This is a genomic window from Kineococcus sp. NPDC059986, from assembly GCF_040702905.1.
GTDB lineage: Bacteria > Actinomycetota > Actinomycetes > Actinomycetales > Kineococcaceae > Kineococcus.
In genome coordinates this window covers 1-57,138 of the sequence record NZ_JBFBND010000026.1, presented here as the reverse complement: position 1 = coordinate 57,138, position 57,138 = coordinate 1, and the positions used below count along the sequence as shown (strand labels likewise).

53 protein-coding genes and 2 pseudogenes (1 of these 55 only partly in view) are annotated in these 57,138 nt (G+C 73.8%); 37 read left to right on the top strand and 18 right to left on the bottom strand.

Translation table 11 applies throughout. The features are described 5' to 3' along the window. On the top strand, window positions 1-1,399 hold the 3' portion of the coding sequence (locus tag AB0637_RS17990; RefSeq protein ID WP_366173964.1) for an NAD(P)/FAD-dependent oxidoreductase. 53 nt of this gene lie to the left of the window's left edge; 1,399 of the gene's 1,452 nt are visible here — the last part of the coding sequence; its start codon lies beyond the left edge, outside the window; its stop codon occupies window positions 1,397-1,399. Between the two features lie 104 nt (window positions 1,400-1,503). Here the strand turns inward: AB0637_RS17990 and AB0637_RS17985 are convergent, their stop codons facing one another. The 3 genes from AB0637_RS17985 to AB0637_RS17975 all read right to left on the bottom strand — a co-directional run bounded on the left by AB0637_RS17985 (window position 1,504) and on the right by AB0637_RS17975 (window position 5,081). Further along, window positions 1,504-3,195 (bottom strand): MFS transporter, encoded by a 1,692-nt coding sequence (locus tag AB0637_RS17985; RefSeq protein ID WP_366173963.1) that lies wholly within the window; start codon window positions 3,193-3,195, stop codon window positions 1,504-1,506. A gap of 111 nt (window positions 3,196-3,306) precedes the next feature. After that, the gene (locus AB0637_RS17980) at window positions 3,307-4,179 is read right to left on the bottom strand and encodes an aminotransferase class IV (protein WP_366173962.1); all 873 of its coding nucleotides are present in this window, start codon (window positions 4,177-4,179) and stop codon (window positions 3,307-3,309) included. Window positions 4,180-4,208: 29 nt separating this feature from the next. After that, window positions 4,209-5,081: a LysR family transcriptional regulator gene (locus tag AB0637_RS17975; RefSeq protein WP_366173961.1), complete on the bottom strand. Its 873-nt coding sequence runs from the start codon at window positions 5,079-5,081 to the stop codon at window positions 4,209-4,211. Window positions 5,082-5,151: 70 nt separating this feature from the next. Here AB0637_RS17975 and AB0637_RS17970 point away from each other — a divergent pair, with 70 nt between their 5' ends. Next, a complete protein-coding gene (locus tag AB0637_RS17970; RefSeq protein ID WP_366173959.1) occupies window positions 5,152-5,532 on the top strand; it encodes a nuclear transport factor 2 family protein in 381 nt (126 codons plus the stop codon). 34 nt (window positions 5,533-5,566) lie between these two features. Here AB0637_RS17970 and AB0637_RS17965 read toward each other — a convergent pair whose 3' ends face one another. Then, entirely contained in the window at window positions 5,567-6,211 is a 645-nt protein-coding gene (locus tag AB0637_RS17965; RefSeq protein WP_366173958.1) for an MBL fold metallo-hydrolase, read from the bottom strand. Window positions 6,212-6,372: 161 nt separating this feature from the next. Here AB0637_RS17965 and AB0637_RS17960 point away from each other — a divergent pair, with 161 nt between their 5' ends. The 3 genes from AB0637_RS17960 to AB0637_RS17950 are packed head-to-tail and all read left to right on the top strand — an operon-like array spanning window position 6,373 to window position 9,310. Further along, a complete protein-coding gene (locus AB0637_RS17960; protein ID WP_366173956.1) occupies window positions 6,373-7,890 on the top strand; it encodes an NCS1 family nucleobase:cation symporter-1 in 1,518 nt (505 codons plus the stop codon). After that, entirely contained in the window at window positions 7,890-8,630 is a 741-nt protein-coding gene (locus AB0637_RS17955; protein WP_366173955.1) for an aspartate/glutamate racemase family protein, read from the top strand. Before AB0637_RS17960 ends, AB0637_RS17955 begins: the two co-directional genes overlap by 1 nt. After that, the gene (locus AB0637_RS17950) at window positions 8,627-9,310 is read left to right on the top strand and encodes a GntR family transcriptional regulator (protein WP_366173954.1); all 684 of its coding nucleotides are present in this window, start codon (window positions 8,627-8,629) and stop codon (window positions 9,308-9,310) included. Before AB0637_RS17955 ends, AB0637_RS17950 begins: the two co-directional genes overlap by 4 nt. Here AB0637_RS17950 and add read toward each other — a convergent pair. Then, window positions 9,270-10,244: an adenosine deaminase gene (add, locus tag AB0637_RS17945; protein WP_366173953.1), complete on the bottom strand. Its 975-nt coding sequence runs from the start codon at window positions 10,242-10,244 to the stop codon at window positions 9,270-9,272. The two genes, AB0637_RS17950 and add, sit on opposite strands and share 41 nt — an antisense overlap. A 30-nt stretch (window positions 10,245-10,274) precedes the next feature. On the opposite strand from add, the gene AB0637_RS17940 reads away from it, so the two are divergent. Beyond that, the gene (locus AB0637_RS17940) at window positions 10,275-10,874 is read left to right on the top strand and encodes a TetR/AcrR family transcriptional regulator (RefSeq protein ID WP_366173951.1); all 600 of its coding nucleotides are present in this window, start codon (window positions 10,275-10,277) and stop codon (window positions 10,872-10,874) included. Here AB0637_RS17940 and AB0637_RS17935 read toward each other — a convergent pair. Further along, entirely contained in the window at window positions 10,835-12,247 is a 1,413-nt protein-coding gene (locus AB0637_RS17935) for an NtaA/DmoA family FMN-dependent monooxygenase (RefSeq protein ID WP_366173985.1), read from the bottom strand. The two genes, AB0637_RS17940 and AB0637_RS17935, sit on opposite strands and share 40 nt — an antisense overlap. Window positions 12,248-12,496: 249 nt before the next feature. On the opposite strand from AB0637_RS17935, the gene AB0637_RS17930 reads away from it, so the two are divergent. From AB0637_RS17930 to AB0637_RS17910, 5 genes are all read left to right on the top strand, one after another. Further along, window positions 12,497-13,624, top strand: coding sequence for an ABC transporter substrate-binding protein (locus tag AB0637_RS17930; RefSeq protein WP_366173949.1), 1,128 nt, complete (start codon window positions 12,497-12,499; stop codon window positions 13,622-13,624). A 131-nt stretch (window positions 13,625-13,755) separates the two neighbouring features. Further along, window positions 13,756-14,586: an ABC transporter ATP-binding protein gene (locus AB0637_RS17925; RefSeq protein ID WP_366173984.1), complete on the top strand. Its 831-nt coding sequence runs from the start codon at window positions 13,756-13,758 to the stop codon at window positions 14,584-14,586. Then, window positions 14,586-15,422 carry an ABC transporter permease subunit gene (locus AB0637_RS17920; RefSeq protein ID WP_366173947.1) on the top strand — a complete coding sequence of 279 codons (837 nt, stop codon included), beginning with the start codon at window positions 14,586-14,588 and terminating at the stop codon, window positions 15,420-15,422. The genes AB0637_RS17925 and AB0637_RS17920 overlap by 1 nt, the downstream gene beginning before the upstream one ends. After that, the gene (locus AB0637_RS17915) at window positions 15,422-16,300 is read left to right on the top strand and encodes an ABC transporter permease subunit (RefSeq protein WP_366173945.1); all 879 of its coding nucleotides are present in this window, start codon (window positions 15,422-15,424) and stop codon (window positions 16,298-16,300) included. Before AB0637_RS17920 ends, AB0637_RS17915 begins: the two co-directional genes overlap by 1 nt. 13 nt (window positions 16,301-16,313) lie before the next feature. After that, window positions 16,314-17,438: an XdhC/CoxI family protein gene (locus AB0637_RS17910; RefSeq protein WP_366173983.1), complete on the top strand. Its 1,125-nt coding sequence runs from the start codon at window positions 16,314-16,316 to the stop codon at window positions 17,436-17,438. A gap of 8 nt (window positions 17,439-17,446) precedes the next feature. Here AB0637_RS17910 and AB0637_RS17905 read toward each other — a convergent pair whose 3' ends face one another. Next, window positions 17,447-18,004: an NTP transferase domain-containing protein gene (locus AB0637_RS17905; protein WP_366173943.1), complete on the bottom strand. Its 558-nt coding sequence runs from the start codon at window positions 18,002-18,004 to the stop codon at window positions 17,447-17,449. Window positions 18,005-18,058: 54 nt separating this feature from the next. Between AB0637_RS17905 and uraD the strand changes: the two genes are divergently transcribed. Genes uraD through allB form a run of 7 tightly spaced genes read left to right on the top strand, consistent with a single transcriptional unit; the run spans window position 18,059 to window position 25,205 of the window. Continuing rightward, on the top strand, window positions 18,059-18,547 hold the full coding sequence (gene uraD, locus AB0637_RS17900) for a 2-oxo-4-hydroxy-4-carboxy-5-ureidoimidazoline decarboxylase (RefSeq protein ID WP_366173941.1): 489 nt from the start codon (window positions 18,059-18,061) through the stop codon (window positions 18,545-18,547). Further along, window positions 18,544-18,861 (top strand): hydroxyisourate hydrolase, encoded by a 318-nt coding sequence (uraH, locus tag AB0637_RS17895; RefSeq protein ID WP_366173939.1) that lies wholly within the window; start codon window positions 18,544-18,546, stop codon window positions 18,859-18,861. The genes uraD and uraH overlap by 4 nt, the downstream gene beginning before the upstream one ends. A 4-nt stretch (window positions 18,862-18,865) precedes the next feature. Continuing rightward, entirely contained in the window at window positions 18,866-19,792 is a 927-nt protein-coding gene (gene pucL, locus AB0637_RS17890) for a factor-independent urate hydroxylase (RefSeq protein WP_366173937.1), read from the top strand. 11 nt (window positions 19,793-19,803) lie between these two features. Then, window positions 19,804-20,283: a nucleoside deaminase gene (locus AB0637_RS17885; RefSeq protein WP_366173981.1), complete on the top strand. Its 480-nt coding sequence runs from the start codon at window positions 19,804-19,806 to the stop codon at window positions 20,281-20,283. Window positions 20,284-20,294: 11 nt separating this feature from the next. Then, entirely contained in the window at window positions 20,295-21,125 is an 831-nt protein-coding gene (locus AB0637_RS17880) for an FAD binding domain-containing protein (RefSeq protein ID WP_366173935.1), read from the top strand. Further along, window positions 21,122-23,869 (top strand): molybdopterin cofactor-binding domain-containing protein, encoded by a 2,748-nt coding sequence (locus AB0637_RS17875; RefSeq protein ID WP_366173933.1) that lies wholly within the window; start codon window positions 21,122-21,124, stop codon window positions 23,867-23,869. Before AB0637_RS17880 ends, AB0637_RS17875 begins: the two co-directional genes overlap by 4 nt. Further along, a complete protein-coding gene (gene allB, locus AB0637_RS17870; RefSeq protein ID WP_366173931.1) occupies window positions 23,862-25,205 on the top strand; it encodes an allantoinase AllB in 1,344 nt (447 codons plus the stop codon). Before AB0637_RS17875 ends, allB begins: the two co-directional genes overlap by 8 nt. Here allB and AB0637_RS17865 read toward each other — a convergent pair. Then, complete coding sequence (locus AB0637_RS17865) at window positions 25,171-26,703, bottom strand: PucR family transcriptional regulator ligand-binding domain-containing protein (RefSeq protein WP_366173929.1); 1,533 nt, start codon at window positions 26,701-26,703, stop codon at window positions 25,171-25,173. The two genes, allB and AB0637_RS17865, sit on opposite strands and share 35 nt — an antisense overlap. A gap of 159 nt (window positions 26,704-26,862) precedes the next feature. Between AB0637_RS17865 and AB0637_RS17860 the strand changes: the two genes are divergently transcribed. Genes AB0637_RS17860 through katG form a run of 3 tightly spaced genes read left to right on the top strand, consistent with a single transcriptional unit; the run spans window position 26,863 to window position 31,032 of the window. Then, window positions 26,863-28,263 (top strand): aspartate aminotransferase family protein, encoded by a 1,401-nt coding sequence (locus tag AB0637_RS17860; protein ID WP_366173928.1) that lies wholly within the window; start codon window positions 26,863-26,865, stop codon window positions 28,261-28,263. Window positions 28,264-28,307: 44 nt separating this feature from the next. Continuing rightward, window positions 28,308-28,790, top strand: a complete 483-nt coding sequence (locus AB0637_RS17855) for a Fur family transcriptional regulator (protein ID WP_366173927.1) — start codon at window positions 28,308-28,310, stop codon at window positions 28,788-28,790. Between the two features lies 1 nt (window position 28,791). Beyond that, window positions 28,792-31,032, top strand: coding sequence for a catalase/peroxidase HPI (gene katG / locus AB0637_RS17850; RefSeq protein ID WP_366173926.1), 2,241 nt, complete (start codon window positions 28,792-28,794; stop codon window positions 31,030-31,032). Window positions 31,033-31,278: 246 nt separating this feature from the next. Here katG and AB0637_RS17845 read toward each other — a convergent pair whose 3' ends face one another. Further along, window positions 31,279-32,352 carry an acetamidase/formamidase family protein gene (locus tag AB0637_RS17845; RefSeq protein ID WP_366173924.1) on the bottom strand — a complete coding sequence of 358 codons (1,074 nt, stop codon included), beginning with the start codon at window positions 32,350-32,352 and terminating at the stop codon, window positions 31,279-31,281. Window positions 32,353-32,525: 173 nt separating this feature from the next. Between AB0637_RS17845 and AB0637_RS17840 the strand changes: the two genes are divergently transcribed. The 3 genes from AB0637_RS17840 to AB0637_RS17830 are packed head-to-tail and all read left to right on the top strand — an operon-like array spanning window position 32,526 to window position 35,817. Beyond that, complete coding sequence (locus tag AB0637_RS17840) at window positions 32,526-33,707, top strand: alanine--glyoxylate aminotransferase family protein (RefSeq protein WP_366173980.1); 1,182 nt, start codon at window positions 32,526-32,528, stop codon at window positions 33,705-33,707. 5 nt (window positions 33,708-33,712) lie between these two features. After that, on the top strand, window positions 33,713-34,966 hold the full coding sequence (locus tag AB0637_RS17835; RefSeq protein ID WP_366173979.1) for an allantoate amidohydrolase: 1,254 nt from the start codon (window positions 33,713-33,715) through the stop codon (window positions 34,964-34,966). 8 nt (window positions 34,967-34,974) lie between these two features. After that, window positions 34,975-35,817, top strand: coding sequence for a MurR/RpiR family transcriptional regulator (locus tag AB0637_RS17830; RefSeq protein ID WP_366173922.1), 843 nt, complete (start codon window positions 34,975-34,977; stop codon window positions 35,815-35,817). Window positions 35,818-35,833: 16 nt separating this feature from the next. Here the strand turns inward: AB0637_RS17830 and AB0637_RS17825 are convergent, their stop codons facing one another. Both AB0637_RS17825 and AB0637_RS17820 read right to left on the bottom strand, forming a co-directional pair. After that, the gene (locus tag AB0637_RS17825; RefSeq protein WP_366173921.1) at window positions 35,834-36,745 is read right to left on the bottom strand and encodes a hypothetical protein; all 912 of its coding nucleotides are present in this window, start codon (window positions 36,743-36,745) and stop codon (window positions 35,834-35,836) included. A 27-nt stretch (window positions 36,746-36,772) separates the two neighbouring features. Beyond that, entirely contained in the window at window positions 36,773-38,299 is a 1,527-nt protein-coding gene (locus AB0637_RS17820) for a GGDEF domain-containing protein (RefSeq protein ID WP_366173920.1), read from the bottom strand. 84 nt (window positions 38,300-38,383) lie between these two features. Here AB0637_RS17820 and purS point away from each other — a divergent pair, with 84 nt between their 5' ends. Genes purS through purL form a run of 3 tightly spaced genes read left to right on the top strand, consistent with a single transcriptional unit; the run spans window position 38,384 to window position 41,636 of the window. Next, window positions 38,384-38,662, top strand: coding sequence for a phosphoribosylformylglycinamidine synthase subunit PurS (purS, locus tag AB0637_RS17815; RefSeq protein WP_366173919.1), 279 nt, complete (start codon window positions 38,384-38,386; stop codon window positions 38,660-38,662). Continuing rightward, window positions 38,659-39,336, top strand: a complete 678-nt coding sequence (gene purQ / locus AB0637_RS17810) for a phosphoribosylformylglycinamidine synthase subunit PurQ (RefSeq protein WP_366173917.1) — start codon at window positions 38,659-38,661, stop codon at window positions 39,334-39,336. Before purS ends, purQ begins: the two co-directional genes overlap by 4 nt. Continuing rightward, on the top strand, window positions 39,333-41,636 hold the full coding sequence (purL, locus tag AB0637_RS17805) for a phosphoribosylformylglycinamidine synthase subunit PurL (protein ID WP_366173916.1): 2,304 nt from the start codon (window positions 39,333-39,335) through the stop codon (window positions 41,634-41,636). Before purQ ends, purL begins: the two co-directional genes overlap by 4 nt. Window positions 41,637-41,680: 44 nt before the next feature. Here purL and AB0637_RS17800 read toward each other — a convergent pair whose 3' ends face one another. Next, the gene (locus AB0637_RS17800) at window positions 41,681-42,250 is read right to left on the bottom strand and encodes a TetR family transcriptional regulator (RefSeq protein ID WP_366173915.1); all 570 of its coding nucleotides are present in this window, start codon (window positions 42,248-42,250) and stop codon (window positions 41,681-41,683) included. Window positions 42,251-42,331: 81 nt separating this feature from the next. Here AB0637_RS17800 and AB0637_RS17795 point away from each other — a divergent pair. The 3 genes and pseudogenes from AB0637_RS17795 (at window position 42,332) to AB0637_RS17785 (ending at window position 44,859) form a co-directional block, all read left to right on the top strand. Continuing rightward, window positions 42,332-43,226, top strand: a pseudogene (locus AB0637_RS17795) (SDR family oxidoreductase). A gap of 26 nt (window positions 43,227-43,252) precedes the next feature. Continuing rightward, a complete protein-coding gene (locus tag AB0637_RS17790) occupies window positions 43,253-43,942 on the top strand; it encodes a copper homeostasis protein CutC (protein WP_366173914.1) in 690 nt (229 codons plus the stop codon). Next, complete coding sequence (locus AB0637_RS17785; RefSeq protein WP_366173913.1) at window positions 43,939-44,859, top strand: phosphotransferase; 921 nt, start codon at window positions 43,939-43,941, stop codon at window positions 44,857-44,859. The genes AB0637_RS17790 and AB0637_RS17785 overlap by 4 nt, the downstream gene beginning before the upstream one ends. Here the strand turns inward: AB0637_RS17785 and AB0637_RS17780 are convergent. The 5 genes from AB0637_RS17780 to AB0637_RS17760 form a co-directional block, all read right to left on the bottom strand. Beyond that, window positions 44,809-45,378, bottom strand: coding sequence for a hypothetical protein (locus AB0637_RS17780; protein WP_366173912.1), 570 nt, complete (start codon window positions 45,376-45,378; stop codon window positions 44,809-44,811). The genes AB0637_RS17785 and AB0637_RS17780 overlap by 51 nt on opposite strands. Further along, the gene (locus AB0637_RS17775; protein WP_366173910.1) at window positions 45,375-46,235 is read right to left on the bottom strand and encodes a hypothetical protein; all 861 of its coding nucleotides are present in this window, start codon (window positions 46,233-46,235) and stop codon (window positions 45,375-45,377) included. Before AB0637_RS17775 ends, AB0637_RS17780 begins: the two co-directional genes overlap by 4 nt. Before the next feature lie 96 nt (window positions 46,236-46,331). Further along, window positions 46,332-46,898 carry a hypothetical protein gene (locus tag AB0637_RS17770; protein ID WP_366173909.1) on the bottom strand — a complete coding sequence of 189 codons (567 nt, stop codon included), beginning with the start codon at window positions 46,896-46,898 and terminating at the stop codon, window positions 46,332-46,334. Then, the gene (locus tag AB0637_RS17765; protein WP_366173908.1) at window positions 46,874-47,686 is read right to left on the bottom strand and encodes a hypothetical protein; all 813 of its coding nucleotides are present in this window, start codon (window positions 47,684-47,686) and stop codon (window positions 46,874-46,876) included. The genes AB0637_RS17770 and AB0637_RS17765 overlap by 25 nt, the downstream gene beginning before the upstream one ends. Window positions 47,687-47,695: 9 nt before the next feature. Beyond that, the gene (locus AB0637_RS17760) at window positions 47,696-48,178 is read right to left on the bottom strand and encodes a heme-degrading domain-containing protein (RefSeq protein WP_366173907.1); all 483 of its coding nucleotides are present in this window, start codon (window positions 48,176-48,178) and stop codon (window positions 47,696-47,698) included. Window positions 48,179-48,306: 128 nt separating this feature from the next. Between AB0637_RS17760 and AB0637_RS17755 the strand changes: the two genes are divergently transcribed. Beyond that, window positions 48,307-49,794 carry a sugar porter family MFS transporter gene (locus tag AB0637_RS17755; protein ID WP_366173905.1) on the top strand — a complete coding sequence of 496 codons (1,488 nt, stop codon included), beginning with the start codon at window positions 48,307-48,309 and terminating at the stop codon, window positions 49,792-49,794. On the opposite strand, the gene AB0637_RS17750 is transcribed toward AB0637_RS17755, so the two are convergent. Further along, window positions 49,775-50,512 carry a GntR family transcriptional regulator gene (locus tag AB0637_RS17750; RefSeq protein WP_366173904.1) on the bottom strand — a complete coding sequence of 246 codons (738 nt, stop codon included), beginning with the start codon at window positions 50,510-50,512 and terminating at the stop codon, window positions 49,775-49,777. The genes AB0637_RS17755 and AB0637_RS17750 overlap by 20 nt on opposite strands. 246 nt (window positions 50,513-50,758) lie before the next feature. On the opposite strand from AB0637_RS17750, the gene iolC reads away from it, so the two are divergent. The 6 genes and pseudogenes from iolC to AB0637_RS17720 form a co-directional block, all read left to right on the top strand. Further along, on the top strand, window positions 50,759-51,703 hold the full coding sequence (gene iolC, locus AB0637_RS17745) for a 5-dehydro-2-deoxygluconokinase (protein WP_366173978.1): 945 nt from the start codon (window positions 50,759-50,761) through the stop codon (window positions 51,701-51,703). Then, window positions 51,696-52,583 carry a deoxyribose-phosphate aldolase gene (locus tag AB0637_RS17740; protein WP_366173903.1) on the top strand — a complete coding sequence of 296 codons (888 nt, stop codon included), beginning with the start codon at window positions 51,696-51,698 and terminating at the stop codon, window positions 52,581-52,583. The genes iolC and AB0637_RS17740 overlap by 8 nt, the downstream gene beginning before the upstream one ends. A 7-nt stretch (window positions 52,584-52,590) precedes the next feature. After that, the gene (gene iolB / locus AB0637_RS17735) at window positions 52,591-53,493 is read left to right on the top strand and encodes a 5-deoxy-glucuronate isomerase (protein ID WP_366173902.1); all 903 of its coding nucleotides are present in this window, start codon (window positions 52,591-52,593) and stop codon (window positions 53,491-53,493) included. A 63-nt stretch (window positions 53,494-53,556) separates the two neighbouring features. Next, a complete protein-coding gene (iolD, locus tag AB0637_RS17730; RefSeq protein WP_366173901.1) occupies window positions 53,557-55,488 on the top strand; it encodes a 3D-(3,5/4)-trihydroxycyclohexane-1,2-dione acylhydrolase (decyclizing) in 1,932 nt (643 codons plus the stop codon). Window positions 55,489-55,697: 209 nt separating this feature from the next. After that, window positions 55,698-56,585, top strand: a complete 888-nt coding sequence (locus AB0637_RS17725; protein ID WP_366173900.1) for a TIM barrel protein — start codon at window positions 55,698-55,700, stop codon at window positions 56,583-56,585. A gap of 167 nt (window positions 56,586-56,752) precedes the next feature. Beyond that, window positions 56,753-57,138: pseudogene (locus AB0637_RS17720) on the top strand (ABC transporter permease); the annotation flags it as partial.

Below are 57,138 nucleotides of genomic sequence, written 5' to 3'. Positions count from 1 at the left end.
GGACGTGGTCGTCGTCGGCGCCGGTGCCGTCGGGGAGAACGTCGCGGACCGCGCCGCCCGCACGGGGCTGGACGTCGTCGTCGTCGAGAAGGAGCTCGTCGGGGGTGAGTGCTCCTACTGGGCCTGCATGCCGAGCAAGGCGCTGCTGCGCTCCGGGCACGCCCTGGCGGCCGCGCGCCGGCTGCCCGGTGCGGCCGAGGCCGTCACCGGCGGGCTGGACGCGGCGAAGGTGCTCCAGCGGCGCACCTCCTTCACGAGCGGCTGGGACGACTCCTCGCAGGCGCAGTGGCTGGACTCCGCCGGCCTGACGCTGCTGCGCGGCACCGCACGGCTCGCCGGACCGCGCCGCGTCGAGGTCACCGGGACCGACGGCACGACCACGGTCCTCACCGTCCGCCAGGCCGTCGTCCTGGCCACCGGTTCCGTGCCTGTCGTCCCCGACGTCCCCGGGTTGGCCGACGCCTCGCCGTGGACGTCGCGCGAGGCGACCAGCGCGCGCGAGGTGCCCGGGCGCCTCGTCGTCCTCGGCGGCGGTGTCGTGGGGGTGGAACTGGCGCAGGCGTGGGCCCGGCTCGGCTCGACCGTCACGCTGCTGGCGCGCAGCGGTCTGCTGGGCGGGCAGGAGGAGTTCGCCGGTGAGCTCGTGGGCAAGGCCCTCGCCGAGGACGGCGTCGACGTCCGGCTGGGTGTCTCGCCCACGCGCGTGAGCCGTGACGGGGTGCTGCGGGTGGAGCTGTCCGACGGGTCCGCCGTCGAGGCCGACGAGTTCCTCGTCGCCACCGGCCGACGGCCCGCGACGGCGGGGATCGGGCTGGAGGCCGTGGGCCTGCAGGACGGTGGTGCGCTCGACGTCGACGACACGGGTCTCGTCGCCGGTGTCGACGGGTCCTGGCTCTACGCGACCGGTGACGTCTCGGGACGGGTGCAGCTGACCCACCAGGGCAAGTACGACGCCCGCGCGACCGGGGACGTCATCGCGGCCCGCGCGGCCGGCCCCGTCGAGACGCCGCCGTGGTCGCGGTACACCGCCACCGCCGACCACCACGCCGTCCCGCAGGTCGTCTTCAGCGACCCCGAGGTCGCCCAGGTCGGGCTGACTGCCGCCCAGGCCCGCGAGGCCGGGCTCGACGTGAAGGTCGTCGACTACGAGCTGGGGAACGTCGCCGGCGCCTCCCTCCTCGCCGACGGGTACACGGGCAAGGCCCGGATGGTCGTCGACGAGGAGCGGCGCGTCGTCGTCGGCGTGACGTTCGTCGGTCAGGACGTCGCCGAGCTCCTGCACGCCGCGACCGTCGCGGTCGTGGGCGAGGTGCCGCTGGAGCGCCTGTGGCACGCCGTCCCCGCCTACCCGACGGTCAGCGAGGTGTGGCTGCGGCTCCTGGAGACCTACGGGCTGTAGTCACCGCGCCCTCCGGGGGGATGCTCGTTGACGCAGCCGGCTCACCAGATGAGCCGGCTGCGTCAACGATCCCCCCCCGGCGCCCCCGCGCCGGTGACGCAGCGTCACGCGTGGACGGGGGTGACGGTCTCCTCGACGGGGTGGGTGGGGGTGCTGACGGCGAGGACGGCGATCAGCGCGGCGACGAGGGTCGCGACGCCGCAGACGACGTAGCCGAACGAGTAAGCGTGGTCGAGGGCGGCGAAGGCGACGTCCTTGAGCGGGTTGAACGGCACCGACGTCCCGTTCACCTCGATGGTCCCCGGCACGGCGTTGGCGCCCAGCGGTCCGGACTGCACCGCGCCGACGGCGGCCTCGAGGGCGGCCTTCTGCGCGCCCGTCGCGTTCTCGGGGGCGGCGGAGAAGGTGCTGAGGGCCTGGCGCAGCGTCCCGTCCGAGGCGAGGCGCTGGCTGATGGTGTCCGCGGCGCGGGACAGCGCGATCGACCCGATGACGGCCGGGCCGAGGGTGAACCCGAAGTCGCGCAGCAGGCTCGCGGTGCCACCGGCCATCCCGGCCAGGTGCGGCGGGGCGGCGTCGACGGCGGCCGCCGAGACGGCGTTGAGGGCGAGCGCGAACCCGAGGCCGACGACGGCGACGGGCGCGGCGATGAGCGCCACGGACATCGTCGACGCGGGCACGGCGGCCGCCCAGAAGCAGCCCACGGCCATGAGGCCGAACCCGGTGACCATCGTCCAGCGCGCACCCCAGCGCTCCATGAGGTGGGAGACGGGGCGGGCGAAGACGAGCGTCGAGCCGTTGAGCAGGACGAACGCGATCGACGTCGTCAGCGGCGAGAACCCCTGGATGGCCGACAGCCGGATGCTGGAGGAGTACGCGCACCCCAGGTACCCGAACATCCCCACGACGGTCGCGATCGCGGTCAGCGAGAACCCGCGACCGGCGAACAGGTCGAGCCGGACCAGCGGCGACGGCGAGCGGTGCTCGACCTTGACGAAGGCCACGAACGCCACGGCGGACACGACGTAGCTGCCGACGACGAGCGGGCTGCCCCACCCGCTCGAGGACCCCTGGATGGTCCCGAACAGCAGGGAGAACAGCGCGACCGAGATGGCGGCCTGTCCCGGCCAGTCCATCGACCGGCCTTCCGGCGAACTGGACTCCTCCGCCAGCCGGGCGGTGAGGACGAGGCTCACGAGGGCGATGACGGCCGCGGCGAGGAACGCCCAGCGCCAGCTGCCGGTCTCCGAGCCGCGGAAGGCGAACTTCGCGAGGTACCCGCCGACGACGGGGGAGACGAAGCTCCCGGTCGCGAGGGCCGCGGCCCACACGCCGATGGCGCGGCTGCGTTCGCGGGCGGTGTGCGTCCCGGCGGCCACCATGGCCAGCGACGTCGGCATGATCGCCGCCGCGCCGAGGCCGCAGAGCACCTGGGCGGTGAGCAGCCAGCCCACCCGCAGGCCCTGGTCGCCCGAGATCGGGGTGAACATGCCGACGACCTCGCCGACGGCGAGCACGGCGGCGCCGACCAGCAGGAGCCGGCGCCGGCCGTGCAGGTCGCCGAGCACACCGAAGGCGAGGGTGAAGAGCGCGACGGGCACGAAGTACGCGTCGGAGATCCAGGTCAGCTGGGACGCGCTGGTGCCCAGGTCCTGCTGGAACAGGCCGTTGAGCACGGCCGGCATCGCCAGCGCCACCTGGGCGGCGAAGATGCCGCCCGCGGCGGCGACGAGGGTGCGGCTCGTGAGCCGGTAGGGGCCGGTGGTGCTGAGGGACGGGACCGCGGTGCCTGCCATGGGGGACCTTCCACGCCGAAGGGTGCCGGACGACGTGAAGATAACAGTAAACCTGACAGTTCGGAATGCTGTTGGTTCGTCCGGGTGAACCCCCGCGGCGGTGCCCCCGGCTCAGTCGTGCACGGTCAGCAGGTGGTGCAGCAGCTCGGCCTGCAGTGCCGCGTCGGTGGGGCGCGGGACACCGTCGAGGCTGCGGACGGGAGCGGACTGCCGACCGCTCGAGAGCAGCCAGACGGCGTCGGCGACGCGCAGGTCGTCGACCCGCAGGCGGGCCACCTCCGTGGTGTCACCGCGACCGGCGGCCCAGCTGAACGCCCGCCCCGCCGTGGTGCCGTCGAGGATCCCCAGGTTCGGCGGCGGGGTCACCCAGCGGTCGGCGAACCGGGCCAGGACCGTCGAGTTGGGACCCTCCAGCACGTCGCCGTCGGTGGAGACGAACACGACGTCGTGCGCACCGCGGGAGCGCGCGTACCGCAGCGACGCGGTGTTGAGGGCGTAGGACAGCGTCTTGGCCCCCTGCAGCACCCAGGGAGCGCGGGTCACGACGTCGCTGGGGTAGGCGCGCTCGAGCACGAGGACGTCGATGCCGGCCGTGCGCTGGGTGCCGTAGTCGAAGGCGGGGAACACGTGCACCCAGCCGGTCGGGGCGTCCCCGCCCTCGACGCCCCGCGTCAGCACCAGCTTGGCCAGCAGTTCCGGGGCCGGCGGGTGCTCCGCGGCCGCGTCGGCGACGGCTTGCGCCCACACCGCGGTGTCCGGGGCCGGCAGGTCGAGCAGCGCCGCGGACCGGGCGAAGCGGTCGAGGTGGTGCCGCAGGCTCTGGGGGTTGCCCTGGACGACCGCGACCGACTCGAAGATGCCGTCCCCCCGCGTCACCCCGAGGTCGTCGACCCGCACCTGCGGGGCCGCCGCGTCGGCGCGGGTGAAGGTCGTCGCCCCGTCGGGGCGGATCTGCGCGAGGAACAGGACAGGGCTGCTGGACACGGGGACATCCTCCCGTCTCCTCGACGTCCTCAGGTGCGGGCGCGGACCAGTCCGGTGAACGCGCGCAGTGCGGGGGACGGGTTTCCCCGGCGCCAGACGACGCTGACGCGACCGGTCGGGGTGGGGCGCACGATGCGCAGCGCGTGCACGCCCTCGGCCAGGGCGGCGAACGACTCCGGCACGACGGCGACGCCGTGCCCCTCGCGCGCCAGCGCCGCGAGCAGGGCCGGGGAGTTCGCCTCCAGCTCCACCCTGGGAGCCACGCCGAGGCCCGCGCAGGCCTCCTCCAGCGCGCCGCGCACCGCACCGCCCGGCGGCACCACGAGGAGGGGTTCGCCGCACAGGTCCGCCAGGTCGACGGTCCGGCGGCGGCACCAGCGGTGTCCCGCCGGGACGAGTGCGGCGAGCGGTTGGGTGCCGACGAGGTGGCCCGTCACGTCGTCCGGCAGCGCGCCGGACGTGGCGGTCCAGGCGACGTCCAGCCCGCCGTCGCGGACGCGTTCCAGCAGCGTCGCCGCGTCCGCCTCCAGCACGCGCACCTCGACGGCGGGGGCGCGGTCGCGGAAGGCGCGCAGCGCGGCGGGCATGTCCATCCCGTTGCTGGACAGCAGGATGCCGATGCCGAGGCGGCCCCGCAGGAGCCCGCCGACCTCGGCCACGCTCTCGCCCACCGCGGCCGCCGCGGCCAGCGCCGCCCGCGCGTGCGGCAGCGCCGCGGCGCCCGCGGGCGTCAGCGTCGCGCCGCGGGCGTGCCGTTCGAAGAGCGTCTGCCCGAGTTCGCGTTCCAGGCCCCGCACCTGGGCGCTGACCCCCGGTTGGGCGACGCGCAACCGTTCGGCGGCGCGGGTGAAACCCCCCTCGTCGACGACGGCGACGAAGTGCTCGAGGGCGCGCAGATCCATCACGACATCGTATGGCTGGCAATCAGAACTGGTCTTGGACTGATGGCTGACGCACCGTCAGGCTGGTCCCATGGACACCACGACGGACACCACGACGGTCAGGGACCTCGCCGACGCCTACTTCCGCGGCTGGAACGCCGCCGACGAGGAGGGGCTGCGGCCGCTCTTCGCCCCCGACGTCCGCTTCCGCGGTCCGATGGGCACGGCGCAGGGACCCGACGAGTGCGTCGCCGGACTGCTGGGCATGCGGCGGGGGTTCCTCGACGCGGTCGTCGTCGAGCACCTCCTGGTGACCGGTGACGAGGCGGTCACCTGGTTCACGATGCACACGCGGTTGCCCGGACTGGAACCGTTCCCCGTCGTGAACCGGATGCACGTCGGACCGGCCGGGATCGACCGGATCCGCGTCGTGTTCGACCCCCGTGAGCTGCTCGCCGCGCTCGGCGGCTGAGCGGCACCGGGCCAGGGGCCGATCCCGTCCCGGCCTAGAACTCCAGCGGTGTCGTCCCCTGGCTCTCGCGGACGTCGAGGCCGCCGAGCGCCCGCACCTGGTTGCCGTAGACCGCGCGCCCGGGAGCGGCCAGCAGGCCGTCGTGGATCGCCAGACCCGCCGAGGCGCCGACCGCGCGCACGAAGTCCACGGTCTCCTTCAACGCGGCCCAGGGGGCGTTCACCGGCACGGCGAGCACGTCCACCCCCGCGGGGACGGCCTCGTAGGAGTCGCCGGGGTGGAAGAGCGTCGGTTCGCCCTCGGCCGAGAGCAGCAGCCCGACGTTGCCGATGCGCGGGACGTCCGCGTGGATGACGGCGTGCCGCCCGCCCGCGCCGGCGATCCGCACCCCGGCGATCTCGAAGGCGTCGCCGGCGTGCAGGGCCGTGGCCTCGATGCCGGACTCGGACAGGGACGCCGCGGTCGCCGGTTCGGCCCGCAGCAGGGCCCCGTCGTTCGCCTCGAGCAGGGCCGGCAACCGCTCCACGTCGACGTGGTCGGGGTGGGCGTGGGTGACGACGACCGCGTCGAGACCCTCGAGCTCCTCGAAGCCGTGGCTGAGCGTCCCGGGGTCGAGGAGCACCCGGGCGGCGCCGGTCTCGACGAGCAGGCACGAGTGGCCGTAGTGCGTGATCCGCATGGTCGCCGAACCTACTCGCGCCCCGGGGGCGGCGACAGCCGGGCCGGGTCCGTGCACTCGTCGCAGATATATCGCTCGGGAAACAACGGTGAAACCTGGGCTCCCTAGCGTGGTCACAGCCCACCCACGACCACCCCACGTCGACGCCAGCAGGAGACGCCATGACCGAGGTCGCCCGCGCCGGGGCAGGACCCGCCGGACCGCACATCACCGCCGTCTCGCACGCCGCCGGGGCGGGACTGGTCAAGGACGGGTACGACCCGCGCCTGACGAACTCCGACCTCGCCCCCCTGAAGCACCAGGGCTGGAAGTCCTACAACTTCTTCGCGTTCTGGATGTCCGACGTGCACAGCGTCGGCGGTTACGTGACGGCCGGCAGCCTGTTCGCCCTCGGCCTGGCCGCGTGGCAGGTGCTCGTCGCCCTGCTCGTCGGCATCGTCATCGTGTACTTCCTCTGCAACCTCGTCGCCCGACCGAGCCAGGAGACGGGAGTTCCCTACCCGGTCGTCTCCCGCGTCGCGTTCGGCGTGCGGGGGGCGAACGTGCCCGCCGTCATCCGCGGGCTCATCGCGGTCGCGTGGTACGGCATCCAGACGTTCCTCGCCTCCAACGCCCTCGTCCTGCTCGCGCTGAAGATCGAACCCGGTTGGGCGCCCTACGCGCAGGTGGCGCAGCACGGGTTCCTCGGCCTGTCCACGCTGGGCTGGGCCGCGTTCGGGACGATGTGGGTGCTGCAGGCGCTGGTGTTCTGGCGCGGGATGGACGCGATCCGGAAGTTCATCGACTTCTGCGGACCGGCCGTCTACGTCGTCATGTTCGCCCTCGCGGCGTACCTCGTCACCGAGGCCGGCGGGTTCTCGAACGTCTCCCTCAACCTCGGGTCGATCGAGCACACGGGCCTGGGCGCCGTCGGGGTGATGGTCTCGGCCGTGGCCCTCGTCGTGTCCTACTTCTCCGGCCCCATGCTGAACTACGGCGACTTCGCCCGGTACGGCCGCTCGATGGCCGCCGTCCGCAAGGGCAACTTCCTGGGCCTGCCGGTGAACTTCCTCGTGTTCGCCCTGCTGTGCGTCATCACGGCCTCGGCCACCGTGCCCGTCTACGGCGAGCTCATCACCGACCCGGTCGAGACCGTCTACCGCCTCGACAACATCACCGTCGCCGTCCTCGGCTGCCTCACCTTCATGGTCGCCACCATCGGCATCAACATCGTCGCGAACTTCGTCTCGCCCGCGTTCGACTTCTCCCACGTCGCGCCGCAGAAGATCAGCTGGCGCACGGGCGGCATGATCGCCGCCGTCGGATCGGTGCTCATCACCCCGTGGGACCTCTACAGCTCCCCGGAGACGATCCACTACACGCTCGACACCCTCGGCGCGTTCATCGGCCCGCTCTACGGGGTCCTCATCGCCGACCACTACCTCGTGAAGAAGCAGCAGGTCCGCATCGACGACCTGTTCACGATGGACCCCTCCGGTGCCTACCACTACGTCAAGGGCTGGAACCCCGTCGCGGTCGGGGCGACGGCGGTCGGGGCCCTCGTCGCCATCGGCGTCGTGTTCTTCGCCGGCGCGACGGCCGCGAGCTTCAGCTGGTTCATCGGCGCCGGCCTCGCGTTCGGCCTGTACCTCGCGCTGAAGAACTCCATCCCGGTGCCCGCGACGGACGTCCGCGGCTGATGCCCACGCTGCTGGTCGTCAACGTCAACACCACGCAGGCCGTCACCGACGTCATCGCGGCCGCCGCGCGCGCCGCGGTGGCGCCGGGCACGACCGTGGTCCCCCTCACCCCCCGGTTCGGTCCGGCCTCGGTGGAGTCGAACTACGAGAGCCAGCTGTCGGCGGTCGGGGTCCTCGACGCCGTCCAGCAGCACGACGGACCGTTCGACGCGGTCGTGCACGCCGGGTTCGGCGAGGTCGGGCGCGACGCCCTGCAGGACGTCCTCGACGTCCCCGTCGTCGACATCACCGAGGCGGCCGCCCACACGGCCTGCCTCCTCGGCCGCACCTTCGGTGTCGTCACGAGCCTGGACCGCGCCGTGCCGGCCATCGGTGACCGGCTGCTCCTCGCGGGCCTGGCCGGGCGGTGCAGCGGGGTGCGCAGCGTGGACCTTCCCGTCCTGGAACTCGAGACCGACCCCGAGCTGACGGCCAAGGCCTTCACCGCGCAGGCCGAACGCCTCGTCGAGGACGGGGCGGAGGTCGTCGTCCTCGGGTGCGCGGGGATGTCGGGGTTGCACGCGGCCCTCGCGGCGGCGCTGCCCGTCCCCGTCGTCGACGGGGTCGCGGCCGCCGCGCGGCTGGCCGAGTCCCTCGTCGCCCTCGGCCTCACGACCTCGAAGGTCCGCAGCTACGCCACCCCGGCGCCGAAGGTGCTGCGGGGGTGGCCCTTGACGGCCCCTGGGAGGATCCCGGGGTGACCCGACCGGTGCTGGACGCCATCCGCCGGGACATCGTGGCCGGGCTGGTGGCGCCCGGTGCCGTGCTCGAGGTGGACGTCCTCGCCGCGGCCCACGACGTCAGCCGGATCCCCGTCCGCGAAGCCCTCATGACCCTCGTCGGCGAGGGGCTCGTCGACCACCTGCCCCGCCGTGGGTACACGGTGGCCCGGCTCGCACCGGGGGAGCTCGCCGAACTCTTCGAGGTCCGCAGCACGCTCGAACTCGCCGCCCTGCGGGTCGCGGTGCGCACCGGGGGTCCCGACGACGTGGCGACGGCGCGTTCTGCGCACGAGGCGCTGCGCGCGGCGGCCGAGGCCGGTGACCACCGCGCCTACCACCACCAGAGCCGCGCCTTCCACGACGCGCTGACCCGGCCCTCGGCGATGCCGCGGCTGCTCGGCGTCTTCGCCCGCGTCTGGGACCTCACCGAGCCCTACCGGCCCATGGAGGACCTCGCGGCCGACGAGGCCGGGGTGCTGCACGCCGACCACGAGCGGATGCTCACGGCCTTCGCCGCGGGCGACGCCGAGGACCTCCTCGACGCCGCCCGCGAGCACCACGACCACCTCGCGGCCCACGTCCGCGCGCGACCGGAACCGGCCGTCGCCGACGTGGAGCTCAGGCCAACCAGGCGTCGACCGCGGCCAGCTGCGCGCTGACGAACTCCGCGGGCGCCGCCGCCCCCTCGAGGGAGGCGCGGGCCACGGCGGCGAGCTGCTCGTCGCTCAGACCGATCTGCGTGCGGGCGGTCTCGTACTCCTCGAGGAGGCCGGGTCCGAACAGCAGCGGGTCGTCGCCGTTGAGCGAGCAGCGGACCCCGGCGTCCAGCAGCGCCGGGAGCGGGTGCGCGCCCATCTCGGGGACGACCCACAAGGCGACGTTGGAACTCGGGCACACGTCCAGGACGGTTCCCTCGTCCGCGAGCCGGCGGACCAGCTCGGGGTCCTCCACGGCCCGCACACCGTGCTGGATCCGCCGCGCCCCCAGGAGGTCGAGCGCCTCGCGGACGCTGTCCGGACCGCGCAGCTCCCCGGCGTGCGGGGCGGCGACGAGACCGGCCTCGCGGGCGATCGCGAAGGCCCGGGCGAACGGGGCGGGGCCGAAGAGCGCCTCGTCGGCGGCCAGCCCGAAGGAGACGACGCCGCGGCCGACGAACCCCGCCGCCAGTTCGGCCAGCACCTCGGCGTCGGCCGGCGGCAGGTTCCGGATGGCGACGAGCATGAGCCCGAACCCGATGCCCAAACGGTCGGCCTCCTCCCGGCCCGTCCGGACCATGAACTCCGTGACCTCCTCCGGCGTCCCGAACTGCGGGACGTAGAACATCGGGTTGGCCTGGGCCTCGATCCACACGGCACCGGACGCCGCCGCGTCCTGGACGACCTCCCGGACGACCCGGGCGAGCTGCTCGCGGGTGCGGATGAAGCTCACGGCCCCGTCGTACATCTGCACGAACTCGGGGAACGTCGTGTAGCCCCGGACGGGGGGAGCGACGTCGCCGGCGTCGCGGGCGAACTCCGCCAGCGTCTCCGGGCGCATCGCCCCCTCCAGGTGCAGGTGGAGGTGGGCCTTGGGCAGGGTCGCGAGGTCACGCACGGTGTTCTCTCCTGTGGTTACTCTGGGGCGGTGAGCGAACGGGAACGGCTGCTCCACCTGGTGGCCGGGCACCTGCTCGCCCACGGGGTGACGTCGTCGACCCTGCGCGGGCTGGCCCGCGCGGCGGGGTCGAACAACCGCATGCTGTTGTACTACTTCGGGAGCCGCGAACAGCTCGTGGGGGAGGCCCTGCAGGCCGTGGCCCGCGACCACTTCCCCGGTTTCGAGAACGCCTGGTCCGGTCTGGAGCACGGCACCGGCCCCCTGCGGCGGGACCTGCAGACCGTGTGGGACGAGATCGCGGCCCCGCGGAACCTGCCCTTCCTGCGGTTGTTCTTCGAGGTGTTCGGGCAGGTGACGCGGCAGCCCGGGTACTCCGAGCTGATGGGCGACATCGCGGCCTGGCACCGGCCGGCCGCGACGCGGTTGCGGCGCGAGGGCCTGCCGCGCGCGGCGGCCGAGGCGCTGGCCACCGAACTCGTCGCGTTGTGGCGCGGGCTGCAGATGACGTTGATCCTCACCCAGGACCTGCGCACCGTGGAGCGGGTGCAGCGGCAGGCCCTGGACGCCTTCTGCGCCCGCGCCCTCGCTCACACCGAGGCGGTGACCGGGGTCGAGGCCCGCACGTAGCGGCTGCCGGGGTGGTCGGCCGCCAGCCGCGGGGAGGGTGCCCCGAGGCGTTCGCGCAGCGAGCCCGTCCCCGGTGCGCGGTCGGCGTCGGCGGGCAGGCGTCCGCGCCGGCGCAGTTCCGGGACGACGAGGTCGCAGAACAGGGCGTGGTCGCCGGGGGAGAAGATCGCCTCCAGGAGGAAACCGTCGACGCCGGTGACGTCCATCAGCTCCTCGAGCTGGTCGGCCACCTCGACCGGGTCCCCGACGATGGTGAACCCCCGGGTCCCCCGGCCGCGCAGCTCCTCCAGCACGTCGCGCACGAGCGGCCAGCTGCCGTCGGGGCGCCGGAACCGGTCGATGTTGCTCTGCCCCATCTGACCGACCTTGCCGTCCCGGCCCTCCAGCACCTGCGAGAGCGGACGGTCGGGGTCCAGTGCGGTGAGGTCGATCCCGGTGTTCCCGGCGTAGATGACGGCGGCGACCTCGTCGGTCTGCATCGCCTCGAACTCCGCCCGGCGGGCCAGGGCCTCCTCGTGCGTCGCGGCGACCGTGACGGTCGCGCCGACGAGGACCTTGACCGACTCGGGGTCGCGGCCGTGGGCGGCGGCGCGGGTGCGGATGTCGGCGACGTTGGCGGCGGTGTGCGGCATGGTCGTGCCCTGCAGGAACACGCACTCGGCCTGCCCTGCGGCGAACTCCCGACCGGCCGTGGACGTGCCGGCCTGGAAGAGCACCGGGGTGCGCTGCGGGGACGGCGGGACCGTGAAGAACCCCGAGGTGCGGAAGTGCTTGCCGACGTGCTCGACGCGGTGCAATCGGTCGCGGTCGGCGAAGACGCCGGACGCCTTGTCCTCCACGAGCGCGCCGTCCTCCCAGCAGCCCTCCCACAGCTGCAGGCAGAGGTCGACGTGCTCGCGGGCGATCTCGTACCGCGTGTCGTGGGCCGTCATCGTCTCGTGCCCGAACAGCGCGGCGATCGTGTCCTGCGAGGCGCCGGTGACGACGTTCCAGCCGATGCGACCGCCCGTGAGGTGGTCCAGCGTCGCGAACCGGCGGGCCTGCGCGACGGGGTGGTCGATCCCGGTGGAACTCGTCACGACGAAACCCAGCCGGGACGTGTGGTGGGCCAGCGTGGGGATGAGGAACATCGGGTCGAGCCCCGAGAAGTTCAGCCCGCCCCGCGCGGCGGCCTCCGGCAGGTCCCCACCGACGGTGGGGTACCCGTAACCGTCGGCGAAGAACAGGAAGTCGAAGCCGGCCGCCTCCAGGAGCTGGGCGACCTCGATCCAGTGCTGCTGTTCGCGGTGCCGTTCGGAACCGCTGTAGGGGTGCGACCAGGAGAGGGTCCCGCCGACCTGCGGCGCGGCCACCTCGAAGACCCCCAGGTGCATCGTGCGCACGGGTGGAACTCCCTCCGTTGAACCGAGTGGTTCACATGAGACCACGACACGGGGCGCTTCCGGGACCGCGTCACACGAACGTCACACGAGGCGTGCCCCGTAACGCGGGGTTCACACGGACGTGACAAGGGCGCCTCGCACGGGTGCTTCAGTACCTGAGCAGGCCGCGTCTCGCCGCGGCCCACCCGTCCCCCGACCGTCCGCACGACGCGACGGCGGGCTCTCACCCCGGAGCTGCGCATGAACCTCTCCCCCCGCCCGCGTCCCCTCGGTCCCGCCCTGCAGCGCCGCACGCTCCTGCGCGGAGCAGGTCTCGGACTCCTCGGGGCCGCCGGCCTCGGCACCCTCGCGGCGTGCGGCGGCCAGGACGCGCAGTCCTCGACGGGGTCGTCCTCGGGTGGGTCCTCGGGCCTCGGCGACCTGACGGTCCAGCTCTCGTGGATCAAGAACATCGAGTTCGCGGGGGAGTACTTCGCGGACAGCAAGGGCTACTACAAGGAGGCCGGCTTCTCGAAGGTCAACCTCCTCGCCGGGGGCAGCGCCGGGACGGCGGCCGAGGCCATGGTCCTGTCGCGCAAGGCGCACGTCGGTCTCTCCTCGCCGACCCTCACCGGCCCGGCGATCGTCAACGAGCAGGCACCGCTGAAGATCATCGGGGCCACCTTCCAGAAGAACCCCTTCTGCCTGGTGTCGATGGAGCAGGGCAAGCCCGTCCGGACGATCGCCGACCTGGCCGGCAAGAAGATCGGCATCCAGACCGGGGGCAACGAGACCATCTTCGACGGCTTCTGCAAGGCCAACGGCATCGACACGTCGTCCTTCGAGATCGTCCCGGTGCAGTACGACCCGTCCGTCGTCGTCTCCAAGGAGGTCGACGCGTTCATGGCCTACCTGACCAACGAGCCGATCCTGCTGGCCGCCCGCCAGGTGGACGGGCAGCCGATCGTCCCGGTCACCCTCGGCTTCGCCGACAACGGCCTCCCGGTCGTGGCCGAGACCTTCACCGTGCTGCAGTCGACCATCGACGACAAGAAGGACTTCCTCAAGGCGTTCCTCAAGGCCGAGATCCGTGGCTGGAACGACGCCGTCAAGGACCCCGCCGGGTCGGCGGCGCTGGCCGTCAACACCTACGGCAAGGACCAGAAGCTGAACCTCGAGGAGCAGACGAAGGAGGCCGAGGCGCAGAACACCCTCGTCGTCTCCGACGACACGAAGAAGAACGGTCTGTTCACCATGACCGACGAGCTGATCGAGGAGAACATCAAGGCCCTGTCGCAGATGGGGACGACCATCAAGGCCGACGACCTCTTCGACCTGTCCCTCCTCAAGGAGGTCTACGAGGAGAACCCGGACCTCATCACCGGCTGACCCCTCGACAGGTCGTCGCCGCACCCCACCTCGTCCCGCACCCGGAAGGCAGACCCGTGTCCCAGGAACCCCCGACCGACCTGGTCGCACCGCCGTCCTCGGCGCCGTCGCTGTCGGTGTCCCGCACCGCGCTGACCGCGACCACCGACCCCGGACGGCACCCCGAGGCGGCCACCGGGTTCAACCTGCGGGGCCTGACCAAGCGCTTCGACCTGGGACGCAAGAGCGTCCTGGCCCTCGAGCAGACCGACCTCGGCACCCGCAAGGACGCCTTCCTGTCCCTGCTCGGGCCCTCGGGGTGCGGCAAGTCGACCATCCTGCGGATCCTCGCCGGGCTGGAGACGCCGAGCGGGGGGCAGGCGCTCGTCAACGGGCAGACCACCCGGGAGCTGCAGCGCGGGCACGAGCTCGGGGTCGCGTTCCAGGACTCCGCCCTGCTGCCCTGGCGGACGGTGGCGCAGAACATCCGGCTGCCCCTGGAGGTGGCGGGGGTGCGACCGGACCCCGGTCTGGTCGACGACCTCATCGGCCTCGTCGGGCTCAAGGGCTTCGAGAAGGCCAAGCCGGCCCAGCTGTCCGGCGGGATGCGCCAGCGCGTGTCCATCGCGCGGTGCCTCGTCGTGCAGCCCAGCGTCATGCTGCTCGACGAACCCTTCGGGGCCCTCGACGACATGACGCGCCAGCGCCTGAACGTCGAGCTCCTGCGCATCTGGACGGAGAAGCCCGCGACGACGCTCATGGTCACGCACGGCATCAGCGAGGCGATCTTCCTGTCCGACGTCGTCGCCGTCATGAGCCCGCGTCCGGGTCGCGTCGTGGAGGTCGTCGAGATCGACCTGCCGCGGCCGCGGACGCCGGAGATGATGCGCACGCCGGAGTTCCACGCCTACCACGACCGGCTCTCGGAGATCCTCTTCGGCGGCGGGCGCGTGGGGGCACCGGGGTCCGGGGAGGACCACTGATGGCGGCCCTCACCACCGGACCCGACCTGGTCACCTCCCCTCCCGCAGCGCGCCGGTCCTTGCACGACCTGCCCCCGTGGGTGGGCGGCACGATCGGCGCGGTCGTCGTGCTCGTCGTCTGGAGCCTCGCCGGCCTCTTCTTCTCCGCCGGGGGCATCGTCCCGACCCCGTGGGCCGTGGTGGAGCAACTGCACGCCAACGGGTTCCAGAACTACTGGGACAACATCTCGATCACCACCGCCTCGGCCGCGCAGGGGTGGCTGTGGGGGAACCTCATCGCGATCGCCATCGCGGTGGTCGTCCTGCTCGTGCCGCCGCTGGAGGGGGCGGCCAACCAGGTCGCCGTCATCTCCTACTGCATCCCGCTCACCGCGATCGGGCCCATCGTCCTCATCGTGTCCCCGCCCGAGTCCCGCGTCACGTCGGTGTTCCTCGCGGCCATGAGCGTCGTGTTCACCTCGGTCGTCGGGTGCCTGCTCGGTCTGCGGGCCGCGGACCCGGCCGCCCTCGACGTCGTCCGCGCCTACGGCGGCACGAAGTGGACCGCGCTGGTCAAGGTGCGCCTGACCGCCGCGCTCCCCAACCTGTTCGCCGCCCTCAAGCTGGCCGCACCCGCCTCCTTCCTCGGCGCCGTGCTCGGGGAGTACTTCGGCGGCGTCGACTCCGGTCTCGGCATCCTCATCGTCTCGGCCCAGACCAACCTGCAGTACGCGCAGATCTGGGGGCTCGCGCTGCTCAGCGGCGCCGTCGCCGGCGCCGGGTACCTGCTCATCGGCCTGCTGGCCCGGTTGCTGACCCCGTGGTCCTCGACCGGTGCCCGGGGAGGAGAACTCTGATGGCGACGACCACCGCCCCCGCCCGGCCCGCGACCGAGGTGCACGAGAACCGCAGCGGCGCCTCCCTCACGGCCGCCGTCGGCCGTCGCGTGGGTTCCTCGCTGCTCACCTTCGTCGTGTCCGCCGTCGTGCTCGTCGCCGCCTGGTACGCCCTGCTGGCGCTGTTCCAGGTCGACTCCTTCGTCGGCAAGCGCCCCCAGGACGTCTACGACTACCTCGTCACCGTGCCCAAGGCCGCCGAGAACCGCGCCGCGATCCAGGCCGCCCTGCTCATCACGCTCACCGACTCCGTCACGGGTTTCGTCACGGGTGTCGTGGCCGCCATCGCGGTGGCTGCCGCCTTCACGGTGTTCCGGCCGCTGGAGTTCGTCTTCATGCCGCTCGCGATGCTGCTGCGCTCGGTGCCGCTCGTGGCGATGGCCCCCCTCATCGGGATCCTCTTCGGCCGTGGCCTCGGTGGTCAGGCCGCGATCGGCGGGGTCGTCGTGTTCTTCCCCGTGCTCGTCAACGCCGCCACCGGTCTGCGCTCGGCCTCCCCGCAGGCCATCGACGTCGTCCGCGTCAACGGCGGCACCAAGTGGACGGCGCTGCGCAAGGTGGCGATCCCCAGCGCGTTGCCGAACCTCTTCGCCGCCCTGCGCATCTCGGTCCCCGGGGCCGTCATCGGGGCCATGCTCTACGAGTGGCTGTTCTCCGGCACCGGCATGGGTGCGGAGATCTTCCGCGCCAACAGCCAGGTCCAGTACAACCTCGTCTGGTCGATCGTCGTCGTCGTCACCTTCACCTCGATCCTGCTCTACACGCTCGTGAGCATCGTCGAGACGATCGTGCTCGCGACGTGGGGCCCGGCCGCCGGATCGGCGCGCGGCCGTGGCTGACGGCCTCGCCGTCCTGCGCGCGGTGCACACCCGGCTGCAGCGGGGACGGCGGGTGGCCGTCGCGACGGTCGTGCGGACCGACGGGTCGGCGCCGCGGGCGGTCGGGGCCTGCCTGGCCGTCGTGCAGGAGGCCGACGGCACGCCGGGGGAGGTGCTCGGCAGCGTCTCCGGCGGCTGCGTGGAGTCCGCCGTCCACGAGCTCGCCTGCGAGGTCCTGACCGACGGCCGACCGCGGCAGACCCTCTACGGCACGGCGCAGGACGACCCCTTCGCCCCCGGGCTCACGTGCGGCGGGACGATCGAGGTCCGCGTCGCGCTCGCCGCCGCGGACGTCGTGGACGCCGTCCTGGGCGCCGTGGCGGACCGGCGACCCGTCGCGGTCGCGACCGCCCTCACCGCCGATCCCCACCGCCAGCTCGTCGTCGACCCGCTGGGGCACAGCGGCTCCCTCGGCTCGGGCCGCCTCGACGCGGCCGCCGTCGACGCGGTGCGCGGCCGCCTCGGCGCGGGTGCCTCCGGCGTGGTCCGCCTCGGAGCGGACGGCGGCCAGCGCGCCGACGACCTCGAGGTCCTCGTCGAGGTGTTCGCCCCCGCCCCGCGCTGGATCGTCTTCGGTGCCGTCGACGTGGCCGCGGCCCTCACCCGCGTCGCCGCCTTCCTCGGGTTCCACGTCACCGTCTGCGACGCCCGCGCGGCCTTCACGACGGTGGCCCGGTTCCCCGACGCCCACGAGGTCGTCGTCGACTGGCCGCACCGCTACCTCGCCCGCACGAGCGTCGACGCGCAGACCGTCGTCACCGTGCTGACCCACGACCTCAAGTTCGACGTGCCGCTCCTGCAGGTCGCCCTCCGCGGTCCGGCCGGCGTCGTCGGGGCGATGGGGTCGCGGCGCACCCACGCGGACCGGCTCGAACGGCTGCGGGCGGCGGGGCTGTCCGACGCGCAGCTGGACCGGCTGCGGTCGCCCGTCGGCCTCGACCTCGGCGCGCGGACCCCGGAGGAGACCGCCGTCTCGATCGCGGCGGAGGTCGTCGCCGCGCGGGGCGGGGGCACGGGCCGTCCGCTGCGCGACACCCGCGGACGGATCCACCACGAGCAGTTCGCCACGGTGACCGCGGGCGTGGGGGTCTGCCCGTGACGGGCGGGTCAGGGCAGGTCGGCCGGGCTGTCCGCGTCGGCGGCCGCACCCGGGACGGTCACCGGCACGACGTCGCGACCGGCCAGGAACTCGCGCAGGCCCGACCCGTCCGCGCAGGCCGCGGCGGCCGCGTCGACGTGGTCCCGGCCGAGCAGCACCGGGTGGCCGGGACGTCCGCCGTCGACGGCCCGCACCAGGGCGTCCCGGGTGGCCGACCGCAGCACCGCCTGCACACCCGCGAGGTCGACGTGCGGCAGGTCGACGAGCAGGAGCAGGACGGCGTCGGCCGCTCGGACCGCCGGCTCGGCCAGGGCCCGGGCCACGCCGGCCCCGGGACCGCGCGACCAGTCCGGGACCTCGACCGCCTGCACGTGGGTCGGCAGCGTCGCGCGGACGCGGTCGGCCTGCGCGCCCACGGTGACGAGGACGGGGTCGCACCCGGCGGCGGCCAGGAGCCCGGCCGTCGCCGCGGCCCAGGACGTCCCGTCCCGCCGCCGCAGCAGGCCCTTGGGCGTCCCCATCCGGCGACCCGCCCCGGCCGCGAGCACGACCCCCGTCACGAGCACGGGGCCAGCACACCACACGGGGAACCCCCCACCGCGACGGACGGACGGACCGCAGTGCAGCTCACGGAACTCGAGGCGCTCGACGCCCCACGGTGCGAGGAACTCCTGCGCACCGCCTGCGACGCCCCCGCCTGGGCGGCCCGGGTCACCGCCGCGCGCCCGTTCGGCTCCGTCGAGGCGCTCCTCGCGACCGCCGCCGCCGAGCTCGCGACGACGTCCGAGGCGGACGTCGACACCGCGCTCGCCGCCCACCCGCGCATCGGGGAACGCAGCGAGAGCGCCACCTCCCGCCGCGAGCAGGCCGGGGCCCTGGCGGCCGACGAGGACGTCCTGGCCCGGTTGGCCGAGGGGAACCGCCGGTACGAGGAGACGTTCGGGCACGTCTACCTGGTGTTCGCCACGGGACGCACCGCGGACGAACTCCTGGCCCTCCTGGAGCAGCGCCTGCAGAACGACCCGGCCACGGAACGGCAGGTGCTGCGCCGGGAACTGGCCGCGATCACCGACCTGCGGTTGCGCCGGCTCCTGGGGGAGGCCTCGTGACGAGCCTGTCCACCCACGTCCTCGACGCCGTCACGGGAACCCCGGCCGTCGGGATCGCCCTCGAGGTCACCGCGGACGGGACCCCCGTGGCGGTGGGCGTCACCGACGCCGACGGCCGGGCCCGCCTGGCCGAGGACCTCGCCCCCGGGACGTACCGGCTGCGCTTCGCGACGGGCGACTGGTTCACCGCGGCGGGCCGGGAGACGTTCCACCCCGAGGTCGTCGTCGCCTTCACCGTCGCCCCCGACCGTGAACACCTGCACGTCCCCCTCCTGCTGTCCCCCTTCGCCTACTCCACCTACCGAGGGAGCTGAGAACATGGCCGTCGTCCTGGCAGGTCACCAGTACGGGAAGGCGGAGAACCGCGTCGTGCGGTTCCAGCGCGACACCCCGCGCCACGAGATCGTCGACCTCAACGTCACCTCGACGCTGCGCGGCGACTTCGCCGACGCCTACCTGTCGGGGGACCAGAGCAAGGTCCTGCCGACCGACACCCAGAAGAACGTCATCTACGCGTTCGCCAAGGAGGGCCCGGCCGGGCAGGGGATGGCGAAGGGGATCGTCGCGGTCGAGGCGTACGCGCTCGACCTCGCCCGCCACTTCGTCGACGAGACCGGCCCCGTCACGGGCGCCCGCATCGACGTGGACTCCTACCGCTGGGAACGCGCCGTCGTCGACGGCCGCGAGCACGACCACACGTGGGTGCGCGCCGGCGGCGAGGTGCGGACCGCGGCCGTCACCGTGTCGGGTTCCGGCCCGGAGCGCGAGACGCACGTGGTCGCGGGGTTGAAGGACCTGACCCTGCTGAAGTCGACCGGCTCGGCGTTCAAGGACTTCCTCGTCGACGCGTACACGACGTTGGAACCCACGGAGGACCGCGTCATGGCCACCTCGCTCGTCGCGCAGTGGCGCTACGACGCGAGCTGCCTCGCCGACGGCTTCGACTTCGACGCCGCCCACGACGCGGTGCGCGCCGTGCTCGTCGGCCAGTTCGCGACCGTCCAGTCCCTCGCCCTGCAGCAGACGTTGTGGCACATGGGGAAGACGGCCGTCGAGACCGTGCCGGGCGTCGTGGAGGTGCGGCTCGCCGCCCCCAACAAGCACCACTTCCTCTACGACCTGCAGCGGTTCGGGGTGCAGAACTCCGGTGAGGTGTTCCACGCCGACGACCGGCCGTACGGTCTCATCCAGGCGGTCGTCGCCCGCGACGACGTCCCCGTCGCGCCCCTGGCGTGGGAACGGTGAACGCCGTGGAGCTGGACACGCACCGGACCGACGCGGAGCACCTCGACCTCGCCGTCCGGTTGGCCGTCGAGAACGTGGCCGCGGGCGGCGGCCCGTTCGGGGCCGTCGTCGTCCGCGACGGCGTGGTCGTCGCGACGGGGGTCAACCGCGTGACGGCGCAGAACGACCCCACGGCGCACGCCGAGGTGCAGGCCATCCGCGCGGCCTGCACGGCCCTGGGGACGTTCAGCCTCGCCGGGGCGACGTTGTACTCCAGCTGCGAACCCTGCCCGATGTGCCTGGCCTCCTCGCTGTGGGCGCGCGTCGACCGCGTGCTCTTCGCGGCCGACCGGGACGACGCGGCGCGGGGAGGTTTCGACGACCGCGCGTTCTACGAGTTGTTCGAGACCCCGCGCACCGAGTGGTCCGTCCCCGTGCAGCAGCACCGGAGCCCGACGGCACCCGCCCCCTTCGACGCCTGGCTCGCGAGCGTCGGGCGGGTCGACTACTGAGGGGTGCCCCCGTGGACCTGAACACCGTGGCGGAGTTCCTTCCCGTCACCGACGCCGCCGCGCTGCGGCGCGCGCACGACGGGAACCCCGCGACGGCCGTCCTCGCCGGCGGCACGTGGTTGTTCTCCGTGCCGCAACCGCACCTGCGCACCCTCGTCGACCTCACGACGCTGGGCTGGGAACCGTTCACCGTGACCGACGCCGGACTGGAGCTCGCGGCGACCTGTCCGGTGGCGGCCCTGGAGTCCGTGCCGTTCCCGGCCGACTGGCGGGCGCGACCGCTCGTGCGGCAGTGCGTGCGCGCCCTGCTGGCCTCGTTCAAGGTGCGGTCGGTGGCGACGGTCGGCGGGAACGTCTGCACGGCCCTGCCGGCCGGGGCCGTGACGTCGCTCGCCGTCGCCCTCGACGGCGTCGCGGAGCTGTGGGCGGCCGACGGCGGGGTGCGCCGGGTGCCGGTGCAGGAGTTCGTCACGGGGGACCGCGCGACCGTCCTGGCCCCGGGGGAGGTGCTGCGCTCGGTGCACCTGCCCGCCACCGCGCTGCGGGGGACGACCGCGTTCCGCCGGGCCTCGCTGGCCCGGCTCGGCCGCTCGGCGACGCTCGTCGTGGGCCGCCGGGATCCCGACGGGGGTTTCGTCCTCGCCGTCACCGCGTCCACCCCGCGACCGCACGTGCTGCGCTACGCCGCGGTCCCCGCCCCGTCGCAGGCCGTCGCCGACGTCGAGGAGGTCGTCGCCGGCGGGTGGTTCGACGACGTCCACGGGGCACCGGACTGGCGGCGCGCGACGACGCTGCGGTTCGCCGGTGAGGTCGTCGAGGAACTGGGGGTGGCAGCGCCGTGAAGCTCACCGTCAACGGGACCCCGCGCGAGGTCGACCCGCGTCCGGGTCAGTGCCTGCGCACCCTGCTGCGCGAGAACACCCACGTCGAGGTGAAGAAGGGCTGCGACTCCGGCGACTGCGGCGCGTGCACCGTCCTCGTGGACGCCGCACCGGTCCACTCCTGCCTGTACCCCGCCCTGCGCGCCGCGGGCCGTGAGGTGACGACCGTCGCCGGGCTCGGGACCCCCGAGCGGCTCGGTGACGTCCAGCAGCGGTTCGTCGACGCCGCCGGGTTCCAGTGCGGGTTCTGCACGGCCGGGATGGTCGTGACGGCCTCCTCCCTGACGCCCGAGCAGCACGGGGACCTCGCCGAGCACCTCAAGGGGAACCTGTGCCGCTGCACGGGGTACCGCGCGATCCGCGAGGCCGTCACGGGCACCGGGGAGAGCGCCGTCGAGGGGACCGGGACGGTGGGGAGTTCCGTCACCGCGCCGGCCGCGCGCCGCGTCGTCACGGGCACCGAACCGTTCACCCTGGACGAGCTGCCCGTCGGGACCCTGCACCTGGCGCTGCTGCGCAGCCCGCACGCGCACGCCCGGGTGACGCGCATCGACACGTCGGCGGCGCAGGCGCTCCCGGGTGTCCGGCTCGTCCTCACCCACGACGACGTCCCCGCGACGTTGTTCTCCACCGGGCGGCACGAGAACCGCCTGGACGACCCCGACGACACGCTCGTCCTGGACCGGGTGCTGCGGTACCACGGCCAGCGGGTGGCCGCCGTCGTCGCCGACGACCTCGCCACGGCCGAGGAGGGGGTGCGGCGCCTCGTGGTGGAGTACGAGGTGCTCCCCGCGGTCCTGGACCCCGAGAGCGCGCTCGAGCCCGGCGCGCCGCTCGTGCACGGCGACAAGGACGGCGCGGCGTCCCGCATCGCCGACCCGCAGCGCAACCTCGTCGCGGAACTGCACGGCGGGGTGGGCGACGTCGAGGCGGCGCTCGCCGCGGCCGACGTCACGGTGTCCGGCACGTGGCGCACCGCGCGCGTCTCGCACGTGGCGCTGGAGACCCACGCGGCCGTCGCCTGGCGCGACGAGGACGGGCGGCTCGTCGTCCGCAGCAGCACGCAGGTGCCGTTCCTCGTCCGCGACGAGCTCGCCCGCGTGCTCGGGCTGCCGCGCCAGGAGGTCCGGGTCGTCGCCGCCCGCGTCGGCGGGGGTTTCGGCGGCAAGCAGGAGATGCTCGTGGAGGACCTCGTCGGCCTCGCGGTGCTGCGCCTGGGTCGGCCCGTCGTCCACGAGACCACCCGCGAGGACACGTTGCGGCACCTGCCGACCCGGCACCCGTTCCGGGTGGGGGTGCGCCTGGGCGCCCGGGCCGACGGGACCCTCACGGCGCTGGCCGTCGACGTCCTGTCCGACGCCGGCGCGTACGGGAACCACTCCCCGGGCGTGATGTTCCACTCCTGCCACGAGAGCGTGGCGACGTACCGCTGTGCCAACAAGCGCGTGGACGCGCGCGCCGTCTACACGCACACCCTGCCGTCCGGGGCGTTCCGCGGGTACGGCCTCGGTCAGGTGGTGTTCGCGCTCGAATCGGCCCTGGACGACCTGGCCCGGGAACTGCGGATGGACCCGTTCGAGCTGCGCCGCCGCAACGTCGTCGTGCCCGGCGACCCGTTCGTCGCGACCTCGCTGCCCGCGGACGGCACCGAGGGCGACGACGGGTTGCGCTACGGCAGCTACGGTCTCGACCAGTGCCTCGACCTCGTCGAATCGGCGCTGGCCCGCGACCGCGGGGCCGGTCCCGGCCCGGGGTGGCGGACGGGGGAGGGGATGGCGGTCGCGATGATCGCCACGACCCCGCCGCGGGGCCACTTCGCCGACGCGGTCGTCGCGTTGCGCCCGGACGGCGACTGGGACCTGCGGGTCGGCACGGCGGAGTTCGGCAACGGCACGGCGACGGTGCTGCACCAGCTCGCGGTGGCGGCGCTCGGGTCCAGCGTCGACCGCCTCCACCTGCACGCCGCCGACACCGACGCCGTGCGGCACGACACGGGTGCGTTCGGGTCGGCCGGGTCGGTCGTCGCGGGCAAGGCGCTGCACCGCGCGTGCCTCGACGTGGCGGGGCAGGTGCGGGTGTTCGCCGCGGACCTCCTCGGCGTCGGCGTCGAGGCGGTGGAACTGCGGCCGGGGTCGGCCGTCGCCGGGGGCGCGCACGTCGCGCTCGCCGACGTCCACGCCGAGGCCCTGCGCCGCACGGGGTCCGGCCCGGCCGCCGAGGCGGGGGACGACGCCGCGGTCCGTTCGGTGGCCTTCACCGTCCAGGGTTTCCGCGTCGCCGTCGAGGTCGGCACGGGGTTGGTGCGGGTCCTGCGTTCGGTGCAGGCCGTCGACGCGGGCACGGTCCTCAACCCCGCCCAGCTGCGGGGGCAGGTGGAGGGCGGGGTCGCCCAGGCGGTCGGGTCGGCGCTGTTCGAGGAGGTGCGCGTCGACCCGGACGGGTCGAGCCCCACGGGTTCGCTGCGCGAGTACTACGTGCCCCGCCTCGACGACGTGCCCGACACCGAGGTCCTGTTCGCCGACACGTACGACACCGTCGGACCGCTGGGCGCGAAGTCGATGAGCGAGGCGCCCTACAACCCGGTCGCGGCCGCGCTGGCCAACGCCGTGCGTGACGCTGTCGGCGTACGGTTGCGCTCGCTGCCGATGTCGGCGGACCGGGTGTGGCGAGCAGTCCAGGACGGCGGAGGAGCGATCGGTGGTTGACCTGGTGGTGCGCGCGGAGCGCGCGGTGGTGGACGGGACCGAACGCTCGGTCTCGCTGGGGATCGCCGACGGCCGGATCGTCGACGTGCGGGAACGGGACCACGCGTGGACCCCGCCCTTCCGCGAGGTCGTCCTCGCCGCCGACGAGGTGCTCCTGCCCGGACTCGTGGACCCGCACGTCCACGTCAACGAACCCGGCCGGACCGAGTGGGAGGGGTTCGCGTCCGCGACGCGGGCCGCCGCGGCCGGTGGGGTCACGACGATCGTCGACATGCCGCTCAACAGCATCCCCGCGACGGTCGACCCCGCCGCGCTGGCGGTCAAGCGCGCTGCGGCGCAGGGTCAGTGCGTCGTCGACGTCGGGTTCTGGGGCGGGGCCGTCCCGGGCAACGCCGACCAGCTCGCCCCGCTGCACGACGCCGGGGTGTTCGGCGTCAAGTGCTTCCTCCTCGACTCCGGGGTCCCCGAGTTCCCGCCGCTCGACGCCACGGGGTTGCGCGACGCCCTGGCCGAACTCGCGCGCATCGACGGCCTGCTCCTCGTCCACGCCGAGGACGGCGAGGAACTCACCCCACACGCGGGTGGTCGCTCGTTCGCGGAGTTCGTCGCCTCCCGGCCCCCGTCGGCGGAGGCGTCGGCGATCCGGACCGTCGCCGAGGCGGCCGCGCGTACCGGCGCCCGGGTGCACGTCGTCCACCTGTCCTCCGCGGCGGGGCTGGCCGAGGTCCGGGCGGCCAAGGCCGTCGGCACCCGCATCACCGTCGAGACGTGCCCGCACTACCTGGCCCTCGTCGCCGACGAGGTGCCCGACGGCGACACGACGTTCAAGTGCTGCCCGCCCATCCGCGACCGCGCCGAGCAGGAGACGTTGTGGCGGGGGTTGCTCGACGGGACGGTCGACTGCGTCGTCTCGGACCACTCGCCGTGCACGGCCGAGCTGAAGCGGCTCGACGAGGGGGACTTCGGCGCGGCGTGGGGCGGCATCGCGTCGGTGCAGCTCGGGCTGCCCGTCGTGTGGACCGCGGCGCGCGCCCGCGGTGTCCCGCTGGCCACCGTCGTGGGCTGGATGGCGACGGCGACGGCCGACCTCGTCGGGCTCACCGACCGCGGCCGGCTCGCCGCCGGGTGCGTCGCCGACTTCGCGGTCTTCGCGCCGGAGGAGGAGTGGGTCGTGGACCCCGCGGCGCTGCAGCACCGCAACCCCGTCTCCCCCTACGCGGGCCGGACGCTCACCGGGGCCGTCCGGTCGACGTGGCGGCGCGGTGCCGAGGTGGACCCGCAGGTCCCGGCGGGGGAGCTGCTCACACGTCCCGGGGTGGTGGTCCCGGCAGGCTGAGCAGCGCCAGGTGGAGCCCGAGGCGCGTCTCGGGGTCCTCCAGGTCGCGGCCCAGCCGTCGCGCGAGCCGGTCGACCCGGCCGTACGTCGCGGGCCGGGACAGGTGCAAGCGCTCTGCGAGCCGGGTCATCGACCCGTTGACCTGCAGGTAGTCCGTGAGCAGGGCCAGGTCGTCGGGGGTCTCGAAGAGCGGCGCGAGCTGCGCCTCGGCGAAGGCCGTCAGGCGCGCGTCGCCGCGCAGCCGCCACAGCAGGCCGCGCACGCCGAGGTCGCTCGTGCGGTGGACCCGCCCGGGCGTCCGGTGCGGTGAGGCGGCGGCGACCTCGGCGACGTGCCGCGCCTCGGCGAACCCCTCGCGGGTGGCGTGGAGGTCGGCGACGGGTTCCGCGGCGGCGAGGGTGGCCACCGCCGGCAGGTCGGTCGCGAGCCGGTCCAGCGCCGTGCCCACGACCCGGGGCGCCCCCACGAGGAGGACCCCCACGACGGGTCCTGCGGGGTCGTCGCCGCGACCGAGCACCCCGGTCAGACCCGCCGACCGCCGGCGGGCGAGGGCCGCGGAGACCTCGGCCCGGTCCACCCCGAGGACGGCGGCCGCCGCGAACCCGCTGCGCGGACTGAGGCCCAGGGCCCGCAACCGTTGCCGCAGCGCCGGTTCGTCGTCCCGGCGGGCGCGTAGGAGGTCGCGGACGAGGTCGTCGTGCGCCCTGCGCGCGAGGTCCTCCCCGTCGGTCGAGCCGCCCGAGAGCAGCCGCACGACCGTCAGGGCCTCCGCCGCCCGTTCGAGCACGAGCAGCGGGTCCGGTGCCGAGAGCGGACCCGGCGCGACGAGCCGGCCCCACCGCTGCCCGGGGGCCCCGGCCGCCACGACCACCCACCCCTGGGTCTGCGGACCGCGCCGGGAGCGCCGCGACCAGTCGACGAGCAGCTCGGCCGTGCCCACCGGCTGCGGGACGTGCGCCACGACGCGGTGGGCCAGGTCCTCCAGGACGACGGGTCCACCGAGCAACCCCGCGGTGCGGTCGAGCACCTCCTGCTCGTGCGTCCCGACGAGGCCGAGGGAGGCGAACGTCGCGTGCACGCGGTCGGCGAAGCGGAGCCGGTCGTACTGGTCGTGCAGGAGGCGCCCGTGGACCTGTTCGGTCACCTCGACGAAGCGGACGACGCGGTGCAGCTCGACCAGGGGGAGCTGCGCGGAGCGGGCGGCCCGCACCAGCGCCGACGGCACCTGCCCGAGGTGCTCGGTCAGTTCGACGACGACGCCCACCACCCCCGCCTCCACGAGCGATCCCACGTACCCGTCGGTGTCGAAGTCCGTTGCGCCCCACCCCATCCCGGTCGTCAACAGGAGCTCCCCGCCGCCCAGCAGACCCGCGACGTCGACCTGCTCGGTGACGTGCACCCAGCGGACGGCCACCTCGAGCCGCTCCTGCCCCGCGCGGACCCGGGGTTCCCCGGCCGCGAGCACGGGCAGGGCGAGGACGTCCGCCACGGTCAGCACGCGGGGAGCCTACGACGGTCCGTCGGCCCCCGGCGTTCTGCGCCGACGTTCCGTCGCTGGTCCTCGACGTGCTCGGGGGCCAGGGTGGGAGGATCGGCGGGACGCCCGTCCGGCCGGTGGGCGCCGCGAGGCGGACAGGTGAGCCGAGGAGGACCGGACATGACCGTGACCGAGCAGACCGTGGTGGGCACCGGGGCCTCCGACCTCACCCGGGCCGCGCGCGACCACCTGTGGATGCACTTCGCCCGCATGGGGGCCTACCAGGACAAGCCCGCGCCCGTCATCGTCAAGGGCAAGGGTGCCCGCATCTGGGACGACCAGGGCCACGAGGTGCTCGACGGCCTGTCCGGGTTGTTCGTCGTCCAGGTCGGGCACGGCCGCGAGGAGCTCGCCGAGGTCATGGCGAAGCAGGCCCGCGAACTCGCGTTCTTCCCCGTCTGGGGCTACGCCACCGAACCGGCCGTCGAACTCGCCGACCGCATCGCGGGGTACGCACCCGGCGACCTCAACCGCGTCTTCTTCACCACCGGGGGCGGCGAGGCCGTCGAGAGCGCCTGGAAGGTGGCCAAGCAGTTCTTCAAGCTCACCGGCAAGCCCCTGAAGCACAAGGTGGTCTCGCGGGCCACGGCCTACCACGGGACCCCGCAGGGGGCGCTCGCGATCACGGGGCTCCCGGCCATGAAGCAGGCGTTCGAACCGCTGACGCCCGGCGGGTTCCGGGTGCCGAACACGAACATCTACCGCGCCGAGCGCATGGGGGCGCCGACCGACCCGGTCGCGTTCGGCCGCTGGGCCGCCGACCGCATCGAGGAGGCCATCCTCTTCGAGGGCCCCGACACCGTCGCGGCCGTCGTGCTCGAACCCGTGCAGAACTCCGGCGGCTGCTTCACCCCGCCGCCCGGCTACTTCCAGCGCGTGCGGGAGATCTGCGACCGGCACGACGTCCTCCTCGTCTCCGACGAGGTCATCTGCGGCTTCGGCCGGCACGGGACGATGTTCGCGGCGGAGAAGTTCGGCTACCAGCCCGACATCATCACGTGCGCCAAGGGCATGAGCTCGGGGTACGGGCCCATCGGCGCGATGATCGCGACCGACCGCATCATGGAGCCGTTCCTGCAGGGCAAGAACTTCTTCCCGCACGGCTACACGTTCGCGGGGCACCCCGTCTCGGCCGCCGTCTCCCTGGCCAACCTCGACATCTTCGAGCGCGAGGGGCTCAACCAGAACGTCCTGGACAACGAGCAGGCCCTCGGCGACACGATGCGCAAGCTGCTCGACCTCGACATCGTCGGCGACGTCCGCGGTGACGGGTACTTCTGGGCGGTCGAGCTCGTCAAGGACAAGGCGACGAAGGAGACCTTCGGGCCGGCCGAGCGGGAGACGCTCATCAAGCAGTTCCTCCCCGGCGCGCTGTTCCGGAACGGCCTCTACTGCCGCCCGGACGACCGGGGCGAGCCCGTCATCCAGGTCGCCCCGCCGCTGACGTGCGGTCAGGCCGAGTTCGACGAGATGGAGCAGATCCTGCGGGCCACGCTCACCGAGGCCATGCGACTGGTCTGAGCCTGGTCTTGACTCGTTCAAGTCCTGGGGGTCAGGATGACGTCGTGCCCACGACCCAGGACCTCGAGCGGGTGTTGCGCGCCGCAGGTCTGCGGGTCACCAAACCGCGCCTCGCCGTCCTCGACGCCGTCCACGCCCTGCCCCACGGGGACACGGAGGCGCTCATCAGCGCCGCCCGGGTCCGCGCCGAAGGGGTCTCCCACCAGGCGGTGTACGACGTCCTGCGCGTCCTGACCGACCACGGGCTGGTGCGACGCATCCAGCCGCAGGGTTCGGTGGCGCGCTACGAGGCGCGGGTGCAGGACAACCACCACCACCTGGTGTGCCGCGTGTGCGGTTCCATCAGCGACGTCGACTGCGCCACGGGGCAGGCGCCCTGCCTGCACCCGCCGGCCGTCGACGGCTTCGACGTCGACGAGGCCGAGGTCATCTACTGGGGCCGGTGCCGGTCCTGCGCGATCGCCTCGGCGTCCTCCACCGAGCCCACCGACCCCTCAGACCCGGTCGTCCAGCAGAGAGAAGCGTGAAGTGACCGAGATCGACAAGGCCCAGGACAAGGCCCAGGACAAGGCCCAGACCGCCTCGACCACCGAGAGCGAGAACCCGGCGATCAAGTCGCCGACGCCGTCCACGGGGGGCCGCCCGCGGACCGTGCAGGACTGGTGGCCCAACCAGATCGACCTGTCGGTGCTGAACAAGCCGTCGCAGGACTCCGACCCGCTGGGTGAGGACTTCGACTACGCGGCCGCGTTCGCGACGCTCGACGTCGAGGCGCTCAAGCGCGACCTCGTCGAGGTCATGCACACCTCCCAGGACTGGTGGCCGGCCGACTGGGGCCACTACGGGCCGCTGTTCATCCGGATGTCCTGGCACGCGGCGGGCACCTACCGCATCGCCGACGGCCGCGGGGGTGGCGGCGAGGGCGGTCAGCGCTTCGCGCCGCTCAACAGCTGGCCCGACAACGCCAACCTCGACAAGGCGCGTCGCCTGCTGCTGCCGATCAAGCAGAAGTACGGCCGCAAGATCTCCTGGGCCGACCTGCTGGTCCTGGCGGGCAACGTCGCGCACGACGACATGGGCCTGAAGACCTTCGGGTTCGCCTTCGGCCGCGCCGACACGTGGCAGCCCACCGAGGTCTTCTGGGGTGCGGAGGACACCTGGCTCGGTGACGAGCGCTACCAGGAGGAGCAGCCCCTGGACCTCGACGAGGGCAACCTCGCCGCCGTCACCATGGGCCTCATCTACGTGAACCCCGAGGGCCCGAAGGGCCAGCCGGACCCGCTGGGTTCGGCCCACGACATCCGCGTGACGTTCGGGCGCATGGGCATGAACGACGAGGAGACCGTGGCGCTCGTCGCCGGTGGCCACACGTTCGGCAAGACGCACGGCGCCGGCAGCGCCGAGCTCGTCGGCCCCGAGCCCGAGGGCTGCCCGGTCCACGGCAACGGCCTGGGCTGGAAGAACGAGTTCGGCACCGGCAAGGGCGCCGACACGATCACCAGCGGTCTCGAGGGCGCCTGGACCCCGACGCCCACGCAGTGGGACAACACCTACTTCGACACGATGTTCTCGTACGAGTGGGAACTGACGACGAGCCCGGCCGGCGCGAAGCAGTGGACGCCGAAGGACCCGGCCGCCGCCGACCTCGTGCCCGACGCGCACATCGAGGGCAAGCGCAACGCCCCGATGATGCTCACGAGCGACCTCGCGCTCATGGCGGACCCCGCCTACCACGAGATCGCGAAGCGGTTCCACGCCGACCACGCGTACTTCGCCGACCAGTACGCCCGCGCCTGGTTCAAGCTCCTGCACCGCGACATGGGTCCCCGCAGCCGCTACCTCGGCCCGGACGTCCCCGCCGAGGAACTCATCTGGCAGGACCCGACGCCGGCCGTCGACCACGAGCTCGTGGGCGAGGCGGAGATCGCCGACCTCAAGCAGCGTCTGCTGTCGTCCGGGCTGAGCGTCTCCCAGCTGGTGCACACCGCCTGGTCCGCCGCGGCCTCGTTCCGCAGCACCGACAAGCGCGGTGGCGCGAACGGCGCCCGCCTGCGCCTGGAGCCGCAGATCGGCTGGGCCGTCAACGCGGGGGTGGGTGACGTCCTGCCCGTGCTCGAGCGCGTCAAGGGCGAGTTCGAGGCGGCCTCCGGCACGAAGGTCTCCCTCGCCGACCTCATCGTCCTCGGGGGGACGGCCGCCGTGGAGAAGGCCGCGGCCGACGCGGGCGTCTCCGTCACCGTGCCGTTCTCGCCGGGCCGCACCGACGCCTCGCAGGAGCAGACGGACGTCGAGAACTTCCGCTGGCTCGAACCGCGTGCCGACGGGTTCCGCAACTGGATCACCCTGGGCAGCAAGCTGCAGCCCGAGACGCTGCTCCTCGAGCGCGCCTCGATGCTCGACCTGACCGCCAAGGAGATGACCCTCCTCGTCGGCGGCCTGCGGGTCCTCGGTGCCAACACCGGCGGCACGCAGCACGGTGTGTTCACCGAGACCCCCGGCGTCCTGTCCCAGGACTTCTTCAAGAACCTCCTGGACCTGGGCGTGCAGTGGCGGACCGCCACCGAGGCCGAGGGTGTCTACGAGGGCCTGGACGCGGACGGCAACGTCGTCCGCACGGCCACCGCCGCGGACCTGGTGTTCAACTCGAACTCGATCCTGCGCGGGATCGTCGAGGTCTACTCGGCCGACGACGCGAAGGAGCTGTTCGTGCAGCACTTCGCCAAGGCGTGGCAGAAGGTCATGGAGCTCGACCGCTTCGACCTGCGCTGAGCACCACGTAGCACCGGGACGCCCCGGCCCGCACCCTCGTGCGGGCCGGGGCGTTCCGCGTTCCCAGGCCCGCGCCGACCGCGCCGCCTCCGGCGGTTCGGATCGTTGTCCAGCGCTGCGCGCTGGCTCCAGCACCCGGCTCACAGGTTGAGCAGGATGCCTCAGCGAGCTCACCCCGCCCCTTGTCCTCGGGTTCCCTCGGTTGAGTTCGTAGCGTCTTCGGGTTCGACCTGTGAGCCGGATGCGTCAACGATCCCCTCGGCCGGAGGCCGGGGGGTGGTCGGTGAGGTCGGTGAGGTCGGCCTTGCGGATCAGCCCGTGCACGCCGCTGACGCGGTCGACGACCTGGGACAAGGCGAAGTCGCCGGCCGCCGAGAGGTACGCGAGGGCGTGGGCGGGGTCCATCCCGAGGTCGACGAGGAGCGCGACGGCGGTCCGCACGGCGCGGCGCGCGGCCTCGTCGAGGTCGACGTCGAGGCCGATCGGCACGAGGAACTCCGCGGTCTCCCCCCACAGGACGTCGCGCACGCGGACGGCGGCCTCGGGCACGAGGTCGAGGCGCACCCGGGCGCGCAGGGGCGCCTCGAACGCCGTGAGCGCCACCTCGCCGTCGCCCTGGGCGTAGTGCGGGTCGCCCGTGTGGAACAGGGCGCCCTCCACCTGGACGGGCAGGTGCAGCGTCGACCCGACGCCGAGCACGGAGACGTCGAGGTTCCCGCCGTGCATGCCGGGCGGGACGGAGTGCAGGTGCTCGGGCCCGGGAGTTCCGACGCCGACGAGGCCGAGGAAGGGGCGCAGCGGGAACCGCACCTTGGCGGCCGACCTCGGCGCGACGGGCATGGCCCCGCAGGGCTTCCCGGTCCGCGGGTCGGTCTCGACGCGGGCGAGGACCGAGACGACGTCCTGCCCGTCGCGCGGGAACTCCCCGGGCAGGGCGCCGCGGCCGTGCCGGTTGCTGACGACGCCGTAGTCGGCGCGCAGCACGAGCTCCTCCACCGTCACCGACAGCACGTCGCCGGGGCGGGCCCCGCGCACGTGGACCGGCCCGGTCACGACGTGCGGTCCGTGGCGCGCCGGGTCGTGCTCGACGGACCGGGCCACCTCCACGGCGTCGGCCAGGACGGCGTCGGCCGCGATGCCGCGGGCCGTGAAGAAGGCCAGCGGGTCCCGGCCCTGGTCCTCGAGGATCCCCTCGTGGCTCACGGTGTCCACGACGACGACGTCGCCGGGGTCGACCGTCAGCACGGAGCGGTCCCCGGCGCAGGGCAGGTCGCCCCAACGCACGGTGCTCGGGGTCGAGGGGAGCAGGTGGACGGTCAAGGGAGCCTCCCGGGTCTGGCGTCGTGGAACGATCGTTGCATAGACTGACCCTCGTGGAACAGATGACTCGCGAGGTGCGTGACGTGCAGGTGACGACCGGTTCGGGGCTCCTGGACCGGACGCTCGAGCGGACTGCGGTGGGCGCCCCCGTCGCGCCGCCGCCGCGCCTGCTCATGGGGCCCGGCCCCATCACGGTCGACCCGCGGGTGCTGCGGGCCATGTCGGCGCAGCTCGTCGGCCAGTACGACCCGGCCATGACGGCCTACATGAACGAGACGCAGGCGCTGTACCGCGAGGTGTTCCGCACCCGCAACGACGCCACGGTCCTCGTCGACGGCACGAGCCGCGCCGGCATCGAGGCCGCGCTGGTCTCCCTGGTCCACCCCGGCGACCGCGTCCTGGTCCCCGTCTTCGGGCGGTTCGGGCACCTGCTGCGCGAGATCGCCGAACGCTGCGGCGCCGAGGTCCACGTCCGCGAGGTCCCGTGGGGCGAGGTGTTCACGCTCGAGGCGATCGAGCAGGCCGTGCGCGAGGTCCGCCCGCACCTGGTCGCGATGGTCCAGGGGGACACGTCGACGACGATGAACCAGCCGCTCGAGGGGGTCGGGGAGGTCTGCCACCGGCACGGCGCCCTGCTCTACGTCGACTGCACGGCCTCGTTGGGCGGCAACGCCTTCGAGATGGATGCGTGGGAGATCGACGCCACGACGGCCGGCCTGCAGAAGTGCCTGGGCGGCCCCTCCGGCAGTGCGCCGCTGTCGCTGTCGCCGCGGGCCGTGGCCGTCGTCGACGCCCGCCGCAGCGTCGAGGCCGGGCTGCGCGCCGACGACGAGGACGCGGCGCCCGCACCCGCGCGCATCCGGTCCAACTACTTCGACCTCGGGATGGTCCTGGACTACTGGAGCGAGAAGCGCCTCAACCACCACACCGAGGCCACGACGATGCTCTACGGCGCGCGGGAGTGCGCCCGCCTCCTGCTGGAGGAGGGGCTCGACACCGCGATCGCCCGGCACCGGCTGCACGGTGCGGCCGTGCTGGCCGGGGTGCAGGCCCTGGGCCTGGAGGTGTTCGGCGACGTCGCGCACAAGATGCACAACGTCGTCGCCGTCGAGATCCCCGCGGGGGTGGACGGCGAGGCCGTGCGCGCGGAACTCCTGAACGACTACGGCATCGAGATCGGCACGAGCTTCGGCCCGCTCGCCGGCCGCGTCTGGCGGATCGGGTCGATGGGCTACAACGCCCGCAAGGACGCGGTCCTCGTGACGCTCGCCGCCCTCGAGCAGGTGCTCCGTCGGCACGGCGCCCGCGTCGAGGCCGGCGCGGGCTGCGCTGCGGCGCAGGAGGTCTACGCGTGACCTCGGTGACCTCGGACACCGCGCTCGTGGACGCCCGGCGCGTCCTGGACCGCTGCGACGCACTCGCTGCGGTGTCCGCCTCGCCGACCGGCGTCGAGCGGGTCCACCTCTCTGCCGAGCACGCCCGCGTGAACGAGGTCGCCGCGGCCTGGATGGACGAGGCCGGTCTGACCACGCGCACCGACCAGGCGGGGAACCTCTGGGGGCGCAGGGAAGGACGGGAACCGGGGCTGCCCGCGCTCGTCCTGGGCTCCCACCTCGACACCGTGCCGGACGCGGGCCGCTACGACGGCATCCTCGGCGTCCTGTCGGCGATCGAGGTCGCCCGTCGGCTGGGGGAACGGGCGGTCGACCTGCCGTTCGCGCTGGAGGTCGTGGCGTTCTCCGACGAGGAGGGCACCCGGTTCGCCACCGCCCTCATGGGCAGTTCCGCCGTCGCGGGGGCCTGGCGCGAGGAGTGGTGGGACCGCACGGACGCGTCCGGCACGACCGTCCGTGCGGCGGCCGAGGCGTTCGGACTCGACCCGGCGCGGATCGGTGAGGCTGCCCGCCGGCCCGAGGAACTCCTCGGCTACCTCGAACTCCACATCGAGCAGGGACCGCAGCTCGAGGCCGCCGACCGTGCGCTCGGCGTCGTCACCTCGATCGCGGGCGCCCGTCGCTTCACCGGCCGGGTCGTGGGGGAGGCCCGGCACGCGGGCGGCACCCCCTACCCGCGCCGCCGCGACGCCCTCGTGGGCGCCTCGGAGGTCGTGCTCGCCGTCGAACGCCTGGCGAAGGAGCGCGACGGCATCGCCACGGTCGGCCGCCTCCAGGCGTTCCCGGGCGGGGTGAACGTCGTGCCCGGACTCGTCGAGTTCTCCCTCGACGTGCGCGACGAGCACGACGCCGACCGGGACACCCTGGTCGGGGCGATCCGCTCCGCGGCCGAAGAGGTCTGCGCCGCACGGGGTCTGACGGTGGAACTGACCGAGGTGCACTCCGCGCGCGGGGTCTACTGCGACGAGGCCCTGCAGCGCTCGGTGACGGCGGGCATCGCCGCCACGGGGGACGCCGAACCCCTGCGCCTGTGGTCGCGGGCGGGGCACGACGCGATGGCGGTCGCGGCCGTGACGCCCGTCGCGATGCTCTTCGTGCGCTGCGAGGACGGCGTCAGCCACGCCCCCGACGAGCGGGTGACGCTCGCCGACGTCGCCGTCGGGCTCGACGCGTTCGAGGCGGCCGTCCTGGACGTGGCCCGCACGCACCGGGACGGGTGAACCCGCCCGTGAGCGGGGAAGGGGTCCGCGAGCGCATCGAGCGGTCCTGGCCCGAGCTCAGCCCCGTCGAGCGGCAGATCGCCCAGTTGCTCCTCGACCGCGCCGACGACGACCTCGCCGCCTGGACCACGACCGAGCTCGCCGACGCGGCCGGTGCCTCCAAGGCGTCGGTGAGCCGTTTCGTGCGCCGGTTGGGGTTCGGGTCGTTCGCCCAGGCGCGGACGGCGGCCCGATCGTTGCGGGCGCGGGGGGTGCCCACGGGTGGGCTGCCGGCGACCCCTGCGGGTCCGGCGGCCCTGCACGTCGAGCACGACACCGCGAACCTGGTCCGGACCGCCGACGCGCTCGCCCGGGTCGACCTGCAGGCCTGCGCCCGGCTCGTCGCCCGGGCCCGTCGCGTGCTCGTCCTGGGGTGGCGCAACAGCTTCCCCGTGGCCCTGCACCTGCGCGAGCAGCTGCTGCAGGCCCGGCCCGACGTGGCGCTCGGCCCGCAGCCGGGGCAGACGGTGGCGGAGGAGTTCGCCGACCTCGGTCCGCGGGACGCGGTGGTGCTCGTCGCCTTCCGGCGCCGGACCCCGCACGCCGCGGCCGCGGTCCGGCTGGCCCACGCGCAGGCGGTGCCGCTCGTGCTGTTCACCGATCCTGCGGCGGGGCCAACCGCAGCTCCCGTCGCGCACCGGTTCGAGGTTCCCGTCGACGGTCCCGGCGCCTTCGACAGCTACGCCGCCGCGATGACGGCCGCCGCCGTCCTGGCCGAGGGGGTCCTCGCCGCCCGTGGGTCCGCCGGCCGTGACCGGGTGCACGCCGTGGGCCGGGCCCACCGCGACCTCGGAGAGCTCGAGTCGCCCTGAGACCCCTCGGGCACCGTCACGCGGTGAGCCGGTCGGCGGCCAGCCGCAACCACTCCGGCACAAGGCTGCGCCAGTAGCCCGTCGTGTGGGCGCCGTCGCCGATCCCACCTGCGAGGCTGCCCGGCGGGGTCGGCCGGCACGCGGCCCGGTACCGCTCCGTCTGCTCCCGGAACGGGTCGTCGCGCCCGCACGACACCGACAGGGCGACACCACCGGTGCCGGGGCCGGCGACGAGGTCGCCGTAGCGCTGCCAGTCGGCCGGGCCGTCGAAGGACCCCGCCGACGTGGCGCCCGCCGAGGCGAAGAGGGCCGGGCTGCCGGCGGCGGCCGCCACCAGCGTCCCGCCGGGGGCGAACCGGCCTGCGATGGCCTCCCGGGTCAGCAGCAGCGCGCCGAAGCCGCCCATGGACCAGCCCGCGACGGCCCACCGGGACAGGTCGAACCCGGTGGCGCCCAGCCGCGGCCACAGCTCACCGGTGAGCATCGCGAGGGGGTCGTCCCCGTCGGCGCGGGGGTGCCAGTACGTCGAACCGCCGTCGACGCTCACGACCGCGAGCGGCGCCCCACCGGCGGCGACGTGGGCGGCGAGGAACTCGTGCATCCCGAGCTGGGTGAAGGCGGCGTGCGCGTCGACGCCCCGGCCGTGCAGGGCGAGCAGGACGGGCAGTCCCCGGGGCTCGTGCCCGGGCGGGGCGGCCCAGCCCCAGGTGACGTCGCGGCCGCGGGCCGCCGAGGCGAACGTGGCGTAGACGGGGTCGCCCCCACCGGCGGAGGGGACGGCCGCGTCGACCTGCCCGACGCCGAGCCGGCGGCGCGCCGAGGACTCGACCGAGGTCCGCAGGGACCCGTCGAGCGCGAGGACGCCGGCACCGGCGAGGACGACGGCACCGGCCCCGGCGAGGACCGCGCGGCGAGGAGGACGAGGCACGTCCCGATGCTCGCGCGCCGGCCCCGGTCACACGCCGAGGACGCTGCGACCTCCACCAGCTCTCTTCGCGACGTACATGGCCGCGTCGGCGCGCGAGAGCAGCGCGTCCGCGTCGTCGCCGGGCTCGGAGGCCGTGACACCCACGCTCGCGCTGATCGTGGCCGGCCCCGCGCCGAGCAGGAACGGCTGCCGCAGGGCCGTCACGACGGCCGCCGCGGTGTCGTCGGCGGCACCGGGGAACACGTCGGGCAGGACGGCCGCGAACTCGTCCCCGCCGAGCCGGGCGACGAAGCCCTCGGCGCCGACGGCGCGGCGCAACCGGTGGGCGGTCTCGGTGAGCAGCTCGTCGCCGGCCGCGTGCCCGAGGGTGTCGTTGACGGCCTTGAACCCGTCGAGGTCGACGAAGAGGACGGCGACCGCGGTGTCTCCTGCGGCGCCGCCGTCGACCCTGGTCTCCAGGTGCGTCGTGAAGGCGCGGCGGTTGGCCAGCCCGGTGAGGGCGTCGACGAGGGCGAGCCGTTCGGTCTCGGCGGCCAGCCGCACGCGCAGCAGGGCGGCCGAGGCCAGGGAGGCCAGCGACGCGAGGGCCACCTCGTCGAACTGCTCGGCGTGCCCGCTGGCGGGCCGGGCCGCGACGAGCCAGCGGCGGGGGTCGTCGCCGAGCTCGCAGCCGATCTCCCGCCGGGTGGGGGGCCGGGACCGCACCTGGAGGCGACCGCTGGAGACCAGGGCGGTCCCCTGCGTCTCCAGGGCCTGCAGCAGCTCCTCGACGGTGGTCACGGCGTGCACGCGCACGGCCGCCTCGAACAGGGCACGTTGCTGCCGCCGGCTCTGGTGGGCCCGACGCCAGGCCCAGGCGGCCACGACGACGGCCATGCTCGGCAGCAGCGTCAGGGCGGCCACCCAGCCGGGCATGGCGAGCCGGACGGCGCCCGAGAGGTAGCCCAGCGCCGCGACGAGCAGGAACAGCCCGCCCCCGACGAGGGCGCCGGGTTCGGCGAGCTCGGAGACGAGCGTCCGGTGCCGTTCCACCGCGATCGAGACGGCCGACAGGACGGTGTCCGTCGCGTAGTAGGTGGCCGCGCCGAGGAGGACCGCCAGGAGCATGCGGGGGTCCACGGGCCGCGCCGGGGCGACGGCTCCCAGGACGGTCGTCGCGAGCAGGCTGGACAGGATCGAGGAACCGGCGTTGAAGACCCGGCTCTGCCAGGGCCGCCGATCCACGAAGTAGGCGGGCAGGGCCGTCAGCGCCCAGGCGGCCAGGGCGGTCCGGGGCTGGTGCACGACGAGCAGGTAGAAGAGCACGACGGGGGCGAAGGGCACGTAGATGCCCGAGGCGACGCCGGTGACCATGAGGGGGAAGCGCGTCAGCACCCAGCCCAGCGGCAGGCTGACGGCCAGGGCCGTGAGCAGCCGGGGGTCCGCCCCAGCCGTCCACCACGCGTGCACGACCCCGGCGACGACGACGAGACCGAGCACGAAGATCCCGGTGTCCAGCAGCAGCGAGCCGCCGGGCAGGCGGGGTCCCCGGGAGGCGGTCGCGGCGGTCTCCACGTCCCCACCTCGGCACGGACGGGCGCGACCTTGAGCGGCGGTAGCCTGGACCCGCCGATCCCCCTCCCCGAAGGAGCGCCGCGCATGGGCCGCGTCGTCATCGACGTCATGCCGAAACCCGAGATCCTCGACCCGCAGGGGAAGGCCGTCGTCGGCGCTCTCCCACGGCTGGGGTTCGACCTCTTCACCAGCGTCCGCCAGGGCAAGCGCTTCGAGCTCGAGGTCGCGGGGGACGTCACCCCCGAGGTCCTGGAGCAGGCGCGCAGGGCCGCCGAGACCCTGCTGTCCAACCCGGTCATCGAGGACGTCGTGAGCGTCCGCGAGGCCGGTCCCGCCGGGGACACCACCGAGGCGCAGGCGTGAAGGTCGGCGTCGTCACCTTCCCCGGCTCCCTCGACGACGGCGACGCGCGCCGTGCGGTGACCCTCGCCGGCGGGGAGGCCGTGGCCCTGTGGCACGCGGACGCCGACCTGCGCGGCGTCGACGCGGTCGTCCTGCCCGGGGGCTTCTCCTACGGCGACTACCTGCGCTGCGGCGCCATCGCCCGGTTCGCGCCCGTCATGACCGAGGTCGTGCGCGCGGCCGAGGGCGGGATGCCCGTGCTGGGCATCTGCAACGGGTTCCAGGTGCTGTGCGAGTCGCACCTGCTGCCGGGCGCGCTCGTCCGCAACGACCACCAGAAGTTCGTCTGCAAGGACCAGCGCCTGCGCGTGGAGCAGACCGGCACCGCGTGGACGTCGTCCTTCACGGCGGGCCAGGAGATCACCGTCCCGCTGAAGAACGGCGAGGGCGGGTTCGTCGCCGACACCGCGACGCTGGACCGCCTCGAGGGCGAGGGCCGCGTGGTCTTCCGCTACCTCGACGGCAACCCGAACGGGTCCCTGCGCGACATCGCCGGCATCAGCAACGACCGCGGGAACGTGGTCGGCCTCATGCCGCACCCCGAGCACGCCGTGGAGGAGCTCTTCGGCCCCGGGCTGGACGGGCTGGGCCTGTTCACCTCCGTGCTGAGCGCCGGACTGGAGGCGATCGCGTGAGCACCGCACTGGACACCGTCACCCGCGCCGCGAGCACGCCGGACCACCCGCAGCCCTGGAAGGAACTGGGGCTCAAGGCCGACGAGTACGAGCGCATCCGCGAGATCCTCGAGCGCCGCCCGACGGGTGCGGAACTGGCCATGTACTCGGTCATGTGGAGCGAGCACTGCTCCTACAAGAGCTCCAAGGTCCACCTGCGCACCTTCGGCGACCACGTCACCGAGGCCATGCAGGAACACCTCATGGTGGGCATCGGCGAGAACGCGGGTGTCGTCGACATCGGCCAGGGCTGGGCCGTGACGTTCAAGGTCGAGTCGCACAACCACCCCAGCTACATCGAGCCCTACCAGGGGGCGGCCACCGGGGTCGGCGGGATCATCCGCGACATCATGGCCATGGGCGCCCGTCCGATCGCGGTCATGGACTCCCTGCGGTTCGGCGCCATCGACCACCCCGACACCGCGCGCGTCGTGCCCGGGGTCGTCTCCGGCGTCGGCGGTTACGGCAACTGCATCGGCCTGCCGAACATCGGCGGCGAGGTCGTCTTCGACCCGACGTACCAGGGCAACCCGCTCGTCAACGCCCTGTGCGTCGGCGCGATGAAGCACGAGGACCTGCACCTGGCCAACGCCCGCGGCGTCGGCAACCTCGTCGTGCTGTTCGGCGCCCGCACGGGCGGCGACGGCATCGGCGGGGTCTCGGTGCTGGCGAGCGAGACGTTCGACGCGACCGGACCCTCCAAGCGGCCGGCCGTGCAGGTGGGGGACCCGTTCCAGGAGAAGGTGCTCATCGAGTGCTGCCTGGAGCTGTTCCACGCGGGTCTCGTCGAGGGCATCCAGGACCTCGGCGGCGCCGGGTTGTCCTGCGCCACCAGCGAACTGGCCTCGGCCGGGGACGGCGGGATGCTCGTCCACCTGGACCGCGTCCCGCTGCGCGACTCCTCGCTCTCGCCCGAGGAGATCCTCATGAGCGAGTCGCAGGAACGCATGATGGCCGTCGTCACCCCGGCGAACATCGACGCCTTCCTCGCGGTCACCGCGAAGTGGGACGTCGAGGCCGCCGTGCTCGGCGAGGTCACCGACGGCGAGCACCTCGTCGTGCAGTGGCACGGCGAGACCGTCGTCGACGTCCCGCCGCGCACCGTCGCCCACGACGGCCCCGTCTACGAGCGGCCCTACGCGCGCCCGGCGTCGCAGGACGCGCTGCAGGCCGACACGCCGGACCGCCTGCCGCGTCCGGCGTCGGACGAGGAACTGCGCGCCACGCTGCTGCGGATGGTCGGCTCGCCGAACCTGTCCTCGCGCGCCTGGGTCACCGACCAGTACGACCGCTACGTCATGGGCGGCACGGCGCTCGCGACCCCCGACGACGCGGGGGTCGTGCGCGTGGACGAGGAGACGAACCTCGGCGTCGCGCTGTCCCTGGACGGGAACGGCCGGTTCGCCCGGCTCGACCCGCGCACGGGCGCGGCGCTCTCCCTCGCCGAGGCCTACCGGAACGTCGCCGCGGCGGGGGCGAAACCCCTCGCCGTCACCGACTGCCTGAACTTCGGGTCGCCCGAGGACTCCGGTGTCATGTGGCAGTTCGCCGAGGCCGTGCAGGGTCTGGCCCTGGCCTGCGAGGAACTCGGCGTCCCTGTCACCGGCGGGAACGTCTCGCTCTACAACCAGACCGGCGACGACGGGCTGAACTCGGCCGTGCTGCCGACGCCGGTCATCGGCGTCCTCGGGGTCCTCGACGACGTCCGTCGCCGCACCCCCTCGGGGTGGCGCGAGGCCGGGCAGAGCGTCTACCTGCTCGGCACGACGCGCGAGGAGCTGGGCGGTTCGGAGTGGGCGTGGGCCGAGCACGGCCACCTCGGTGGTCTGCCCCCGGCGCTGGACCTGCAGCACGAGAAGCTGCTGGCCGACGTCCTCGTGCAGTGCTCGCGCGACGGTCTGGTCGACGCCGCGCACGACCTGTCGGACGGTGGGTTGGCGCAGGCGCTCGTGGAGTCGGTGCTGCGCTACGGCGTGGGCGTGCGGGTCGGTCTGGACGAACTCCTCGACCGGGACGGCATCGACCTGTTCACGGCCCTGTTCTCCGAGTCCGCGGGCCGGGCGGTCGTGTCCGTGCCGCGCGAGGAGGAGGTGCGGTTCACCGACATGTGCACCGCCCGGGGCCTGGCGCACCTGCGCATCGGCGTGACCGACACCGGGGACGACGGGCAGGCCTCGCTCGACGTCCAGGGCCGGTTCTCCGTGCCCGTCGCCGAGCTGCGCGCCGCGCACACGGCGACGCTGCCGCGCCACTTCGGCTGAGCCGGCGGGCGAGGCCCGCGCGCAGGGGTGACCCTCCGCGCGGGTCACGTCCGCGGGACGAGCGTCTCCCGCAGGGCGGACAGCGTGTCCTGCAGCAGGTCTCCCATGGAACGGTCCTCGCCGTCCCGGATCCAGCGCTCGAAGGCGACCTGGAACACCGTCACGGTGGAGTGCCCCAGCAGCGTGGCTGCCGGTTCCTCGACCCCCCGGTCCCGCAGTGCCCCCGCCGTGGCCTGCGCGATCGTCACCATCTTCAACTGCTCGCGTTCGGCCAGCGCGGGGTTCGCCAGGACGACCGCCGTCCGGGTACGGGCCCACGGACGGCGCTCCTCGGGGAAGAACGCCGTGCTCGCGGCGAGCGCCTCGGACGCCACGTCGAGCGGGTCGGGCGCCGTGGACCGCGCGACCGCGTCGGTGAAGAGCGTGACGAGCTGCTCGCTGCCGGCGAAGAGGGATTCCCGCTTGTCGCTGAAGTGGCGGAAGAACGTCCGGTCGGTGACCCCGGCACGGGCGGCGATCTGCGACACGGTCGTCTCGTCGTAGCCCTGGTCGACGAAGAGGTCGAGGGCTGCGGCCTGCAGCCGTTCGCGCGCACCCGGTTCCCACCTCGCCATGGGGGCATCCTAGGTGATGACAGATCCTGACATCGGGTCTACGGTGATGTCACGTCCTGACATCACCTCTGGAGGTTCCCCATGCGCGTCTTCGTCACCGGTGCGTCCGGCTGGATCGGCTCCCACGCCGTCGACGAGTTCCTCGCCGCCGGCCACGAGGTCCTCGGCCTCGCCCGTTCCGACACCGCCGCCGCGGCGCTCGCGGCCAAGGGCGTCGAGGTCCTGCGCGGTGACCTCGACGACCTCGACGCGCTGCGCCGCGGGGCGGAGTCGACGCAGGGGACCGTGCACCTCGCGAACAAGCACGACTTCGCCCACCCCGAGGTCAGCAACGCCGCGGAACGCGCTGCCGTGCAGGCGATCGGTGAGGTCCTCGTCGGGTCGGACCGGCCGTTCCTCATGGCGAGCGGGCTCGGCGGCTTCACCGTCGACCGCCCGGTCGCGGAGTCGGACGTCAACCCCTCGGTGGGCCCCGACTCCTTCCGCGGCGGGTCCGAGCGCCTCGCCCTGGACTTCGCCGGCCACGGGGTCCGCTCGCTCGCCGCGCGGTTCGCCCCCACCGTCCACGGCACGGGTGACCACGGGTTCGTGGCCGCGCTCGTCGCGGCGGCCCGGGCGCGGGGCGCCGCGGGGTACGTCGGGGACGGCGGCCACCGGTGGTCCGCGGTCCACGTCACCGACGCCGCCCGCGCCCTCCGTCTCGCGGTCGAGGGGGCTCCGGCGGGCAGCGTGCTGCACGTCGTCGCCGAGGAGGGCGTGCCGACGCGGGACATCGCGACGGCGATCGGGCGCGGTCTCGACCTGCCCGTGGACTCCGTCGACCGGGCCCCGGGTCGCCGAGGACCTCGGCTGGATCGGGTTCTTCTTCGGCCTCGACCTCCCCGCCACGAGCGAGCGCACCCGCGCCCTGCTGGGCTGGGAACCGACGGGACCGACCCTCGCCGACGACCTCGCCGGGGGCAGCTACTTCGCCTGACGGTCCTCCTCGGGCAGGCTGAGGGCGTGCCGACCGTCGAGATCGCCGTCACCGACCCCGAGGGCGCACGCGTCGCCCGCGGGGCCGGAGCCCACCGCCTCGAACTCTGCGTCGCCCTCGAGGTGGGCGGGCTGACCCCGTCGACGGGGCTCGTCGAGCGCGTCGTCGCGGCCGCCGGACCGCTCGGGGTCCACGTCCTGCTGCGGCCCCGGCCCGGTGACTTCGTGCACGACGACGACGACCTCGCCGCCGTCCTGCACGACGCCCGGGCCGTTCTGGAGGCCGGGGCGGCCGGCCTCGTCGTCGGCCCCCTGCGCCCCGACGGCCGGTTCGACCTCGTTGCGCTGCAGGCGTTGCGCGAGACCGCCGGATCCGCGCAGCTCACCGCGCACCGGGGTTTCGACGTGCACCCCGACGTCGAGGGGTCCGTCGAGGCGCTCGTGGGGGCCGGGGTCGACCGGGTCCTCACCTCCGGCGGAGCCGCCAGCGCACACGACGGGACCGAGCGGATCGCCCGCACCGTCACCGCGGCCGCGGGGCGGCTGACCGTCATGGCGGGCGGGGGAGTGCGCCCGGGCCGCGTCCCCGAGCTCGTGGCCCGGACCGGGGTGAGCGACGTGCACCTGTCGGCGCGGCGCCTCGCGCTGCCCGACACCGGGTTCGGGGCCCGCTACGCCGTGGACCCCGAACTGGTCCGCGCGGCGGTGCGGTCGTGACGCAACGGCGGAACCCCCGGAGGCACCCGGACGAGGTGGACGTCCCGGTCGACCTCGTGCGCCGGCTCGTCGACGAGCAGTTCCCCGCCTGGCGGGGGCGCCGCCTGGAACCCCTGCCGGGGCGGGGGACGGTCAACGCGGTCTTCGCGCTCACGGGTCCGGTGGGCGAGGACCTCCTCGTCCGCCTGCCGTTGCGCGCCGAGGCCGCCGCGGGCCTCGACGCCGAACGCGCAGCGGCGCACGAACTGCGGGGCCGCACCCGGTTCGCCACCCCGGAGGTCGTCGCGACGGGCGAACCGTGGGAAGGTTTCCCGTTCGGCTGGACGGTGCTGCGCCTGCTGCCCGGGACCCCGGCCGACGGCGTCGACACCGCCGCCTCCGAGGGGCTGGCCCGCGACCTAGCCGAGTTCGTCGGCGCCGTCCGCGCGATGCCCTTGCACGGTCGGCGCTTCTCGGGGACGGGTCGCGGGGGCGACCTGCACCGGCACGACGCCTGGGTCGCCGAGTGCCTGCAGCGCAGCGGGGGTCTCCTCGACGTCGCCGCCCTGCAGGCCCTGTGGTCGAAGTTCCGCACCCTGCCGCACGTGTCCGCGGACGTCGTCACCCACGGCGACCTCGTCCCCGGCAACCTCCTCCTCGACGACGCGGGGCGGCTCGGCGCCGTCCTCGACGTCGGGGGCCTCGGTCCCACCGACCCCGCCCTCGACCTCCTCGCCGCCTGGCACCTCTTCGACGGCCCGGCGCGCGAGGTGTTCCGCCGAGCCTGCGGCGCCGAGGGGCTCGACTGGGTCCGTGGGCAGGCGTGGGCGTTCGTCCAGGCCGTCGGCCTCGTCTGGTACTACGCCGACAGCCACCCCGGCATGAGTTCACTCGGCACGCGCACGCTCGCCCGCGTCCTGCAGGACCCCCTCGTCTGAGCCCGGAACACGGCACCAGAGCACGACCGCCGCGGCGACGCCGACCGCCAGGAGGGCCGGGCCGGACGTGAGCAGGGCTCCCGTCCAGCCGAGGGCGGGCAGTCGGTAGGCGTAGAGGACCGTCCCGTCGTCGGCGGGGGACGCCGCGACCTGGAAACACCCGGTGACCGCGACCGTCGCCACCGCCCACGCGGCGCCGGCGACGGCCAGCCAGGGCAGGGTCCTGCGGACGTGGCGCACCGGGGGAGCGACCGGGGCGCCGGTGGTGGCGAGGGCCGGGGCGAGGCAGCCGAGCGTCGTGAGGACCGCGAGCTGCAGGGGATCGTCGAAGGGTCCGCCGTGCAGCAGGACGGCGCCCCAGCGGTCGCGCCACCCGAGGGGTGTGGGCAGGGAGACGCCCGTCGCGGCCCGGACCGTCTCGTCGGACCACAGCAGGACCGTGGTGGTCACCACCGAGACGACGAGAGGTGCGGCGGTCGCCAGGAGCGCCGCCCGGGCCAGCCACGGCGACCGCCTCACGGGGCCGGCCGCTCGTAGAGGACCCGGTCGGCCTCCGCCAGGCGCGGCACCTCAGCCGGTGCGGTGGGCGCCACCGCCGGAGCGTCCAGAGGTACCGGGTTCGCGGGAGCGTGCCCCTCGGCGGGCGGGCCGTCGCCGGGGGTCCACTCCTCGTCGGGGTCGGGGTCGGGGTCGGGGTCGGGGTCGGGGTCGGGGTCGGTGTCGTCGGGGTCCGTGTCGTCGAGGTCGCTGTCGTCGTGCGGGGTCTGCGCGAGCGGAGGACCGACCAGCAGGACCGCGGTCACGACCGCGAGGACGAGGTGGACGCCGCTGAGGGCGAGGGGGGCGGCGAGGTCGAGCAGGGGTGGGGCGGGGTTCTGGAACTCTCCGTCCGTGGCGCCGGTGCGCTGCAGGACGGCTGCGACCCCCACGGTGGCGACGACGAGCACCGTGGACAGCCCGGCCGCGGCCACGGCGGTCCAGCGGGCGGCCCGGGGGACGAGCGACCGTCCCCGGTCGACCACCCGGTGCCCGGCCAGGTGCAGCCCGGCCAGGACCGCCACCACCAGGACCGGCGCGAGGAGCTTCCCGTCCGCGGGCACGATGTAGGGCAGCGACATCCACCGGTAGGCGAGGTCCACCGACGGGTCGACGTAGGACGTCTGGTTGCCGTCGCCGTCGGAGGAGTACGTGCTGAAGAACTCCCGGTCGACGGCCCCGGACAGCACGAGCAGCACGGCGGCCGTCGCCGTGACGGCGGCGACGAGCGCGGCGACGGCGAGGACCCACGCCGCCAGCTGGACCCGCCGCAGCCCGGGGGACCCGTCCTCCAGGCTCTGTCCCGTGGTGTCGGCGGCGCGCTCGTCGGTCTCGTCCACGCCCCGAACGTAGGGGGCCGCACCCGGGCGGCGCCCCGGCAACCGGGCATCCGGGACCAGGTCCGCGGCGAGAGGGACAGCCACCCCGGCACCAGCTCACTCGGCGCGCGCGGGTTCGCCCACGGCCTCGAGGCGCCCCTCGTCCGAGGATTCCGACCGGGACCGGCGGCACCACAGCGCGGCGGCGCCGGCGACGACCGCCGCGAAGAGGCCCTGCCCGGTGTCGAGGGCCCACTGGGGCAGGAGGAGTTCGTAGCCGGCGCTGGCCACCCCTCGCGGGTGGGTGACCTGGAACCACGCCGTGAGGGCCGTCGTCCCCAGGGCCCACGCGCCGCAGACGAGGGCCAGCACCGTCAGGACGGAGCGGCTCTCCGGGGGCGCGAGGTGACGTGGACGGCCGCTCACGGCGGCGAACGCCAGGGCGACGCAGGCGACGGCGGTCAGGACGGCGGGCCACCCGGACTGGCCGAACGTCTGCGTCGCGTGCCAGCGGTCCAGCAGCCGCAGGGGCACTCCGGGAACGGTGCCGTTCAGGCTCCGGACGGTGTCGTCGTCCTGGAAGACGACGGCGGTGACGGTCACGGCGGCCAGCACGGGCGCGGCCGCCACGAGCACCGCAGCGCGGAACCACCAGGCGGTCACGGGGTGGGGCGGCGGTACCACGCGCGGTCCTCCTCCGTCAGGCGCGGGACGGCAGGGGGTTCCGGAGCCGCCGTGGTTTCCGGGGCCGCCGTGGTTTCCGGGGCCGCCGTGGTTTCCGGGGCCGCCGTGGGGTCCGGCGCGACGACGGGGCTGCTCGCGACGGCCTGCTCCGGCCACGGCTCGGTGGTGGCGGCGCGGCGTGGGCGCAGGAGCACCACCGCACCCAGGCCGGCGGCGCCGACGAGGAAGACGAGGACGCCCGCCGACCCGACGAGCAGCGCCCACGGCTCGGGGCCGCCGCCGAAGCCGGGCCCCTCCTCCCCGCGTGCGCGTTCCCGGAGCACGAGCGGCACGACGCCCACGGCGAGGGTGAAGAGCACCGCGACCACGGCGGCGGCGGCCGCGAGGCACCGGGCGCCCGTCGGCACGGCGGGACGGCCACGACCGGCCAGGTGGAGCCCGGTCAGGAGCAGCACCACCGCGACCGGACCGAGCAGGACGCGGTCCGGCGGCACGAGGTAGTCCAGCACCCGCCAACGCTGGTCCAGCGTCACGCTCGAGGTGTCCGGGGACAGGCTCCCCTCGGCGTCGTAGCTGCCGAAGTACTGCGCGTCCACGCCCCCCGTGAGGACGTGCAGAGCCGCGACCGTCCCGAACAGCGGCAGGACGCACGCCGCGGCGGCCAACGCCCACACCGCGACCCGCAGCGGTCGCGGGACGCGGCCACCGGTCGTCCGGTCCGCGTCGACCGGACGGTCCGCAGCCGTCGGGTCCGTCTCGTCCGTCGTGTCCGTCTCCCCCACCGTCACGCGTCGAACCTAGGGGGCGGCGAGGAACTCCGTCAGCACTTCCACGACCAGGGCGTGGTCGTCGGCCTGCGGCAGACCGGACACCGCGACCGACCCGACGACCCCGACCCCGCGCACCCGCAGCGGGAAGGCCCCGCCGTGGGCGGCGAACGCGCGGGGGTCCCGGCGGGCGTCGACGTCGAAGTCACCGCCGGCGACGGCGAACCGCGTCCCCACGAGGTAGGAGGAGGCGTTGTAGCGGTCGACGACGTCCATCTTGCGCTGCAACCAGTCGTCGTTGTCGGCCGAGGAACCGGGCAGCGCGGCGTGGAAGAGGCGCTGGCCGTTGCGGCGGACGGCCACGGCGACGGGCAGGTCGGCCGCGCGGGCCCGGGTGACGAGCGCGACGCCGAGGCGCCAGGCGTCGTCCTCGTCGAAGCGGTCGAGGACGAGGCGGTCCTCGTCGTCGGTCAGTCGGGTCAGCAGGTCGTCCTCGGTGCTCACCCACCCCATCCTGCCCCAGGGTTCAGAGGCCCGCGTGAGGTCTCTTTGTCTTGACATTCTCACCACCTCGACCTACGGTCCCGGGTGTCGGCACCGCCGCCGCAGGTGGTGAACCCCGGACGGACGAAGGAGTTCTCTTGTCCACCTCCCACGGTCAGCCCGGCTCGCCCGGCGCCGGTCTGCGCGAGCCCCTCCCGGCGCTGACCCCCGGGCCCTACCGCAAGCGCCTCGGGGTCGTGGCCCTCGTCGCCACCTTCGGCGGCCTCCTCTTCGGCTACGACACCAGCGTCATCAACGGTGCGCTCGAACCCATGAAGGCCGAACTCGGCCTCACGGACCTCACCGAGGGCGTCGTGACGAGTTCGCTGTTGTTCGGCGCCGCGGTCGGGGCCATCACCGGCGGGCGCCTCTCGGACGCGTGGGGCCGCCGCAAGGCGATCCTGCTCATGTCGGGGTTCTTCTTCTTCGGCGCCCTCGTCTGCGTCTTCGCCCCGAACGTCGAGGTCATGGTCACGGGGCGCGTCCTGCTGGGGCTCGCGGTCGGGGCGGCCTCCACCGTCGTCCCCGTGTTCCTCGCCGAACTCGCCCCCTACGAGATCCGCGGGTCGTTGTCGGGCCGCAACGAGATGATGATCGTCATCGGCCAGCTGGCCGCGTTCGTCATCAACGCCGTCGTCGGCAACGTCTGGGGCGAGTACGGCGGGGTCTGGCGCATCATGCTCGCCGTCGTGACGATCCCGGCCGCGGCACTGTTCATCGGGATGCTCCGGGTGCCGGAGTCCCCGCGCTGGCTCATCGACCACGGGCAGTTCGACGAGGCCGTCGAGGTCCTGCGGCAGGTCCGGCCCGCCGGGCGCGCCGAGGAGGAGGCGCGGCAGATCGCCGGTGCGACCTACTCGGACTCCAAGCGCGAGACGCTCGACTGGCGCAGCGTGCTGTCCCACCGCTGGTTGCGACGGATCCTGCTCGTGGGCATCGGCCTGGGGGTCGCCCAGCAGCTCACCGGGATCAACTCGATCATGTACTACGGCCAGGCCATCCTCAAGGAGGCCGGTTTCGACCAGGGGACCGCGCTCGTCGTCAACATCGCCCCCGGGGTCATCGCGGTGGTCGGTGCGCTCATCGCGTTGCGCATGATGGACAGCTTCAGCCGGCGGCGGACGTTCATCATCGGGTTCAGCCTCACCACGGTCTGCCACCTGCTCATCGGCATCGGCTCCCTCGTGCTGCCCGTGGGCAACCCGTTGCGTCCGTGGGTGATCCTCGCCCTCGTCGTCGCGTTCGTCGGCTCGATGCAGACGTTCCTCAACGTCGCCGTCTGGGTGACCCTGTCGGAGATCTTCCCGCTGAAGATGCGCGCGTTCGGGATGGGCACGTCGGTGTTCGTGCTCTGGCTGACGAACGCCTTCCTCGGCCTGTACTTCCCCACCCTCGTCAGCGCGATCGGCATCACGGGGTGCTTCTTCGGGTTCGCCGTGGTCAACCTGCTGGCGCTGGTGTTCGTGCGCACCCAGGTCCCCGAGACCCGGGGCCGGACGCTCGAGGAACTCGAGGAGGCCGTCACCACGGGCCGCATCTTCGACCCCGAGGTGCGGACGGCCGACGTCAGCGGTCGACGAGGGTGACCTCGAACGCGTAGCGGCTGGCCCGGTAGACGTGCCGGCCGTACTCGACCACCCGGCCGGAGTCGTCGTGGGTCGTCCGCTCCATCGTCAGCAGCGGGGCGCCCCGGCGCTCGTCGAGCAGCGTGCACTCCTCACTGCTGCCCCGGCGGGCGCCGATGCGCTGGCGGGCCACCCGCATGCCGACCCCGCGGCTGCGCAGCAGCTGGTACATCCCGCGCTCGGTGAGGGCCTCGACCGTCAGGTCGGTGTAGGGGGAGGGCAGCCAGTTCTCCAGCAGGGCGAGGGGTTCCCCACCGGACAGCCGGAGCCGCTTCAGGTGCAGGACGGGAGTGCCCGGGCTGATGGCCAGGCTCCCGGCGACGTCGTCGGCGGCGCCGCAGATCTCGTGCAGGAGCACCTGCGTCGAGGGCAGCTGCCCCGACTGCACGAGGTCGTCGTGCAGGCTCGTCAGCTCGACGGGACGCGTCACCTGGCCGTGGACCACCTGGGTCCCCACACCGCGCTTGCGGACGAGCAACCCCTTGTCGACGAGCTGCTGGATGGCGCGGCGCATCGTCGGGCGGGAGAGGCCGAGCTGGTCGGCGAGGTGGATCTCGTTCTCGAGCCGCGAACCCGGCGGCAGCTTGCCGTGCTCGATGGCCTGCTCGATCTGCCGGGCCACCTGGAAGTACAGGGGGACGGGACTCGACCGGTCGAGGTCGACGAACAGGTCGTTCACGGCTGCTCCTGGGGTCCGGTGGGCGGGCCGGCCACGTCGACGCTCCGCCGTCGCGTCATCGTAGCGGGGTGGAGGTCCACACGTCAGGAGGTACATTTGTCCTGACAAAGCTTGACAGGGCCGCCGGTCGCGGAGCACGCTCGGACCAGCCTCCGCGCCGCTGCGGCCCGGATCGGCTCAGCAGACCACCGGACCGGACTGGGAGGACCTCGCGTGAGCAGCACGGCCGCGCTGGACGTGGTGACGATGGGCAGGGTCGGTGTCGACCTGTACCCGCTGCAGGACGGCGTGGGGCTCGAGGACGTCGAGACCTTCGGCAAGTACCTGGGCGGCAGCGCGACGAACGTCGCCGTGGCCGCCGCCCGGCACGGCCGGTCCGCCGCCGTCGTCACCCGCACCGGGAACGACGCCTTCGGGACGTTCATCCACAAGGCACTGGCGGAGTTCGGCGTCTCGGACCGGTTCGTCTCCGGCGTCGAGGGCCTCAACACCCCGCTCGCCTTCTGCGAGATGTACCCGCCGGACCACTTCCCGCTCCTGTTCTACCGGCTGCCCACGGCACCGGACCTGCAGATCCGCGCCGACGAGCTCGACCTCGACGCGATCCGCGCGGCCGGGGTGTTCTGGGCGACGGTGACCGGCCTGTCCGAGGAACCCAGCCGCGGGGCGCACTTCGCCGCCTGGGAGGCGCGCGGACGCCGCCGTTTCACGGTCCTCGACCTCGACTACCGCCCCATGTTCTGGGAGTCGCCCGAGCTCGCGACCGAGCAGGTCCGCAAGGCCCTGCCGCACGTGACGGTCGCGGTCGGCAACAAGGAGGAGTGCGAGGTCGCGGTCGGAGAGACCGAACCCCGCCGCGCCGCCGAGGCGCTGCTGGACGCCGGCGTCGAGATCGCCGTCGTCAAGCAGGGACCCAAGGGCGTCCTCGGGGCGACCCGCGGTGACGGTGGCACGACCACCTTCGTCGAGGTGCCCCCCACACCGGTCGCCGTCGTCAACGGCCTCGGTGCCGGGGACGGTTTCGGCGGTGCCCTCGTGCACGGTCTGCTGTCCGGCTGGGAGCTCGAGCGCATCCTGCGCTTCGCCAACGCCGCCGGCGCCATCGTGGCCACCCGCCGCGAGTGCTCCACCGCCATGCCGACCACCACCGAGGTGGAGGCCCTGCTCGAGGAGGTCGCGGCCCGTGCCTGACCAGCAGTTCGCCCGCGACCTGGCCGAGGTCGCCGAGATCCGCGCCCGCCAGCCGGAACGGATCCTGGAACTCTCGCGCGCCCGCCGTCGGCGGCCGCTGCTCGAGGGCGACGGCCGCCTCATGGTCGTCGCCGCCGACCACCCCGCCCGCGGCGCGAACGGCGTCGGGTCGAACCCGATGGCGATGGCCGACCGCACCGAACTCCTCGAACGTCTCCGGGTGGCGCTCGCCGTCCCCGGGGTCGACGGCCTGCTCGGCTCGGCCGACATCATCGAGGACCTCACGCTCCTCGGGGCGCTGGAGGGCAAGGTCGTCTTCGGCTCGATGAACCGTGGCGGCCTGCAGGGCGCGAGCTTCGAGCTCGACGACCGGTTCACCGGGTACGACGCGCAGGCCATCGAGGACATGAACCTCGACGGCGGGAAGTTCCTCACCCGCATCGCCCTCGACGACGCCGGTACGCTGCCCACGCTCACGGCGTCGGCCGACGCCATCAGCGAACTCGCCGCGCGCAGGCTCGTCGCGCTCATCGAGCCCTTCTGGTCCAGCCGCCAGGGCGACAAGGTCGTGCACGACCTCACCGCCGAAGGCGTCGTGAAGTCCATCAACGTCGCGCAGGCGCTGGGACGCACGACGGCCTACACGTGGCTGAAGATCCCCGTGGTCGACGACATGGAACGCGTCATGGAGTCGACGACGTTCCCGACGCTGCTCCTCGGCGGGGACCCGACGACGTCCCCCGAGGAGACGTTCGCGACGTGGCGCAAGGCCCTGGCCCTGCCGTCCGTGCGGGGGCTCACCGTCGGTCGGACGTTGCTCTACCCGCCCGACGGCGAAGTCGAGGCTGCGGTCAAGACCGCCGTCTCGCTGGTGCGGTGAGGGCGGCGTGAGCGACCCGACCCTCCACGTGCCCGTCGGCACGTCCGCGACCGACGGTTTCGACCTCGTCGTCACCCCCGAGTCGGCCGGATGGGGCTACTCCAGCCTGCGCGTCCTCACCCTCGCCCCCGGTGCCTCCCGCACGGTGGCGACGGGGGAGGACGAACTGCTCGTCCTGCCGCTGTCGGGTTCCTGCACCGTCGAGGTCGACGGTGAGCGGTTCGAGCTCACCGGCCGCACGAGCGTGTTCGACGGCGTCACCGACTTCGCCTACGTCGGCCGCGACAGCGAGCTGACGGTCCACAGTGCCGCAGGCGGCGTGTTCTCGTTCCCGGGCGCACGGGCGTCGCGCCGCCTGCCCTTCCGGTACGGCCCGGCCGCCGGCGTCCCCGTGGAACTGCGGGGCGCCGGTCAGGCCAGCCGGCAGGTCAACAACTTCGCCACCCCGGCGGCGTTCGAGACCGACAAGCTCATCGCCTGCGAGGTCCTGACCCCCGGCGGGAACTGGTCCTCCTACCCGCCGCACCGGCACGACCGCACGAGCGACGTCGAGAGCGAGCTCGAGGAGATCTACTACTACGAGTTCCGCGCCCTCGCGCCGGCCGGGGTCCCCACCGCACCCGGTGGTCTCGGGATCCAGCAGGTGTACGGCGACGTGGACGACCCCGACCGGCCGATCGACGTCCTCGAGGAGGTGCACTCCGGTGACGTGGTGCTCATCCCGCACGGGTGGCACGGCCCGTCGATCGCCTCGCCGGCCTACGACATGTACTACCTGAACGTCATGGCCGGGCCCGAGGACGAACGGGCCTGGAAGATCTGCGACGACCCCGCCCACGGATGGGTGCGGTCCACCTGGGACGGGCAGCGCGTCGACGCGCGGCTACCGTTCTACTCCGCCCCGAAGTGATCGACCCGAACTGATCGACCCGAACCGGTCGAACCGGACACCGCCGAGAACTGAGAGAACCCGATGAGCGCAGTCCCCCCGAACCCGGCCGTGCAGACGGTCCGGCTGACGGTCTCGCAGGCCGTCGTCCGCTTCCTCCAGGCCCAGTTCTCCGAACGCGACGGCGTCCGTCGTCCGTTCTTCGGTGGGGTGTTCGGCATCTTCGGGCACGGCAACGTGGCCGGTGTCGGGCAGGCCCTGCTCGAGGCGGAGGAGGGCGCCCTCGGCGACGGCTGGACGCCTCCCGCGCGGGTGCCGTACATGACGGGCCGCAACGAGCAGGCCATGGTGCACGCGGCCGTCGGCTTCGCCCGCCAGCAGGACCGGTTGCAGACCCTGGCCGTGACGGCCTCGGTCGGCCCCGGGTCCTCGAACATGCTGACGGGCGCGGCGCTGGCGACGATCAACCGGATCCCGGTGCTGCTGCTGCCGAGCGACGTCTTCGCCACGCGCGTCGCCTCGCCCGTGCTGCAGGAGCTCGAACAGCCCTACGGCTACGACGTCTCGGTCAACGACGCGTTCCGGCCTCTGTCGAAGTTCTTCGACCGCGTCTGGCGCCCCGAGCAGCTGCCCTCGGCCCTGCTCGGCGCGATGCGCGTGCTGACCGACCCGGCCGAGACGGGCGCCGCGACCATCTGCCTGCCCGAGGACCTGCAGGCCGAGGCGTGGGAGTTCCCCGTCGAACTGTTCCGCGAACGCACCTGGCGCATCGCCCGGCCCGTGCCGGAGCAGGTGGCGCTCGACGAGGCCGCGGCCCTCATCCGCACGGCCAAGGCGCCGCTGGTCGTCGCCGGTGGCGGGGTCGTGTACTCCCAGGCCACCGAGGCGCTGAAGACGTTCGTCGAGGCGACCGGCATCCCCGTCGGGCAGTCCCAGGCCGGCAAGGGCGCCATCCGGTACGACCACCCGCTGTCGCTGGGGGCCATCGGCTCGACCGGCACGACGGCGGCCAACGAGATCGCCGCCGAGGCCGACGTGGTCATCGGGGTCGGGACGCGGTACTCCGACTTCACCACGGCCTCGCGCACGGTCTTCCAGAACCCCGACGTGAAGTTCGTCAACGTCAACGTCGCCGCCATCGACGCCGTCAAGCACGCCGGGATCCCCGTCCAGGCCGACGCCAAGGCAGCCCTCGAAGCCCTCACGGCGGCGCTGGCGGACTTCTCCACCCCCGACGCCTACCGCGAGCGGGCGGCGCGCCTGAACCGCGAGTGGGACGAGGTCGTCGACTCGTTCTTCCACTCCGGCATCGGTGAGCGCACGGGGTTGCTGGCCCAGGCCGAGGTCATCGGTGCGGTCGACGAGGTGGCCGAGGACCGCGACGTCGTGGTGTGCGCCGCGGGTTCGCTGCCCGGCGACCTGCACTGCATGTGGCGCAGCCGGGACCCGAAGCAGTACCACGTGGAGTACGGGTACTCCTGCATGGGGTACGAGATCCCCGGCGGGATCGGGGTGGCCCTGGCGGCACCGGACCGCGACGTGTTCATCACGGTCGGGGACGGTTCGTACCTCATGATGCCGACCGAACTCGTGACGGCGGTGCAGGAGGGCGTCAAGGTCATCGTCGTCCTCCTGCAGAACCACGGGTTCGCCTCCATCGGGGCGCTGTCCGAGCAGCACGGTTCGCAGCGGTACGGCACGAAGTACCGCCGGCGCACCGCCGAGGGGCGCCTGGAGGGCGACAAGCTGCCCGTGGACCTCGCGGCGAACGCCGAGAGCCTGGGGGTGCGCACCGTCCGCGTGGGCACCCGCAAGGAACTCGTCGAGGCGCTGCGGGAGGCCAAGGCCTCGAGCGAGTCGAGCGTCGTGCACGTGGAGACCGACCTGTACTCCGAGGCGCCCGACGGCGGCGGCTGGTGGGACGTCCCGGTCTCGGAGGTCTCGCACCTGGAGTCCACCCGTACGGCTCGCACCTGGTACGAGGGGAAGAAGCAGGCCCAGCGCCCGCTCCTCTGACCCCGGTGCCACCCCGCGACCTCCCCGGCGCACGTCGCCGGGGAGGTCGCCGTGCGTCCAGGGCTGAGAGGTCCCGTTGACGTGAGAATGTAACGACAATCTCTTGACAGTTTCCGTCCGCCTGCGCGAGAGTTCTCGCAGTCGCCAGCCCCGCCCGGGCCGGCGGCGGACTCCCGAGGACACACACGAGGACGTGGAGGAAGTTCCCCATGGGCCGCTCCATCACCATCGGCACCGCCCCCGACTCCTGGGGCGTCTGGTTCGCCGACGACGAGCTGCAGACCCCCGCATCCCGCTTCCTCGACGAGGTCGTCGACGCCGGGTACGAGTGGATCGAGCTCGGTCCCTACGGCTACCTGCCGACCGACCCGGCGGAACTGTCCGACGAGCTCGAGAAGCGCCGGCTCAAGGTCTCCGCCGGCACGATCTTCGCGGCGCTGCACCGCCCGGACCACTACGACGAGGCGTGGGCCCAGGTCGAGCAGGTCGCCAAGCTCACCCAGGCCATGGGCGGAACCCACCTCGTCGTGATCCCCGGTCAGTGGCGCAGCGACAAGACGGGCGAGCAGATCGAACCCCGTGAGCTCGACGACGAGGGCTGGGCGCGGCTGGCCGCCGGGATGGACCGCCTCGGGCGCGACGTCCGCAACGGGTACGGGCTGCAGATCGCGGTCCACTCCCACGCCGACACGCACATCGACACCCACGCCGAGGTCGACCGGTTCCTCGAGATCACCGACCCCGACGTCGTCAAGCTCTGCCTCGACACCGGGCACGTCGCGTACTCCGGTGGCGACAACCTCAAGATCATCGCCGACCACCCCGACCGCATCGCCTACGTCCACCTCAAGCAGGTCGACCCGGCGGTCGTCGCGAAGGTCAAGGCTGAGGACCTCCCCTTCGGTGAGGCCGTCGCCCTCGGGGCCATGGTGGAGCCGCCTCAGGGCGTCCCCGCCATGCCCCCCATCCTCGAGGCCCTCGAAGGCCTCGGCCGCGACATCTTCGCGATCGTCGAGCAGGACCTGTACCCGGTGGCGTTCGACAAGCCGCTGCCCATCGCGACGCGCACCCGCACCTACCTCAACTCCTGCCGCTAGACCCGACGGGTCTGGACGCGGCGACCTCACGAGAGGACGGATCGATGGAGATTCGCACCAAGGCCGGCGGTGACGCGGCCCCGGGGACTCCGGGGACTCCGGGGGCACCGGGGTCCGCGCCTGCGGTCACGCACGCGGGAGGGTCGGCGACGGCGGCCGATGACCGGGTGAGCACCCGGCCGTGGCTGTCGGTGGTCCTGTCGCGCCCGGAGATCGGGTCGTTGATCGGGGCGATCGCCCTGTTCGTCCTGTTCCTGGCCGTCGCGCCGACGCTGCGGTCGGGGGCGAGCCTGCTGACGGTGCTGTACTCCAGCTCCACGATCGGCATCATGGCGGTGAGCGTGGCGCTGCTGATGATCGGCGGGGAGTTCGACCTGTCGGCGGGGGTGGCGGTCACGACGGCGTCGCTGACGGCGTCGACGTTCGCGTTCCAGTTGCACCTCAACGTGTGGGTCGGGGTGCTGGCCGCGTTGGTGGTGGCGTTGGCGGTGGGGTTGTTCAACGGGTGGTTGTTCGTGCGGACGGGGTTGCCGAGCTTCATCATCACCCTCGG

Coding starts and splice junctions, on each gene's coding strand:
- AB0637_RS17725 (WP_366173900.1), top strand. CDS start 55,698: ATGGGCCGCTCCATCACCATCGGCACCGCCCCCGACTCCTGGGGCGTC.
- AB0637_RS17955 (WP_366173955.1), top strand. CDS start 7,890: ATGCCCACGCTGCTGGTCGTCAACGTCAACACCACGCAGGCCGTCACC.
- AB0637_RS17935 (WP_366173985.1), bottom strand. CDS start 12,247: ATGCACCTGGGGGTCTTCGAGGTGGCCGCGCCGCAGGTCGGCGGGACC.
- iolC (WP_366173978.1), top strand. CDS start 50,759: ATGGGCAGGGTCGGTGTCGACCTGTACCCGCTGCAGGACGGCGTGGGG.
- AB0637_RS17960 (WP_366173956.1), top strand. CDS start 6,373: ATGACCGAGGTCGCCCGCGCCGGGGCAGGACCCGCCGGACCGCACATC.
- purS (WP_366173919.1), top strand. CDS start 38,384: ATGGGCCGCGTCGTCATCGACGTCATGCCGAAACCCGAGATCCTCGAC.
- AB0637_RS17920 (WP_366173947.1), top strand. CDS start 14,586: ATGGCGGCCCTCACCACCGGACCCGACCTGGTCACCTCCCCTCCCGCA.
- AB0637_RS17930 (WP_366173949.1), top strand. CDS start 12,497: ATGAACCTCTCCCCCCGCCCGCGTCCCCTCGGTCCCGCCCTGCAGCGC.
- AB0637_RS17760 (WP_366173907.1), bottom strand. CDS start 48,178: ATGGGGTGGGTGAGCACCGAGGACGACCTGCTGACCCGACTGACCGAC.
- AB0637_RS17975 (WP_366173961.1), bottom strand. CDS start 5,081: ATGGATCTGCGCGCCCTCGAGCACTTCGTCGCCGTCGTCGACGAGGGG.
- AB0637_RS17970 (WP_366173959.1), top strand. CDS start 5,152: ATGGACACCACGACGGACACCACGACGGTCAGGGACCTCGCCGACGCC.
- pucL (WP_366173937.1), top strand. CDS start 18,866: ATGGCCGTCGTCCTGGCAGGTCACCAGTACGGGAAGGCGGAGAACCGC.
- AB0637_RS17965 (WP_366173958.1), bottom strand. CDS start 6,211: ATGCGGATCACGCACTACGGCCACTCGTGCCTGCTCGTCGAGACCGGC.
- AB0637_RS17985 (WP_366173963.1), bottom strand. CDS start 3,195: ATGGCAGGCACCGCGGTCCCGTCCCTCAGCACCACCGGCCCCTACCGG.
- AB0637_RS17800 (WP_366173915.1), bottom strand. CDS start 42,250: ATGGCGAGGTGGGAACCGGGTGCGCGCGAACGGCTGCAGGCCGCAGCC.
- iolD (WP_366173901.1), top strand. CDS start 53,557: ATGAGCGCAGTCCCCCCGAACCCGGCCGTGCAGACGGTCCGGCTGACG.
- AB0637_RS17915 (WP_366173945.1), top strand. CDS start 15,422: ATGGCGACGACCACCGCCCCCGCCCGGCCCGCGACCGAGGTGCACGAG.
- AB0637_RS17860 (WP_366173928.1), top strand. CDS start 26,863: ATGACCGTGACCGAGCAGACCGTGGTGGGCACCGGGGCCTCCGACCTC.
- AB0637_RS17840 (WP_366173980.1), top strand. CDS start 32,526: ATGGGGCCCGGCCCCATCACGGTCGACCCGCGGGTGCTGCGGGCCATG.